This window comes from Brevibacterium casei CIP 102111 (genome assembly GCF_900169275.1).
Taxonomy (GTDB): Bacteria; Actinomycetota; Actinomycetes; order Actinomycetales; family Brevibacteriaceae; genus Brevibacterium; species Brevibacterium casei.
In genome coordinates, this window is sequence record NZ_FXZC01000007.1 from 56,393 (window position 1) to 114,063 (window position 57,671).

Below are 57,671 nucleotides of genomic sequence, written 5' to 3' on the forward strand. Positions count from 1 at the left end.
CGGGGGCCGGGGTGAGATCCTCGTAGGCGCCGACGGCGATCGCGGCCCCCGGCCTCGTCGGGAGGATGCCGGTGATCCTCCAGACGAACTCGGTGCCCGCCTTGCGCACCCGCACCTCCTGGCCGATCGTCACCTTCTGCGCGGCCTTGACCCGCTGCCCGTCGACCTGGACGTGGCCGCCCCGGCACGCCTGGGTGGCGAGGCTGCGGGTCTTGAACATCCGCACGGTCCACAGCCACACGTCGATGCGCACCGTCGCGCCCGGTGTCCGGTCAATGTCCACGGCAACCGCCCTCACTGCGCATGGATGCCGACTCCCGGCCCGTCGAGACCGCCCCTGGAGTCCTGCCGCAGGGCGATCTCCGAGCGCCTCGTGAACGTCTGCGCCGGCCGGCCCCGCCCCTGGGTGACCGCGCGGCCGGTGGCGTCGAGCAGCGGCAGCATCGTGCGGCGGAACGTATCGGCCTGCAGCTCCTCGCCGGCGACGACCTCGTGGAGGCTGCGCAGCTGACGCAGCGAGAACTCCTCGGGCAGCAGCCCGAAGGGGTCGGGTGTGCGCTCGTGGAGGGCGCGGAGCCGGTGGACGGCGACGCGGACGATCTCCTGGTGCTCGTCGCTGAGCTCGGCGACCGTGTGCACGGGCACGAGTTTGCGGGGCACGCCCTCGTCCCCACCGGCGACGCTCCCGTCGTCGGCGCTCTCACCGAGTCCGACATCGGCGGCCGAGAGGACGTCGAGGTGGGCCACGGAGATCACCCAGCCCCGATCGTCGCGGTCGGGCTGGTCGAAGACGTGGAGCTGGACGGGGGAGCGGTCGACGAGCTGAGCCTTCTCCCGCAGGCACCGGGCGACCGCCTCGGCGAGACGCTCCTGCGGTCGGAGGATCGACCCGGGAAGCTGCCAGCGTCCGTCGCGGGAGAGGGTGAGGAGCACGTGGAGCCCACGGTCGGGCACGGGGCAGAGGACGGCAGTGTCGACGGCGACCGAGGGCCGGGGGAACTGGGACAGCTGGGTGGTGTCAGGCATGCTCTTCACGATCGGGTCAACGGAATCGACAGCGCTGACCAGTCTAGTTGGCTCCCGATCCACCGGAGAAAACGGTCCAGCTCACCTGTCGGACTCGCACCGCCGGACGGGGACGGCCAGGCGAATGGACGCACGCGCACGCGGGCGGATAGTCTTCGATCTGTCACCCGAGTCGCCCAAGGAGATACGCCCATGGCCCTGCGCATGTCGTCGCTGTTCGTCCGGACCCAGAAGGAAGACCCGGTCGGCGCCGAAGTCGCCAGCCACAAGCTCCTCCACCGCGCCGGCTACATCCGCCGTTCGGCCCCCGGCATCTACACGTGGCTGCCGCTCGGACTCGCCGTGCTCGGGAAGATCGAGGCGATCGTGCGCGAGGAGATGGCCCGCGCCGGGTCGCAGGAAGTCCACTTCCCCTCCCTCCTGCCCGCCGAGGTGTACAAGCAGTCCGGGCGCTGGGAGGCCTTCGGTCCCGACCTCTTCAGCCTCCAGGACCGGAAGAAGAACGACTACATCCTCGCGCCCACGCACGAGGAGTTCTTCACCCTCCTCGTCAAGGACCTCTACTCCTCCTACAAGGACCTTCCGCTCTCGCTCTACCAGATCCAGACGAAGTACCGCGACGAGGCCCGCCCCCGCGCCGGTCTCCTCCGCGGGCGCGAGTTCATCATGAAGGACGCGTACTCCTTCGACATCGACGACGCCGGACTCGACGCCTCCTACGAGGCGATGCGGGTCGCCTACCTCCGCGCCTTCGCCCGCCTCGGCCTGCCCTGCCTGCCGGTCAAGGCGACCCCGGGTGCGATGGGCGGATCGGGCACCGAGGAATTCATCTACCCCTCCGAAGTCGGCGAGGACACCTTCGTCCGCTCGGCCGGCGGGTACGCCGCCAACGTCGAGGCCGTGACCTCGATCGTCCCCGATCCGATCCCGTTCGACGGCATCCCCGCCGCCCATGTCGAGGACACCCCGGACACCCCGACGATCGAGACCCTCGTCGCCGCCGCCAACGCCGACCACCCCCGCGAGGACCGCGAGTGGACCGCCGCGGACACGCTGAAGAACGTCGTCTGCGCGCTCACCCACCCCGACGGCACCCGCGAGGTCATCGTCATCGGCCTGCCCGGCGACCGCGAGGTCGACCTCGACCGCGCCGCCGGCACCGGGATGCTCAGCACCGGCGAGGTCGACCTCGAGGCCGCCACCGCCGAGGACCTCGCGATGCACCCCGAACTCGTCAAGGGCTACATCGGCCCCGGCCTCGACCTCGACCACCCGGTCCTCGGCCTCGAGGGCTCGACGAAGCTGCGCTACTTCCTCGACCCCCGCATCGTCCCCGGCACCCGGTGGATCACCGGGGCCAACGAGCACGGAAAGCACGTCTTCGACCTCGTCGCCGGCCGTGACTTCGTCTCCGACGGCACGATCGAGGCCGCCGAGGTCGTCATCGGCGACCCCGCCCCCGACGGCTCCGGACCGCTCGAACTCGCCCGCGGCGTCGAGATCGGCCAGATCTTCAAGCTCGGCCGCCGCTACGCCGAAGCCCTCGACCTCACCGTCCTCGACCAGAACGGGAAGACGGCGGCCGTGACGATGGGCTCCTACGGCCTCGGCGTCACCCGGGTCATGGCGTGCATCGCCGAGGAGTACCACACCGAGGCGGGCCTCCTCTGGCCCCAGCACCTCGCCCCGGCCGACGTCCACATCATCGCCGCCGGCAAGGGTGAGGACATCGCCGAGGCGGCTGAGGCGCTCACCGCCGACCTCGAGGCCGAGGGGGTCAGCGTCCTCCTCGACGACCGCACGAAGGTCTCGCCCGGGTTCAAGTTCGCCGACGCCGAGCTCATCGGCATCCCCACGCTCATCGTCGTCGGCCGGGGCCTGGCCGACGGGGTCGTCGAGGTCCGTGACCGCTTCGCCGACGACAAGCGTGAGCTTCCCCTCGCCGAGGTGGTCCCGACCACCGTGGCGAACGTCCGTGCCGCCTACGCCCGGGCTGCCGCCGCCGGCGACGCCGCCGTCGTCGAGGACTCGATCGAGGCCGCGATCGACGACGCCGAGGCCGCCGCCGCGAGCGCCCAGGCCGAGTCCGCACCGAAGGCATGACCGGGCGCCGATGAGCGAGGTCCTCACCGGCGGCATCGACGTCACCCTCGTCATGCTCCTGTGGCTGCTCGCCGCGGGAGCCCTGGCCGGGTGGATCGACGCCGTCGTCGGCGGTGGGGGACTCATCCAGCTCCCGGCGCTCCTCCTCGTCCCGGGAATGACCCCGGTCCAGGCGGTCGCGACGAACAAGGTCGGGTCGATCGCGGGGACGACCGCCTCGGCGGTGACGTACCTCAGACGGATCACCCCGGACCGGTCCGCGACGATCCCCGCCGCGGCCACGGCCTTCCTCGGCGCCGTCCTCGGGGCCAAGCTCGCGACCCTCGTCCCCGCGGGTCTCTTCACCCCGATCATCCTCGCAGCCCTCATCGGGGTGGGGCTCTTCACCCTGCTCAACCCCAGCCTCGGCGCCGATGTCAGTCTCCGCTACGGGGAGACCTCGAAGCGCCACCATGCCCTGTCGTGGCTCATCGGGCTCATCATCGGCGTCTACGACGGAGTGCTCGGCCCCGGCACCGGGTCCTTCCTCGTCATCGCCTTCGTCTCGATCATCGGCTTCTCGTTCCTCCAGGCCTCGGCGACGGCGAAGGTCGTCAACTGGGCGACGAACTTCGGGGCACTCGTCTACTTCGTCCCCGACGGCCAGGTCGTCTGGCTGCTCGGACTCGTCGTCGCCGCCGGCAACGTCGTCGGAGGGATCATCGGCGCGCGCACCGCGATCGCGAAGGGCTCGGGGTTCGTGCGCATCGTCTTCGTCGTCGTGGTCTCGGCGATGATCCTCAAACTCGGCTCCGACGTCGTCTCCGACCTCATCCGGTAGGGGAGCGCCGCAGCGGGCAGGAGGCGCGCGTGACTGATGTCCGCCTAGCCGATGGCCTTGAGGGCGTGCGCGTCGACGCCGAGGACGTCGGCACCGGTGAGCGCCCGGGCGACCCACAGGGAGCGGGCGGCATCGGCGAGGGACTCCGCAGTGCCGCCGCGGGCAGAGCGGAGGTACCAGAACATGTTCGTCACCTCACGGGCGACCGCCGCACCGATGCCGTACTGCGGATCGATGCCGGCATGGCGGGCGAGGTCGGCGGCGAAGCCGCGCAGCCAGGCCGCCTGCTCCCGGGGGATGCGGGAGGGGATCTCGGCCAGCCGATTCCACAGGACGGGGGCGATCGTGTACGCCGTCGGCCCCGACAGCGGCTGCGGGTCGATCGCCTTCCACGTCGAGACGCCCGAGGCGTCGGGGTTGCCGGCAAGGATGTTGTAGTAGTGGAGGTCGGCGTGGATGAGCCAGTTCTCCTCCGAGGTCGCGAGCGTGTGCATCCAGGTGCGGGCATGGGCGAGGACGTGGGCGTCCTCGCGCACGGTCTGCGACCATCCGCTCAGCAGCGTCGCATCGGCCTCGAACGTCGACAGCCAGCCCGCGGCCATGTCCTGGACGCGCATGAAGTCGGGCCCGGCGGGGATCTCCAGGGACTTCTGCAGCGCACCCCACACCGGCGGCACCTCGGCGAGGGGGAGCACGGAGAGGTTCGCCTTCGTCCGCAGCCGCTCCTGCAGGGTGACCCGGAAGCTGCGGTCGTCGCGGATCACCCGCACCGCTCCGTGCCCGTTCCACATCTTCAGCGCCCGCAGCGCCTGCGCGTGCGCGGCCGTATGCGCCGAGGTGGGGGCCGCGAACCGAAGCACGCCTTGGTAGTTCTCCTGGGTGAGGACGGGGATGACGAGACTCTCGCATCCGGCCCAGGGGGCGCCGGGGACCTCGTCGAAGCGCAGATTCCACCGCTCACCCAGCTCATGGGCCATGAAGTCGAGGGCTGCGACCCAGGCGTCGGTGCGCGCGGTGCCGATGATGTCGCGCGTCGACCGGTAGAGGACGGGCGGGACCCTCACGTCCCGGCCTTCGGCGACTCCGGCCCGGCGTCATAGGTGTAGCGCAGCGGCTGCGGTGCGGCGAAGGCCTCCCTGGCCCGCGCCGACTCCCACACCCGCAGGGCCGCGGCCGGATCGGTGCGCAGCCACGGCAGCAGCGAGGCGGCGACCGCGTCCTCGAGGGAGAGGGCGAGCTGCGCGGCCGACTCCGCATCCGTCGGGCTCGGATCGAGCTTCCAGGCCGGGGCGTCGGGGCCGGCCGCCTTCTCACCGAGGTTCTCGAGCATCTCTCCGACCAGCGATCCGAGCGATTCGAGCCGGTCGAGGGCGCTCTGCCGCTCTCGGGACTTCCGGTCGAAGTGCACGGCGAGGCGCTCGTAGCCGTACGCGGCGGCGCGGGCCTGATCGAGGATCGTGTTCCAGTCCTTCGCCCCGCCGTCCTGACCGGGGGAGGAATCCGGGGCCGCCTCGGCGGGGGTGGCCCGGGCATCGTCGTCGGCATCGGCGAAGGCCTCGCGGAGGCGTTCCTCGGCGCCCTCACGGATCTCTGCGCGCACAGTTCCCGCGGTGAGCGCGCACCCGGTGGCGACGTCGGTGAGGACGGGGATGAGACCCGAGCCGAGCTGGGAGACGGCGTCGAAGACGGCCGTGGACACCGCCTCGGCGGCATCGAGGAAGGAACGGGGCTGCTCCGTGGGGGGAGGTTCGGTCGCGAACTCGCTCGGCGGGGCCCAGACGGGACCGATCGCGTCCCGGAGCTTCTGCAGGTCCTCACCGGCGGTCTCGGGATCGCCGTCGGTCACCGACGCCTCGGCGAGGATCCGGGCGATGCGGTTGCGCAGCTCCTGGGAGGCATCGAGCGTCGGGATCTCCGGGGGAGTGTCGAGGCGCAGTCCGCACCCGGAGAGGAGGCCGAGCCCTGCCCCCGCCGCGCCGACGATGAGGACGGAACGACGGGTGAGGGGAGAACGCATAGGGCAATCGTAGCGGATGCTTAACCTTCGCCCGGGGTCTCGCATAGGGTGGGATGCACCGGTGACGGGACCGGCTCGGCGGCCCTCGGAAACGAGGGCGGGACGGCTCCCGATCGGTGTGGTCAGCAGTCGTCACGAGAGGAACGGAGAGAGCATGGACGAGGACGTCGCACGGATCGAGGCGCTGCTGAGGGAGCCCCTGGCCGAGGCCGGGTTCCACCTCGAGACCGTCAAGGCCGTCGCCGCGGGACAGCGGCGCACGCTCACGGTCGTCGTCGACCTCGACGAGTCGACCGCGGAGCCGATGTCGATGGACAAGATCGCTGAGTCCACGCGCATCGTCGGCGATGCCCTCGACTCCGTGGAGGTCTTCCGCGACAAGCCCTACCAGCTCGAGGTGACGAGCCCCGGAGCGACCCGGAAGCTCGAACAGCCGCGTCACTTCCGGCGGGTGCTCGGGCGCCGGCTCGAGGTGAGCACGAAGAAGGAGAGCTTCAAGCTCGACCTCGAGGAGGTCGCCGACGACGCGATCAGCGGTACCGACCCCGCCCGGCGGGAGAAGCGGACGGTCGGCCTCGGCGACATCGTCAAGGCCCAGGTGGAGCTGAAGTTCCGGTGAGGGCAACTGCGATACACTGGTTCGCCTGATAAGTGAACACCGACAATTCAATGCGTCAGGCGGTCAGCGGCACGACCGCACCGCCTGGGGCCGGAGAGGATAAGGGCCATGGATATCGATCTCGATGTTCTGCGCGTCATCGAACGTGAGCGCGAGATTCCGTTCGACACTCTGATCGAACTCATCGAGCAGGCGCTCTTCCTTGCCTACCAGAAGACCGAGGGCGCGTGGCCCGATGCCCGTGCCGAACTCGACAAGTCCACCGGAGAGGTGCGCATCTGGGCGGTCGAATTCGACAACGACGACAATCCCATCGGCGAATTCGACGACACCCCCTCAGGCTTCGGACGCATCGCCGCGCAGACCGCGCGCCAGGTCATCCACCAGCGTCTGCGCGATGTCGAGGACGAGACCCTGCTCGGCTCCTTCAAGGGGCGGGAGGGAGAGATCGTCTCCGGCACCATCCAGCAGGGTCGGGACCCGCAGATGGTCCAGGTCGACCTCGGCGAGGTCGAAGCGGTGCTGCCCCCGCACGAGCAGGTGCCCGGCGAGGAGTACAAGCACGGCACCCGTCTGCGGGTCTACATCGCCGACGTCCACAAGGGACCCAAGGGCACCTCGGTGACCGTCTCGCGCACCCACCCGAACCTCGTCCGCCGGCTCTTCGCCCTTGAGGCGCCCGAGATCGCCGACGGCACCGTCGAGATCGTCTCCCTCGCCCGAGAGGCGGGCCACCGCACGAAGCTCGCGGTCCGCGCGACGAAGCCCGGCGTCAACGCGAAGGGCTCGTGCATCGGCGAACTCGGCTCCCGTGTGCGTGCGGTGATGAACGAGCTCGGGCAGGAGAAGATCGACATCGTCGACTACAGCGACGACCCGGCGAAGTTCGTCGCCCACGCGCTCTCCCCGGCGAAGGCCACCCGCGTCGACATCCTCGACGCCGGCAGCCAGGAGTCCCGGGCCGTGGTCCCGCGCGACCAGCTCTCGCTCGCGATCGGCAAGGAGGGCCAGAACGCGCGCCTGGCCGCGAAGCTCACCGGCTGGAAGATCGACATCGTCGCCGAGGACTGAGGGCGACCGCCTCGGCGAGGCGTGCTGCGGTCCCGACAAGGCGCCCGAACACCTCGGCGTGATCCCGACCACGTTCGCCGGTGGCGGAACCGGGAATGGAAGTGCTGTAGAATTGTTGACTGTGAATGCTGGCAGTGCACCTCAACGGACGTGCATCGCCTGCAGGCAGACAGCGGATCGGGACGAGCTCATGCGCTTCGTGCATCGCCCCGACGAGCGGCCGGCCATCGTCCCCGACGTGTCGAAGACACTGCCGGGACGAGGGGCCTGGATGCACCCGGATGCGAAGTGCCTCGAGAAGGCGCGGACATCCGCTCCCTTCGCCCGAGCCTTTCGGACGAAGATCACCGCTTCGGACCTTCCGGAGCTGGACACCGAACCCAGACAGAACGGGTGAGCCAAGAATGGATGACAAGTAGTGAGTGTCGTGCGATGACACCCTCACCGGAATTCGAGAGAGCAGTGTAATGAGACCTGCTCTTCATTGATGAGGTTTCTTCCTGACCGGGAAGGAACCCGGACAGGAGAACTGTGGCAAAGCCCCGTGTCCATGAGCTCGCGAAAGAGCTCGGCACAACCAGCAAGATCGTCCTCGAGAAACTCAAGGACATGGACGAATTCGTTTCGTCCGCCTCCTCGACGCTCGAAGCCCCCGTCGTGCGACGGGTGAAGGAGGCATTCGCCGATTCCGCGCCTGCCGGCGGCAAGGCCGGAGGCGATTCGACCAAGAAGCCGGCTGCGAAGCCCGGAAAGGCCGCGGCCAAGCCCGGCGCTCCGGCTGCCAAGCCCGCAGCGAAGCCCGGCGCCAAGCCGGCGGCGAAGTCCGAGTCCGCTGCCAAGCCGGCGGCGAAGTCGGCACCCAAGCCTGCCGCGAAGCCTGCGGCCGAGACCCCGGCCTCCCCAGCGGCCGGCGAAGCCCCGGCACGTCCGGCGGCTCCGAAGCCCGCAGCAGCCCCGAAGCCGGGTGCGGCCAAGCCCGGTGCTCCGAAGCCCGGCGGTCGTCAGGGCGGTGCGGGCAGCGCTCGTCCCGGCAACAACCCCTTCGCTCCCTCGCAGGGCATGCCGAAGCCCGGTGGACGCTCAGGTGCCCCGAAGCCCGGCGGCCGTCAGGGCGGTCAGGGCGGTGCGCGTCCCGGCAACAACCCGTTCGCGAACTCGCAGGGCATGCCCAAGCCCGGCCAGCGTCCTCCGCGCCCCAGCGGTGAGGCAGGCGCAGCCGGTCCTCGGCCCGGCGCCCCCCGCCCCAACCCGTCGATGATGAAGAACTCCGCGCTCAACAAGCCCGCTCCGGGCCGGGGACGCGGAGGCGGTCGCGGCAACGCTCCCGCCGGTGGACCCGGCGGTCCCGCCGGCGCACCCGGCGGCGCTCCGGCAGGACGTCGCGGACCGGGCGGAGGCCCGGGCGGCGGTCGCGGTTCGGGTCGCGGTCGCGGCAGCACCCAGGGTGCGTTCGGCCGCGGCGGCGGTCCCCGCCAGAAGGGCCGGAAGTCGAAGCGGGCCAAGCGCGCCGAGCTCGAGCAGATGCAGGCACCGTCGATCGGCGGTGTCACGGTTCCGCGCGGCGACGGCGAGACGCCGCTGCGCCTGCGCCGCGGCTCGTCGCTGGCCGACTTCGCCGAGAAGATCAACACCGACCCGACGAACCTCGTCACGGTGCTCTTCCACCTCGGCGAGATGGCGACGATCACCCAGTCCCTCGACGAGGACACCTTCCAGGTGCTCGGTGAGGAGCTCGGCTACAAGATCGAGATCGTCTCACCCGAGGACGAGGACCGCGAGCTGCTCGAGACCTTCGACATCGACCTCGATGCGGAAGCCGCCGAGGAGGACGACGACGATCTCGTCGCCCGCCCGCCGGTCGTCACCGTCATGGGTCACGTCGACCACGGTAAGACGAAGCTGCTCGACGCGATCCGCTCGGCCAACGTCGTCGCCCGTGAGGCCGGCGGCATCACCCAGCACATCGGTGCCTACCAGGTCGAGGTCGAGCACGAGGGCTCCGAGCGTCGCATCACCTTCCTCGACACCCCGGGTCACGAGGCGTTCACCGCCATGCGTGCCCGCGGTGCGAAGTCGACGGACCTCGCGATCCTCGTGGTCGCCGCCGACGACGGTGTGATGCCGCAGACGATCGAAGCGCTCAACCACGCTCAGGCGGCGGATGTGCCGATCGTCGTGGCGGTGAACAAGATCGACAAGGACGGCGCCAACCCGGCCAAGGTGATGCAGCAGCTCACCGAGTACAACCTCGTGGCCGAGGAGTACGGCGGCGACACGATGTTCGTCCCGATCTCCGCGCTCAAGCGCGAGGGCATCGACGAGCTCCTCGAGTCGGTCCTGCTCACCACGGACGCCGCGCTCGACCTGCGGGCGAACCCGAACAAGGCAGCCCGCGGCATCGCGATCGAAGCGAAGCTCGACAAGGGCCGCGGCGCCGTCGCGACCGTCCTCGTCGAGTCGGGCACGCTGCGCCAGGGCGATGCGATCGTCTGCGGCACCGCGTTCGGCCGTGTGCGTGCGATGTTCGACGAGAACGGCAACTCCGTCTCCGAAGCGGGACCCTCGCGTCCCGTCCAGGTGCTCGGACTCTCCTCGGTCCCGCGCGCCGGCGACTCGTTCATCTCCACCGATGACGACCGCACCGCACGCCAGATCGCGGAGAAGCGCGACGCCATCGAGCGCAACGCCGCCCAGGCCCGCGGCCGCAAGCGGATCAGCCTCGAGGACTTCACCAAGGCACTCGCCGAGGGCAAGGTCGACATGCTCAACCTCATCCTCAAGGGCGATGTCTCCGGTGCCGTCGAAGCGCTCGAGGACTCGCTGCTCAAGATCGACGTCGGCGACGAGGTCGACCTCCGGATCATCCACCGCGGCGTCGGTGCGATCACGGAGAACGACATCAACCTCGCCACCGTCGACAACGCGATCGTCATCGGCTTCAACGTCCGACCCGAGGCCAAGGCCCGCGACCTGGCCGACCGCGAAGGCGTCGACGTGCGCTACTACTCGGTCATCTACCAGGCGATCGACGACATCGAGAACTCGCTCAAGGGCATGCTCAAGCCCGAGTTCGAAGAGGTCCAGACGGGCTCGGCGGAGATCCGCGAGGTCTTCCGGTCCTCGAAGTTCGGCAACATCGCCGGTTCGATCGTCCGCGACGGGGTCATCACGAGGAACTCGGCGGCGCGGGTCACCCGCGACGGCGTGGTCATCGGCGACAACCTCAAGGTCGAATCGCTGCGGCGGTTCAAGGACGATGCGACCGAGGTCCGCGAAGGCTACGAGTGCGGCATCGGACTCGGCAGCTTCAACGACCTCAAGGTCGGCGACATCATCGAGACCTTCGAGATGCGCGAGAAGCCGCGCGACTGACGCTCTCGTGAGCTGATTGGCCAAGCGGCCGGTGCGATCACGCACCGGCCGCTTCGCTCCTTATAGACTTCTTCCCAGCACTCACCGGCACCCGACCGGCCACGACAAAGGACACCACATGGCAGACGCAACCCGCGCACGCAAGATCGCCGACCAGATCAAGGTCATCGTCGCGAGCACGATCGAACGCAGGCTCAAGGACCCCCGGCTCGGCTTCGTCACCGTCACCGATGTCCGCGTCACCGGCGACCTCCAGCACGCGACGATCTTCTACACCGTCTACGGTGACGGCGCCGACCTCGAGTCGACGGCCAAGGCGCTCGAATCCGCGAAGGGCTTCATCCGCTCCGAGGTCGGCAAGGGTCTGACGATCCGGCTGACCCCGAGCCTCGAGTTCATCGCCGACGCCGTCCCCGAGGAGGCGCTGCGCCTCGACAACCTCCTCGCCCGAGCGGCCGCCGACGACGCGCGCATCGCCGATCTCAAGAAGGATGCGAAGCCCGCCGGCGACGCCGACCCGTACAAGCGGTCCGAGGTCGAGTCCGACGAGTCCTGAGACATCCGCCGAGGTGAGGGCGGGCGGTCCCGGCGCCGACCCGTGTGCCGCGCCCTCGCCGAGGCGGTAGCCGGGTGGGGGAGCGGAAGCGACCTTGCTCACGATGGGCAGAAAAATCCTGCGTAACAGTTTTGTTATCTTTCCGCGATGCCCTAGACTTTTTCGGGTAACGATCTGATTACGACTCTGTTAAGGGATTTCTGCATTGGGTAAGCACTCTTCACCAAAGCCCGGCTTCGCCAAGCAACTGATCCGGGACCTCGCTCCCGCGGCCAAGCGCTCGACCGGTCGGCACTCGGCTGAGGCCCCCTCGACGGCCACGTCCGTGCTCGCCACGGTCAAGCAGCGGCCCGTCGTCGCAGCGATCGCCGTGCCGGCCGCCGCGACGGCCGCCGTCGTCGGCTCGAGCGTCGTCATGGGACCCCCGCAGACCGGGGAAGTGACGACCGAGGCCGCGAGCACCTCGCAGCAGCAGGAGGCGCCCGCCTCCACCGGCGTGAGCCAGGAGGAGATCGACGCACAGCGCGAGAAGGCCGGCAAGGAGTACATCGAAGAGGTCAAGAAGGACCCGAAGTACAAGAACAAGACCTCCTCGAAGACCACCCTCAACGTCAAGACCCCGAAGCCGAAGCCGACCCAGGAGTCGAGCGCGCAGGCCTCGAAGAGCGCGTCGGGCTCGAAGGGCGAGGAGAAGTCGGAGTCGAAGGGCGGCGGCAGCACCCCGTCGGGCGTCGAGACGCCCCCGTGCAAGGTCTCGTCCTCGATCGAGTCGGGTCTCCTGCCCAACGCCGTCAACGGCTACCGTGCCGTGTGCGCGAAGTTCCCCGAGGTCAAGACCTTCGGTGGCCGTCGCCCCGGCACCGGCTCGGACCACAACACCGGCGAAGCCGTCGACATCATGATCGCCGGCTCGACCGGCGACCGCATCTCCGAGTACCTCATCAAGAATGCGAAGGCGCTCAACGTCAAGTACGTCATCTTCGAGAAGCGCATCTGGATGCCCGGCCGCGGCTGGAAGTCGATGGAGGACCGCGGTTCGGCGACGCAGAACCACATGGACCACGTCCACGCCTCGTTCAACTGACCAGGTGAGCGAGACTTCCCCGCAGGGCATCCTCGTCTGCGACAAACCGCAGGGGCTGTCCTCCCACGCCGTCGTCTCCCGCATCCGCCGCTGGTACGGCACCCGCAAGGTCGGCCACGCCGGCACCCTCGACCCGATGGCCACCGGCGTCCTCGTCCTCGGCCTCGGTCGGGGAACGAAGCTGCTCGGCCACATCACCGGGGTGTCGAAGACCTACGCAGCGACGATCCGCCTCGGCGCCGGCACCCCGACCGACGACGCCGACTCCGAACCGGACGTCTTCGCGGACCCCGCGCGCCTGGCTGCGGTCACGGACGCCGACATCGCCTCCGGGGTCACCGCCCTGCGCGGGCCCATCGACCAGGTCCCGAGCGCCGTCTCGGCGATCAAGGTCGACGGCAAGCGCTCGTATGCGCGTGTCCGAGCCGGCGAGGACGTCGTCCTCGAACCCCGCCGAGTCGAGGTGACGCAGTTCGACGTCCTCGAGACCCGGCGGGACAGTGCCGGGGGCGGACACATCGACCTCGACGTCGTCGTCGACTGCTCCTCGGGAACGTACATCCGGGCCCTCGCCCGCGACCTCGGTGCGGGCCTCGGGGTCCACGGTCATCTCACCGCACTGCGCCGCACTCGGGTCGGGCCCTTCGACCTCCAGGGCGCTGTGACGATCCCCGACGACCTCGACACCCCCGCCCCGCCACTCATCCCGCTCGCCGAGGCGGCCTCCCAGCTGCTCCCGACCGTGACCGTCGATGCGGCCGGGGCGAGGGACCTCATGCAGGGCAAGTCCCTGGCCGGACCGTGGACGACGACCGGGGTCGACGGCAGCGACGTCGCCGTGACCAGCGCCGGCGAACTCGTCTCCGTCGCCGAGGTCCGCGCAGACGGCAGCCTCAAGTCCCGCACCGCGTTCGCCATCGGCCTCGCCTGAGCCGCCGCGGGGCGTCGCGAACCGACCGATCGGGCGGAAACCGACTCACAGCGGCCGCTCCGCGCGCATGGAGAGCCCCCGCTGAGGACCGGTTCGCACGCATCATCCCACTGCGATACTCTGAGTCGGTGCACGGAAGGAGCAGCGCTCGAGTGGAGATCTATCACGGGCTGGACGAGGTCCCGCAGGACGGCATCGGCACCGTCATCACCCTGGGCAACTTCGACGGCGTCCACCGTGGCCACCAGACCGTGCTGCGCGCCGTCGCCGCCGAGGCTGACGAGCACTCCCTGCGATCGGTCGCGATGACCTTCGACCCGCACCCGCGCACCGTCCACCAGCCCGAGACGCCGACGCAGATGATCACGAGTGTGCGCCAGAAGTCGCAGCTCATCGCTGAGACCGGCATCGACGCCCTCTTCATCCAGCCCTACGATCTCGACTTCGCCGCTCAGACCCCTGAGGAGTTCGTCTCCCGCTACTTCGTCGACGGCCTCGACTGCCGGTGTGTCGTCGTCGGCGACGACGTCCGCTTCGGCCACGACAACGCCGGGACCATCGAGACCCTGCGCCGCCTCGGCGAGGAGTTCGGGTTCACCACCGTGACGATCGACGAGGTCGGACGCGGGGGACGGTACTCGTCGTCGCGGATCCGTGACCAGATCATCTCAGGCGATGTCGCCGAGGCGGCCGATCAGCTCGGCCGCTACCACCGGGTCGAGGGCACCGTCGTCCACGGCGACGCCCGCGGACGCGATCTCGGCTTCCCCACGGCGAACCTCTCCGCCGACGGCGAGGGCCTCATCCCCGCTGACGGCGTCTACGCGGGCTGGGCGAGCTTCGAGGGGGAGGACCACCCGTTCCCCGCCGCGATCTCGGTCGGCACCAACCCCACCTTCGAGGGCTGTGACCGCCGTGTCGAGGCCTATGTGCTCGACAAGGAGTTCGGGGAGTTCGACGTCTACGACCGGCACATGGTCCTCGAGTTCGTCGCCCGCATCCGCGGTCAGGTCGCCTTCTCCGGCCTCGACGACCTCATCGCGCAGATGCACGAGGACATCGCCGATGTGCGCGAGGTGCTCCACACCTGATAAGCTGATCTCTGCCGTTTTCACCGGCCGCGGTCCCATAGGGCTGGAACAGACAGGTTCCGGCGCCGCGCAACGATACGTCAGGAGAACTCCATGGCTCTCGATACTGCCACCAAGCAGGAGATCATCAAGGAATACGCGACTCACGAGGGCGACACCGGTTCTCCCGAGGTTCAGGTTGCCCTGCTCACCCGCCGGATCACCGATCTCACCGAGCACTTCAAGGACCACAAGCACGACCACCACTCGCGTCGCGGCCTGCTGCTCCTCGTCGGCCAGCGCCGTCGTCTGCTCAAGTACCTGCAGGCGGTCGACATCGAGCGCTACCGCTCGCTCATCAAGCGCCTCGGTCTGCGCCGCTGATCGCATCCGATCTCGTCCGACGCCCCGCCCTCACCGGCGGGGCGTTCGTCGTCTCCGGGCCTGGGAGCAGGCTCACTGGCCGTCATCGGCATCTGCTGTAGACTGACCGGCGGACGCCCATGGACGTTTCGGTCCTCGGTAGTGGCCTCCGGAGGGAACCTTCCGTGGGCCCCGATCGATGACCGGCCCTGATTCCATGGCGTCTTCCACACTGTCCGCCGACAGGGCGAGCACCCGTCGCCCGGACTCGGCACCGAACAAGGAGATCACGTGGGAACCACCCCTGAATCCACGGTCGCAACGATCGACAACGGTCGCTTCGGCACGCACACCATCCGCTTCGAGACCGGTCGCCTGGCCAAGCAGGCCGCCGGCTCCGCCGTCGCCTATCTCGACGACGACACCATGCTGCTGTCGGCCACGACGGCCGGCAAGAACCCCCGCGAGGGCTTCGACTTCTTCCCGCTCACCGTCGACGTCGAAGAGCGCATGTACGCCGCCGGCCGCATCCCCGGCTCGTTCTTCCGCCGCGAGGGCCGTCCCTCGACCGATGCGATCCTCACGTGCCGCCTCATCGACCGCCCGCTGCGCCCGTCCTTCGTCAAGGGCCTGCGCAACGAGGTCCAGGTCGTCGTCACCGTGATGTCGATCAACCCCGACCACATCTACGACGCCCTGGCCATCAACGCCGCGTCGATGTCGACCCAGCTCTCGGGTCTGCCGTTCTCCGGCCCCATCGGCGGTGTCCGCATCGCCCTCATCGACGGCCAGTGGGTCGCGTTCCCGAACTTCTCGCAGCTCGACGACGCCGTCTTCGACATGGTCGTCGCCGGTCGCATGGTCGGTGACGACGTCGCCATCATGATGGTCGAGGCCGAGGCCACCGACCAGGCCCTCGACCTCGTCAAGACCGGGGCCAAGGCCCCCACCGAAGAGGTCGTGGCCGAGGGGCTCGAGGCCGCAAAGCCCTTCATCGCCGAACTCTGCCGCGCCCAGCAGGAGCTCGCCGACCTCGCCGCGAAGCCGACCGTCGAGTTCCCCGTCTTCCGCGACTACCAGGACGACGTCTTCGAGGCCGTCAAGGACCTCGCCGAGGCGAAGCAGACCGAGAACTTCCAGATCGCCGACAAGCAGGAGCGCGAAGCCGCGGGCGAAGAGCTCCTCGCTGAGCTCTTCGACAAGCTCGGAGAGCGCTTCGAGGGCCGTGAGAAGGAGATCGCGGCGGCTCTCAACGCGCTGACGAAGCAGATCGTGCGCAAGCGCATCCTCACCGAGCAGATCCGCATCGACGGTCGTGGGCTCAAGGACATCCGTCCGCTCTCGGCCGAGGTCGACGTCATCCCGCGCGTCCACGGCTCCGCTCTCTTCCAGCGCGGTGAGACCCAGATCCTCGGCATCACGACGCTCAACATGCTCAAGCTCGAGCAGCAGATCGACTCGCTGTCCCCGGTGACCTCGAAGCGCTACATGCACCACTACAACTTCCCGCCCTACTCGACCGGTGAGACCGGCCGTGTGGGCAGCCCGAAGCGCCGCGAGATCGGCCACGGCGCCCTCGCCGAGCGCGCACTGGCTCCGGTCCTGCCCTCCCGTGAGGACTTCCCGTACGCGATCCGTCAGGTCTCCGAGGCCCTCGGCTCGAACGGGTCGACCTCGATGGGCTCGGTCTGCGCCTCGACCCTGTCGATGCTCTCGGCCGGTGTGCCCCTGCGCGCGCCTGTCGCCGGCATCGCCATGGGCCTCGTCTCCGACGTCATCTCCACCGACCAGGGCGAGCAGACCGCGTATGCGGCACTCACCGACATCCTCGGTGCCGAGGACGCCTTCGGCGACATGGACTTCAAGGTCGCCGGCACCCGTGACTTCGTCACCGCGATCCAGCTCGACACGAAGCTCGACGGTCTGCCCTCCTCGGTGCTCACCGCCGCCCTCAAGCAGGCCCGCGAGGCCCGCATGGTCATCCTCGACGTCATGGCCGAGGCCATCGACGCCCCGGGTGAGATGGCGGCGACCGCCCCGCGGATCATCTCGGTCAACATCCCGGTCGACAAGATCGGCGAGGTCATCGGCCCCAAGGGCAAGATGATCAACCAGATCCAGGAGGACACCGGCGCCGACATCAGCATCGAGGACGACGGCACCGTGCTCATCGGCGCGACCGACGGCACCTCCGCCGAGGCGGCCCGGTCGATGATCAACGCGATCGCCAACCCGCAGGTCCCCGAGGTCGGCGAACGCTACCTCGGCACCGTGGTCAAGACGATGAGCTTCGGCGCGTTCGTCTCGCTCACCCCGGGCAAGGACGGCCTCCTGCACATCTCCGAGCTGCGCAAGCTCAACGACGGCAAGCGCGTCGAGGACGTCGAGGACGTCGTCGGCGTGGGCCAGAAGGTCCAGGTCGAGATCACGAAGATCGACGACCGCGGCAAGCTCTCGCTCGCTCCCGTCGTCGACGGTGAGGACGAGGACTCCGAGGGATCGGACGAGGAGTCGGAGAACTGATCTCCCAGTCTGCCCACACCGGGGAGGACGCACCGATCGCTCGGTCCGTCCTCCCCGGTGGTCTCACGGTCATCACCGAGCACATGCCCGGTCTCGCCTCGGAGACCATCGGCATCTGGGTCGCAGCGGGCTCCCGCGACGAATCCGCGGACACCGCCGGATCGACCCACTTCCTCGAGCACATGCTCTTCAAAGGCACCTCGACGAAGGACGCCCTGGCCATCGCCGCCGCCTTCGACCGCACCGGCGGGGACTCGAACGCGATCACGGCGAAGGAATTCACCTGCTACTACTCGCGGTGCCTCGTCACCGACCTGCCCGACATCACCGCGCTCCTGCTCGACATGGTCTCGGACTCCACCCTCGAGAGCGCCGAGTTCGAGCGTGAGCGCGGCGTCATCATCGAAGAGCTCGCCATGGCCGCCGACGATCCCGGCGATGTCCTCTTCGAGGACTTCGACACCCTCGTCTTCGGCGACCACCCCCTCGCCCGCCCGGTGGGCGCGACGAAGGAGCAGATCCGCGTCCTCGGACACCACACCCTCCTCGACCACTACGCGTCGACGTACGTGCCCCGCCGGCTCATCATCGCCGCCGCCGGGGGAGCCGACCACGCCGAGGTCGTCGGAATGGTCGAGCGGGCGCTGGCCGAGACCGGGGCCTTCGCCACGACCGTCGCCCGGGACGCGGAGACGACCGACCGCCTCGGCGGGGCGCAGATCCTCACCCCGGGGACCGTCGGGGGCGGACATCCCCACGCTGCCGCCTCGGCGCGGACCCGGCCGGACTTCCTCACCGGACGCTCTCACACGGCCAAGGACACCGAGCAGCTGGGGATGCTGCTCGGATGCGAGGGGCTGCCCGAGGGCCACCCGGACCGGTTCGTCTATTCGGTCCTGCTCACCCTCCTCGGGGGCGGGATGTCGTCGCGGCTGTTCCAGAGCATCCGCGAGGAGCGGGGGCTGGCCTACGCGGTCAACACCACCGCCAGCCAATTCACCGACACCGGGACGTTCGGGATCTATGCCGGATGCAGCCCCGAGAACGGGCAGGCCGTCCTCGACCTCGCGCTGAGCGAATGGGACCGTCTCGCGCAGCACGCGCCGAGTCGCAGCGAACTCGACGAGATCGTCTCCCAGCTCTCGGGCTCGATGGTCCTCGGACTCGAATCCTCGGCGGCGCGGATGAATCGCCTCGCTCGGGCCGAGATCTTCGGGATCCCCATCGAACCTCCGCTCGACCTCATCGAGCGCATCCGCTCCGTCACCCCGGAGCAGGTGAGCGGCATGGCCGGACAGCTGCTCGGCCAGCCCAAGGCGCTCTCCCTCGTCGGACCTCCCACCGACGTCGCGATCTGAGCAGACCGTCCCGCGCCTGAACGACCGTTGAGTACGATGGACGCTCATGGGGCACTCCGCCCCGCTACCGGACGGCAGCGTCCGGGACTGAGCAAGGATCCGTCGAGGGGATGGCAATGGGCCGGAAGCGGGCATCGGTGCGCCGGGAGGAGATCCTCGCGGCGACCGTCGACGAGATCGAGGCGACCGGACTGCGTGCGCTGCGCGTCGCCGACGTCGCCGGGCGCCTCGGCCTGAGCGCGAGCCTCGTCATCTACCACTTCCAGACGAAGGAAGCCCTCGTCGCGGCCGGCTTCGCCCACGCCGGCGAGTCCGACCTCAACCGCGCCCGCGAGATCGTCGACACCGACGCCCCGGCGACGGCACGACTGTCCGACCTCCTCGCGTGGTACCTGCCCAGCGGGTCGACGCGGGCGTGGACGATCTGGATGGACGCGTGGTCCTCGGCGCTCTTCGATGCGGAGATCCAGAGCACGCTCACCGTCCTCGACCGGGAATGGCAGGACGTCTTCGCCAGAGTCATCGCCGACGGCGTCGCCACCGGGGAGTTCGCCCTGGACGGCGAGGACCCGGGGGAGCCTGCCGCGGTCGCGGCGACCCGGCTGCTCGCCTACCTCGACGGCCTCTCCGTCCGCCTCATGGTCGGCCCGGGAGAGGAGGAGCGGGCGACGATGCTCGCGTGGGTCGAGGAGTTCGCTGACACCCTCCTCGCCCGCGATGCCACGTCCGCGGCACCGGGCGGCAGAGCACCCGGGGAATCACTCCCACCGCACTCTTGACGCACGGTCCTCCGGCGCGTCAGACTGGGTCTCAGACGTTACTGAACCGCGGTTCAGTTAAAGACTCGGAGGCCCCATGTTCTTGGACATCACCTGGCAGGATCCCGTCACCGGCACCCACGGATTCGTCGTCATCGACACGCTCGTGCGGGGAAGCGCGTCCGGCGGGCTGCGGATGCGGGAGGGCTGCACCCTCGAGGAGGTCCGCGGTCTCGCCGAAGGGATGACCCGCAAGGAGGCGATCCACCTCGTGCCCGGCCGACGCTACGTCCCGCTTGGGGGCGCGAAGGGCGGCATCGACTTCGACCCGCGCGCCGAGGGTGCCACGGACGTCCTCGAGCGCTTCCTCGTCGCCGTCAACCCGATCATGCGGGCGTACTGGGCGCTCGGTGAGGACCTCGGGGTGCGCCAGGACGACATCGACGAGATCCTCGAGCGCCGGGCCCTCGGCAGCGGACTCGCCGCCGTCGAGAAGCTCATGGACGATCCCGAGGACTCCGCCAGGCGCTCGCTCGCCGCATTCGACACCGTCGTCGACGGCATGCCCCAGGACGAGCTCGTCGGCGGGCTCGGCGTCGCCACCGCGGCGCTCACCGCACTTGCGGCCGACGGACGCTCCCCGGAGGGGGCGACCGCGGTCATCCAGGGGTTCGGGTCGATGGGCGGGGCCACCGCCCGCTTCCTCGCCGAGGCGGGGGTCCGGGTCGTCGGCATCGCCGATGCCGACGGCTTCGTCTCCAACCCCGAGGGCCTCGACGTCGAGACCCTGCTCGCGACCCGGGACCCCTTCGGCGGGGTCTCCCGAGACGCCCTGCGCCCCGGCGACCAGGTCGGCGACCGCGACGACTGGCTCGCCGCCGACGCCGACATCCTCATCCCTGCCGCCGTGAGCTATGCGATCACCCCGGAGAACGCGGGACGGATCACAGCGAAGTACATCGTCGAAGCCGCGAACATGCCCGTCCTGCCCGAGGCGGAGGAGCTGCTCGCCGCGCGCGGTGTGGTCGTCGTTCCCGACTTCCTCGCGAACTCCGCGACCAACGCGTGGTGGTGGTGGGTCGCATTCGGCGACATCGACGGCAGCTGGGAGCAGAGCCGGGAGATCATCACCGACACCCTCGGGGCGCTGACGAGCGAGGCCCTCTCCACGGCGAAGGACGAGGGCATCAGCCCGCGCGCCGCCGCGCAGCGGAAGGTCGACGCGAACCTCGTCGAGCTCGAGGCTGTCACAGCTTCAGCGGGCGGGAGGTAGGTCCGACGTGGACGTGTTCTTCGATCCGCGCAGCGTCGCCGTCCTCGGGGCCTCGAACGACCCCGCGAAGTGGGGGTTCTGGCTCGCCGCCGGAGCGCTGACCGGAGCGGAACGACGCCGGGTCTTCCTCGTCAATGCGCGCGCAACCTCGATCCAGGGGGAGCGGACGTGGGCACGACTGCGCGACCTGCCCGAAGTGCCCGAACTCCTCGTCGTCTCCATCCCCGGCACCGCCGTGGCGGGCGTCGTCACCGAGGCGCTCGACCTCGGCGTGCGCGCCTTCCTCATCATCTCGACCCGGGTTCCGCAGGCGGAGGAGCTCGCCGAGGCGATCACCGCGGCCGGCGCCCGTCTCATCGGACCCGGGTCGCTCGGGCTCGTCGACTCCGCCAACGAGCTCCTCCTCGCGTGGGGGCACTTCACCCCGGGATCGCTCGCCGTGGTCACCCAGAGCGGACAGCTCGGTTCGGAGATCGCCACGCTCTCGGCGCGCAGCGGACTCGGCATCTCCCGTTTCGCCTCGATCGGCGGACAGTCAGACGTCCGCGCCGCAGAGATCCTCGATTCCCTCGTCGACGATCCGGACACGAGCCAGGTCGCGCTCTACCTCGAATCCTTCACCGGAGGCACGGCCCTCGTGGCGGCGATGCAGCGCCTGCGGGCGGCAGGGAAGCCGACGATGATCCTCACCACCGGGGCGTCGAATGCGGGACAGCGACTCGCGCGCTCGCACACGGGCTCGCTCACCTCGGCGATCGATGCCGTCGACGCCGCGTGCCGGAAGGCCGGCGCGATCCGCCTCGCTTCGCCCTCGGAGATCGTCGAACTCGCCGGCTTCTTCGCCTCGTCGTGGCTGCCCGGCGGGCGTCGGGTCGGCATCGTCTCCGACTCCGGCGGTCAAGGGGCGATCGCCGCGGACATCGCCGAACTTCACGGGCTCACCGTCGACCCCGTAGCCGAGCCCGTGCGCGCCCGCGTCGAGGCGCTCCTACCCGAGGCCGGGCACGTCGAGAACCCCGTCGACCTCGACGGGGCAGGAGAGTCGGACCTCGGCATCTACGTCCGCGTCGTGCGCGAACTCCTCGCCGACGAGCGCGTCGACGCCGTCGTCCTCAGCGGCTACTTCGGGTGCTACGGGGAGAACACCCCCGAGCTCCTCGAGGCGGAGCTGGCCGAGGTCGAGGAGCTCGGCCGGGCGGCGATGGAGCACCGCAAGCCGCTGCTCGTCCATTCGATGAGTGCGGACTCCCAGGCCGTGGCCGACATGTGGGCCCGCGCCGTGCCCTGCTACCGGTCGATCGACACGACGATGCGGGTGCTCTCCCGCGCCGCCTTCTACTCCTCCCATGCGGGGCGGATCGCCGAGGCGTTCGAGCTCTCGGGCACCGTCACCCCGTGGGGCCGCGGGTACTCGGCGGCGCGCGAGACGATCATCTCCGCAGGTGTTGAGGTGCCCCGTGCCGTGACCGTGGCCGAGGGTGATGACCTCGCCGAGGCGGTCGGTGCCGCCGAGCTCACCCCGCCGTTCGTCCTCAAGGCGGGGTGGCCTGCGCACAAGACCGAGGTCGGGGGCATCGCCCTGGGCCTGCGGGATCTCGCCGCACTCGAGGCAGCGCACAAGGACATGGTCTCCCGCCTCGGCGCCGGCGAGTACATCGTCGAGGAGATGGACGGACGCAATCACGTCGTCGAGATCCTCGTCGGCGGGCGGCAGGACGAGAACTTCGGGCCGATCGTCATGGTCGGGGCCGGCGGCACGGAGACCGAGCTCTACAACGACACCCGGCTCGAGCTCGCCCCGGTCTCGCGCGCGGAGGCCCACGACATGCTCACCCAGCTCACGTGCTACCGCCTGCTCCAGGGCTGGCGGGGCCGGCCGGCGGCCGACGTCGAGAGCCTCGTCGACGTCGTCGTCTCCGTCTCCCGGCTCATCGCCGCGAACAACGAGATCGCCGAGGTCGAGATCAACCCCGTCCGCGTCGCCGAATCCGGCGCCATCGCCGTCGATGCCCTCGTCCTCACCGCGACCGGAGACGACGCCGAGGCGACCGGAGAGGACGCCGAGGCGGGCAGCGAGGACGCCGCCTCCACGGCGGCGGCTCCCGTCCACCGCACGAACGACGTTTCAGAGGAGATGCGAGCATGACCGAACTCACCGGCGGCGGCCACCTGGCCAAGGCACTGGCGGCCGAGGGCGTCACCCGCGTCTTCGGCATCCCCGGCACCCACAACCTCGAGGTCTTTGCGCAGCTGAGCGCCGAGGGCATCGACATCGTCTCCCCGCGCCACGAGCAGGGGGCGGGGTACATGGCCGACGGTGCGGCCCGGACCACCGGCGACATCGCGGTCGTCGTCACCACCACGGGCCCAGCCGTGCTCAACGCGCTCACCGCGCTGCTCCAGTCGTTCACCGACTCCGTCCCCGTCCTCCTCATCGGCCCCGGCATGCCGCTGACCCACCCCGGCCGCGGCACCGGACTCCTCCACGAGGTGCGCAACCAGGCGCTCGCGATCGAGGCGATCCTCGGTGACAGCCACCGGGTGACGAGCGTGCCCGAGGTCTCCCTCGCCGTCGGTCAGGCGCTCACCGTGATGCGCTCGGGACGGCCGCGGCCGGCGTTCATCGAGATCCCCCTCGACCTCATCGAGGCGAGCGGCCCCGGCGTCCTCCACCCGTCCGTGACCCGTCCGCTGCCGCAGGTGAGCGTGTCCGCGATCGAGTCCGCCGCCGAGGCGCTCGCCGACTCCCAGCATCCTCTCCTCATCGTCGGGGCCGGGGCCCACGGGGCGGGGGAGGAGGTCATCGACCTCGCCGAGGCGCTCGGGGCGGGGATCGTCCTCTCGTCGAACGCGAAGGGCGCCGTCGCCGATGACCATCCGGTCGTGCTCGGGGCGATCGGGTTCCTCCCGGAGCTGCCGGAGATCCTCGGGCAGGCCGACGCCGTCGTCGCGATCGGCACCGAACTCGCGCCGAGCGACTTCTGGCCCCAGCCACTGCCCCTGCCCGGCACCGTCGTGCGCATCGACATCGACGAGATGCAGATGCTGAGGAACGCCGTCGTCACCCACCCGATCGTCGCCGATGCCAAGGAGGCGACCGCCGCACTGACGGCCCAGGCGGGAAGGGTGCGCGAGGCGGGGTCGACGGACGCAGCACGGTCGTGGCGGGTCGGACTCAGGGACGAGGCGATCGCCGCCGCCCGTGAGGGCGCGCCCTGGGCGCCGCTGTGCGAGGGGCTCAACGCATTCACCGCGCTCTCGGAGTCGCCCGTGGTCATCGCCGCGGATTCGACGATGGCCTGCTACTACGGCGTGCAGACCGGGTGGCGGGCCAGACACGGCGACCGTTTCCTCTATCCCGCCGGTGCCGGCACCCTCGGCTACGGGCTGCCCGCGGGGATCGGGGCGAAGATCGCAGCCCCCGAGTCGCGTGTCATCGCCGTCGAAGGCGACGGCGGGTCGATGTTCACGATCGCCGAGCTCTCCGCCGCAGTCCAGGCGCAGGTTTCGCTCACCCTCGTCATCGTCGACAACGGCGGCTATGGGGAGATCCGCAATGAGATGGCCGACAGGGGCGACGTCCCGTCCGGCGTCGTCCTCACCGCCCCCGACTTCCCGGCGCTCGCGACGGCGATGGGTGCCCACGGCGTCCACGTCGAGAGTGCCGAGGAGCTCGCCGCCGCCCTCGCCGAGGCGGTCGAGCGTCCCGGTCCCACCCTCATCCACCTGTTCGAGGACTCCCGCGCCGCCGCGGACATGCTCGGACCCTGACCCGTACCGGCTGACCCTGACCCGCAACGACCGACCCTGACCCAAGGCGACCCACCCCGGCCGACCCCGACCCCACGATCGACCGCCCGCCGACCGGGCGAGACGAAGGAGAACCATGAGCTACACCCCCTGGCCGCTCAGCGACGAGCAGCGCGACGTCATCGACCTCTGCCGGTCCTTCGCCGCCGAGGAGATCCGACCCGCTGCCCGCGCCGTCGACGAGGCCGACACCGAGTCCCCGGTCGGCATCTTCCGGGCTGCTGCGAAGGTCGGGATCACCGACTTCATGATCCCCGAGGAGTACGGAGGCGGCGGATTCACCGACGTCTTCACCCAGTGCCTCGTCCAGGAGCAGCTGTGCTTCGGGGACCCTGGCATCGGGAACTTCGTATGCTCGAACGGCTTCTTCGCCGACCCGATCCTCGCGCTCGGCACACCCGAGCAGAAGGAGGCGTGGCTGCGGCCGCTGACCGGCGACGACCCGAAATTCACAGCACTGGCGACGACGGAACCGGGGTCGGGGTCGGACTCGGCGTCGATCATCACCCGCGCCGACCGTGCCGACGGCGGCTATGTCCTCAACGGGCAGAAGGCATGGATCTCCAATGCCGGCCTCGCCGACTTCTACGTCGTCTTCGCCAAGACCGACCCCGCCCAGCGCTCCCGCGGCGTCACCGCGTTCCTGCTCGAGAAGGACACCCCGGGCATGGAGTTCGGGGCGCCCATGAAGAAGATGGGGCAGCGGGCTATCGTCTGCCGGGAGATCTTCCTCTCCGACGCCTTCGTTCCCGAGGCCAACCGCCTCGGCGGGGAGGGAGAGGGCTTCTACGGGCTCATGCGCACCTTCGACATCTCCCGCGTCGTCCTCGGGGCGGCGGCACTCGGGACCGCGCGGGCCGCGTACGAGTACGCGCGTGACTATGCGCGGGAGCGCACCCAGTTCGGCAAGGCGATCATCGACCATCAGGCGGTGGCGTTCCGGCTCGCGGATATGTCCGCCCGCATCGACGCGGCGTGGCTGCAGGTGCTCAATGCGGCGCGGATGATCGACGCTGGGTCCGCGGTGCCGCGTCAGCGGGTGACCGCCTCGGCGGCGATGGCGAAGCTCAACGCCTCGGAGACGGCGATGTTCTGCACGTGGGCGGCGGTCCAGACGCTCGGGGGCTGGGGCTACTCGCGCGAGCACCCGGTCGAGCAGTGGATGCGCGATGCCAAGCTCGAGGAGATCGAGGAGGGCACGAGCGACATCATGCGCGTGCTCATCTCCCGCAACCTCGTGTGAGGCGCGGCAGCGGGCCTCACACGGGTGGGGGCCGAGATCCGGCACAGGTGGGGTTGTGCCCGCGCACGAGCGGGGCAGAAGGCGTCGAGCGACGACTCGACGCGCGACGATCATTTCTCGTGAGAACCGGAATAGCGCGGTCGATGGGTGTGTTGTTCGAGATGAGGCCCTGATATAGGGTCGAAAATGAAGCCGCCGGACCAGGCGGGCATCAATTCTCTTCAGGAGGAATCACATGGCTGAGCAGTACACGCTTCCGGAACTGCCCTACGACTACTCCGCTCTCGAGCCGCACATCTCGGCTCGCATCATGGAGTTGCATCACGACAAGCACCACGCGACCTACGTCAAGGGCGCGAACACCGCGGTCGAGCAGATCGCCGAGGCGCGCGAATCCGGCAACCTCGCGAACCTGCCCAAGCTCATCCGTGACCTCTCGTTCAACCTCGGCGGTCACGTCAACCACTCGATCTTCTGGCAGAACATGTCCCCGGACGGCGGCGACAAGCCCGTCGGCGAGCTCGCTGCCGCGATCGACGACCAGTTCGGCTCGTTCGACAAGTTCCGCGAGGTCTTCACGACCGCTGCGACGACGATCCAGGGCTCGGGTTGGGCCGTGCTCGTCTACGATCAGCTCGGCGGCAACCTCTTCGTCGAACAGCTCCACGACCAGCAGTCGGACATCCAGCAGGGCGGAACCCCGATCCTCCAGCTCGACATGTGGGAGCACGCGTTCTACCTCGACTACCAGAACGTCAAGCCGGACTACGTCAAGGCCTGGTGGAACATCGTCAACTGGGAGGACGCCGGTGCCCGCTTCGACCGCGCGGTCAACCAGACCAAGGGTCTGCTCCTCGGCTGAGGCCCTTCTGATCTGAGCGCTCGCCCCGACCGGGTATGAGGTGGGTGGCGATCACGCTCGCGCGACGGCTCGGACTCCATGGCGGAGTCCGAGCCGTCGTCGTGTCTGCGGAGCACCAGCGGCACCATCGCGGTCTGCCCGCACACATTCGAGCAACCCTCCGGGGCGTTCAACAACCCAGCGTGAGGTTGCCGAGTGCCCGGAGGGTGGCTGGAGTCGACACCGCTAGGGTGAGACCATGACCGTGCACGTGAGATCGTGGTCGACGGACGACGCCGAGGCGCTCGTCGACATCTACGCGAACGCCGACGCTGAGCTGCGATCGAATATCCCCGACGACCGCGGAATCTCCGGGGCCCGCGAATGGCTCGACCGCGTGCTCGCTGCGAAAGCCGACGGTACCGGGTGGGCGCTCGCAATCGTCGAAGCCGACGGCGACCTTTTCGGCAATGTCATGGCCTCATGCATCGAACAGCGGCATTCGACGGCGTGGATCTCGTACTGGCTCACCGCCTCGGCGCGCGGTCGCGGGCTTGCATCGTCGGCGTTGCGCACCCTCGTCGATGTCGCCCATGACGAGCTCGACGTCTACCGCCTCGAACTCGGCTACCGGGTGAACAATCCCGCGTCGGCCGCTGTCGCACGGGCTGCCGGGTTCCTCGTCGAAGGCCGGGAACGCGAGAAGCTGCTCTATGACGGCGTCCGCTTCGACACTGAGGTGTGCGCCCGCCTCTCCGGCGATCCGCGGTCACCGGGTCGCCGCCTCCCGGTTCGGCAGTGACGCAACGTCGCGGTTGCTGAGTGTGCTGCTCGTGTCGACCCCGCCATCCGAGCAACCCTCCGGGGCGCTCAGCAACCCAGCGTGAGGTTGCCGAGTGCCCGGAAGGTGGCTGAGCGCGGCTCGATCGCTGACAACGGCACCGAACCCGAGTCGCTAGACTGTCCTGCGGACGAATGCGTCCGGACACAGCAGGTTCTCAGAGGGAGTGAGCGCACATGAAGGTCGCCGTCATCGGAGCACACGGGCGCATGGGTGCGCAGGCCGTCGAGGCAGTCAAGGACGCCGACGGGCTCGACCTCGTCGCCGCGCTCGGCAGCTCCGACTCGCTCGAAACGCTCACCGACCTCGATGTCGACGTCGCCGTCGAGCTCACCGTGCCCAAGGCGACCGAGGACAACGTCCGCTTCCTCGTCGAGCACGACATCGACACCGTCGTCGGCACCACCGGTTGGGACGCGGACCGGCTCGACCGCCTCCGCGACCTCCTCGCCGACCACCCTGACACCGCCGTGCTCATCGCCCCGAACTTCTCGATCGGCGCGGTGCTGGCGATGCGCTTCGCCGAGGTGGCCGCCCCCTACTTCGATTCCGCCGAGGTCGTCGAGATCCACCATCCCCGCAAGCTCGACGCCCCCTCCGGCACGGCCGTGCACACCGCCCAGCGGATCGCCGCTGCCAGGAAGGCCGCCGACCTGCCAGCCGTTCCCGACGCCACCGACTCCGATCCTGACGGTGCGCGCGGAGCGGTCATCGACGGCATCCACGTCCACGCCATCCGCCAGCTCGGCATGACCGCCTCCGAGGAGATCCACTTCGGTGCGGCAGGGGAGGCCCTGACGATCCGCACGGACTCGTTCTCCACCTCGGCGTTCATGCCGGGGATCATCACCGCGGTCCGCGCGATCGGGGACCGCACCGGCATCATCCACGGCCTCGAGAACATGCTCGACCTCTGATGTCGAAGGCGAAGATCGGAGCGATCGTCGTCTCCGTCCTCCTGGCGTTCTACTTCGTCATCATGGGACAGCGGGCGTGGATCCTCATCCGCGAACCCGACCTCGTCCCCAAGCTCATGGGGGTGGCGCTCTTCGTCCTGCCCGTCGTCGGTGCCTGGGCGCTCATCATGGAGCTCCTCTTCGGCGCGCGCATGGAGAAGCTCGCCCGGATCCTCGAAGCCGAGGGCGGCCTGCCCGTCGACGACCTGCCCCGCACACCGGGCGGCCGGATCGTCCAGGAGGCCGCCGACGAAGCCTTCGCCCAGTACCAGTCGGAGGCCGAGGCCGCACCCGAGGACTGGCGTTCATGGTTCCGTCTCTCGTGTGCCTACGACGCGAGCGGCGACCGCAGGCGAGCCCGGTCGACGATGCGCAAGGCGATCACGATGGAGCGGACTGGCCGGGCCTGAAGCCTGCGCGTCGGGACTGACGTCTGCACGGAGGTTTCCGAGGGCTCAGGCCTCGCGGCTCAGACTCCGCCGGACCCCTCGCGGGACTCCTCTCGCTCCGGTCGTTTCGGACTGACCGCTTTGACGAGCGAGGCGATCACCCCTTCGAGCGGTCCGCGCGGGCTGACGAAGAGCTTCCACACGATCGCGAAGACGATGAAGCTCACCGCATGGATGGCGTACTCCGTCGTCAGCTTGACGGGGTCGCCCGACTCGACCATCGGCGCGGGCTGGAAGTACGGGTGCGTGATCTCGACGAGGATGACGTGAGCGGCGTAGACCGTCAGCGGCATCGACCCCGGTGCGCTGAGGGGAGCGAGGAGCCATGACCGCCTACCCAGCAGAATCGCGGCGGCCTGGCAGACGGCGATCGCCGCAAGCGAAGTGCCGGCGGTGGAGATGAGGTCGAAGGGCGTGGCCGAATGCGGTCCCGCGATCGCCAGCCACCACCATGAGTCCGGCGGGGTGACGCCGTAGCTGTTGACGTACAGCGCCGCTGTCAGGTCGGCGCCGCTGGCCGCGGCGACGGCTTCGAGCTCCTGCAGGCCGCCGGCGACGTTGAGGAGCAGCCACGACGCTCCGCGGCCGATGAGGAAGAGCGCGACTCCTGCGACGAACAGCGCAGTGAGGTGCTTGCCGATGTCGATCTTCGCCACCGCCATGCCGAGGAGGATGTACGCCATCCATTGGAGGATCGGATAGTACCCGGTGAGGACGAGTTCGAGTGCCGCGTTCTCCAGGGATCCGAGGTCGGTCCACGACATCGGCAGGTATGAGGGCTCCAGGCCGAAGCTGCTTCGCAGCCACATCGAGACGATCGGGCTGACCACCATCCATACGCCGGCGAGCGTGAACAGCGCCCAGGCCCGCAGGCGGAGGAAGAGGAGGGCGATGCCGAACATCACCCCGTAGTTGACGAGGATGACGGCGAGGTTCGTCGTGATCGCACCGAGGAACAGGCCGATGACGATGATCGAGGCCGCTCGGACGAGCACACCCGGCGCGACGTCGCGCAGACGCCCGGTCGCAGCCAGCGTGCTCCGCGTCGAGAGCACCAGCGAACACCCCGCGAGCACCGCGAAGAGCGCCGAGGCCCGACCGGAGAAGACCGTCGCCCACGTCGGCATCGCCTCATCGGTGAGGGGGAAGATGTGCGTGATCATCATCGTCAGCAGCGCGAGTCCGCGGGCGGCATCGAGGCCGACGAGGCGACCGTGGGGGCTCAGGCGGGCGAGGATCCCCGCCGAGGTGGTCGCCGGTTGAGTGCTCATGGAACGATTCTCACATGGTTGCCCAGATATCAGGGCACGTTGGGTATCTTATTGCCATGACCTTCAACCCGAACGCTGACATCAGCACCAACCGGACGAGCCGCCGCGGCCGGAATACGGCGATCGCCGGAGGCGGTGTCGGTGTGGTCGGCCTCCTCGTCTTCCTCATCGGTCCCCTCCTCGGCGTCGACCTCACAGGGCTCATGGGCAGCACGATGCTCGACAGCGGCGAGCAGCAGGGAACCTCGAACGAAGCGGCGATGCTCCAGTGCGACACCGGCGAGGACGCCAACCGCTCGACCGACTGCCGGATGGCCGGCGCACAGGTCGTCCTCGACGACTACTGGGCGCAGAATGTCGAAGGGTACACCCCGCCGCGCCTGACGATCGTCGACGGTCAGACACCCACCCAGTGCGGCACAGCCTCGAACGCGGTCGGCCCCTTCTACTGCCCACCCGAGCGCGGGGTCTACATCGACCCGTCGTTCTTCGACGTCATGCGCCAGCAGTTCGGCGCCTCCGCCGACGACCTCGCGCAGCTCTACATCGTCGGGCACGAGTGGGGCCACCACATCCAGAACATCACCGGCACGATGGAGAAGTACCCGAACAACGGCACCGGACCGGAGAGCAACGGTGTGCGCACGGAGCTTCAGGCCGACTGCTACGCCGGAGCGTGGCTCGGCGACGTCACCACGCTCACCGACGACAACGGCACTCCGTACCTCGAGCCGCCGACGCAGAAGCAGCTCGACGACGCCCTCAACGCGGCATTCGTCGTCGGCGACGACTACATCCAACAGCAGTCGGGCTTCGTCAACCCCGAAAGCTTCACGCACGGCACGAGCGAGCAGCGTCAGCGCTGGTTCACCAGCGGCTACAACGAGGGCCTCGGCAGCTGCGACGCGTTCGCCGTACCCGGCAGCCAGCTCTGACCGTTTCCCGAAGCAGACCCTGACCGTGCGGCGAGCCCGCCCTGACCGCGCGGCGAGCCCGCCCTGGCCGCGCGGCACACAGAGACGAGACACCTCTTCCGCGGTTATCCATACCGTGATATGAATTACGGGTCAGCACCCGCATGCATCAAGGACGATCCATGTCTCACCTCTTTCCGCACCTCTTCGAGCCGATCACCCTGGGTCCTCGGACCATCCGAAACCGCATCGTCTCATCCGGTCATGACACGGTCCTCGCCGACCATGGGCAGATCGGCCCCGACCTCGTCGCCTACCACGAGGCCCGGGCACAGGGAGGCTGCGGACTCATCGTCCTCCAGGTCTCCGGCGTCCACGAGACCGCCCGCTACACCAACCACGTCCTCATGGCCACCGATGACTCCGCGATCCCCGGCTATCGCGCCGTCGCCGAGGCCGTCCACCGCCACGGCGCGACGATCTTCGCCCAGCTCTTCCACCCCGGCCGCGAGGTCATGGACGGCGACCAGGGCATGGCACCCCGTGCCGTCGCTCCGAGCGACGTCCCGGAGGAGCGGTTCAGAGTCGTCCCCGAAGCCCTGAGCACCGCCACGGTCAAGGACATCATCGCCGGGTACGCGGACTCCGCGGCGCGGATCGCCTCGAGCGGCATCGACGGCGTCGAGATCGTCGCCAGCCACGGCTACCTGCCCATCCAGTTCTTCAACCCGCGCATCAACACCCGCACCGACGACTACGGCGGAACCCCGGAGAACCGACGCCGCTTCCTCACCGAGGTCGTCGAGGGCGTCCGCGCCGCAGTCGGCGACGATGTCGTCGTCGGCCTGCGGATCTCCGGGGAGGAGAAGACCGAGGACGGCCTCGTCGCCGACGAGATCCTCGACCTCATCGGCCACCTCGATGCCCTCGACTGTCTCGACTACTACTCCGTGACCGCCGGGGACTCCTCGACCCTCCAGGGCGCCGTCCACATCGTCCCCTCGATGCAGATCGACCCGGGATACGCGACGACCCTGTCCGCACAGGTGAAGAAGGTCACCGACAGGCCGGTCATGGTCGCCGGCCGGATCAACCAGCCGCACGAGGCCGAAGCGGCGATCGCCGAAGGCCGCACCGATATGGCGATCATGACCCGGGCGATGATCTGCGACCCGGACATCGCAGAGAAGTCCGCGCGCGACGCCGTCGACGAGATCCGCGCGTGCATCGGCTGCAACCAGGCCTGCATCGGCCACTTCCAGATGGGCGTGCCCATCTCGTGCATCCAGCACCCTGAGACCGGCCGCGAGCTCACCTTCCTGCCCCGCCCGCGCGTGCGCCGGGCCGAGCGCGTCCTCGTCATCGGCGGGGGACCGGGCGGTCTCAAGGCAGCCGCCGTCGCCGCCGAAGCAGGACACGACGTCGTCGTCTGTGAAGCGAAGCCCCACCTCGGCGGGGCCGTCCTGCTCGCCCAGACCCTGCCGTACCGGGCGGAGTTCGGTGGGGCCGCGACGAACCTGACCGCCGAGGCGGCCCGCGCCGGAGCCGAGCTGCGCACGTCGACGCCGGTGACCCAGGACGTCCTCGACGATCTCGCCCCCGATCATGTCATCGTCGCCACCGGCGCCGTCGAGCGGATGCCCGCTCTCGAGATCGCCGACGACGCCCTCGTCATCGGGGCCCGCACCTACCTCACCGAGGAGCCGACCCTGCCGACCGGGCGCATCCTCGTCGCCGACTGGAAGGGCGACTGGATCGGGTTGGGAATCGCGCTGCGCCTCGCCGAGGCGGGCCGGCCCGTCACGCTCGCCACCGCCGCGAACTTCGCGGGAGCAGCGATCCAGCAGTACACGCGCACCTTGCTCGTCTCGCAGGCGATGCGGGCCGGGGTCGAGTTCCTGGCCGACGCGCGCCTGGTCGGCATCGACGAGGACACGGGCTACCTCCAGTCGACGCTGTGCGAGATCGTCCACGAGGTCGCGGGGGTGACGGCGACCCTCGTCTCCGCCGCGCCCCGTTCGTCCACCCCGGACCTCGACTTCAGGGGAGCGGACGTCACGGTCATCGGCGATGCCCTGGCCCCGCGCACCGTCGAAGAGGCCGTCTACGAAGGGCTCGTCGCCGCGACAAACCTCTCCCGCACCGAGGCGGTCGGAGCGTGAGCCCGCGACCTCAGCTCGACCCCGCCGAGGTTGCCGCGAGACGCTCGGCGATCCTCGAGGCGACGATCGACGAGATCGTCCGGCGCGGACCCGAGAACGTGCGGATGAAGGACGTCGCCGCCGGTGCCGGAGTCTCCGTCGGCACGGTCCAGTACTACTTCGCCTCCCGCGACGACCTCCTCGTCGAGGCGTTCTCCGCCCACAGCCGAGCCGTCATCGCGGCGATCGCGGACCTCTCCGGCGGATCGGGGACCGCATGGCAGCGGCTCCGGTCGACCTTCGCCGCCGTCCCGACCGTCGGGTCCCACGAGCAGCGGGCGATCGTCTGGGTCGAACTCGTCGCCGCATCCCGCCGCAGTCCCGTTCTCAAGGATTCCGTCGCCGAGGTGTTCGCCGGGTGGCGGACCCACCTCCGTGATCTCATCGCAGGGGGAATCGCCGAGGGCTCCTTCACCCCGCGCATCGGCATCGACCTCATCGTCGACACCCTCATCGCGCAGATCGACGGTTTCGATCTCGCCGTCGCGGCGGGACGGACCGACTTGCGACCCGACCGGATGAGCACGTCGCTCGAAGCGACGGCCGCGTCGCTCCTCGGCGTCGACGCCGCAGCGGCGGCTCACCGGTGACGCGGCTCACCCTGGCATCAGCGCTGCACTGACGCGGCTCGCCCCGGGCCTCAGTCCGGCACTGGCCGAGCCCCGCTGTCAGAGCCTGGCGATGGTCTGGACGTCGTCGCGGAACTCCCGGGCCGTCTCCTCGGACACGGTCGCCCTGGTCGCCCGCAGCGCGTCGAGGTAGTTCTCCGTCGTGAGCACGTCCGTGCGGGCGTCGATGGGCACCCGGTCCTTGCCGAGCGAGGCGGCCAAGGCCTCCTGCGAGGCCCGTCTGGCCGCGTACTCGATGTCGGCCGGGGTGAGCCCGCTGCTGGCATCGACGAGTGCGTCGACGTCGATGTCGCCGATGACGTGGTCGGGGATGTAGCGGGACCAGATGGCGTGCCGGGCGGTCTCGTCGGGCAGGCCGATGGGGATGACGTAGTCGAAGCGGCCATGCCGGAGGAATGCGGCGTCGAGGGCCCGGACGAAGTTCGTCGCACAGATGAGCAGCCGGCCCTCCCGGTCCCGGAACTCCGCGACCTGTTTGAGGAGCTCGTTCGTCACCCCCTGGGTCGGCGACGGCGGTTCGCCGCCGCGCTTCGAGGCGATCTCCTCGACCTCGTCGATGAAGACGACCGCATGCTCGAGCTCGCCGATCTGCTCGAACGAGGTCCGCAGACCCGCGGCCACCCCACCGGGCTCCCCGGACAGGCGGGAGGGGAAGAGCTCGACGAACGGCCAGTCGAGACGGGAGGCCACCGCCTTCGCAAACGTCGTCTTCCCGGTGCCGGGAGGACCGAAGAGCATGACCGCCCGTGGTGGGACGACACCGAAGTGATCGGCGAGGTCGGGTTCGGACAGGGGCACGACGAGACGATCCTCGAGCATGTCCTTCTCCTCCTGCATTCCGCTCACCGCATCCCACAGATGGCGGGGGAGGATGCGGCCGCCGACGCTGCGGAGCAGATCGAGCTCGCGCCGCTGCACCGGCATCTGCCGTTCGAGATAGCGCAGCTGCGAGCGGACCTGGAAGCCGTTGGACTCGAGCCCCGCGAACGCCGGGGACTCCTCAGGCACGAGGATCGAGAGCTTCCCCAGCCCCAGCGGCATGAAATGGCGTTCGAGGGCGTCAAGCAGCCCCGCCTCGGCGTGCTCACCCTGTCCGGACTCATCGGCCACCTCGGCGAGGACATGGAAGAAGACGATCCACCCCTGGGCGTGCGCGGCCCGGCCGACGGCGGCACCGACGATCTCCTCACCGCGGACGGCGACGACGGCATGGTCGTTCTGGCACGACGCGATGACCTCGGGCAGCGAATAGACGGGGGCGGCGGGGGAGGCCTGCGCCGCCTCCCAGAGGCGGACGATCCCGTCGAGGTCGTCGTCGTGGAAATCGCGGATGCGTGTGCGGCTCATCGAACTCTCCTTCGGTGCAGTCGTCACGGGGCGTGAGCACAGCCTATGTGATCTGCGTCTCAGCCGACCACCTCGGCGCGCCTGGACCGGTTCCCCGCAGGTGAGGGCGGCGGCGGTATCCTGGTTCCATGGCGATTCTCGGGGACAGTGCGGCGACCGCCGCGATCGAAGCGTTCGGCACCGTCGGCACGGCAATGGTGACTCCGTTCAACGACGACGGGACCATCGACTGGGCGGGCGTGGAGAAGGTCGCCGACCACCTCGTGAACCTCGGCAACGACATGCTCGTCGTCTCCGGCACCACGGGGGAGTCCCCGACGACGACCGACGACGAGAAGATCGAACTCCTCCGCGTCGTCCGCGGTGCCGTGGGCACCCGCGCGAAGCTCATCGCCGGCACCGGGAACAATGTCACCGCGCACACGGTTGACCTCAGTGAGCGCTCGGCAGCCGCCGGCGCGGACGGCCTCCTCGTCGTCACCCCTTACTACTCGAAGCCGACGCAGCCGGCGATCGCCGCGCACATGCGGGCGGCGGCGGACTCCACGGACCTGCCCGTCATGCTCTACGACATCCCCGGTCGCTCCGGGGTGCCGATCACGACGGAGACGCTCCTCGGACTCGCCGACCACCCGAACATCCTCGCGGTCAAGGACGCCAAGGGCGACCTCTTCGCCTCGCAGACGGTGATGGCCGAATCGTCCCTCGTCTACTACTCGGGGGAGGACGCCCTCAACCTTCCGCTACTGGCCATCGGCGCCCTCGGACTCGTCTCCGTCGCCGGACACGTGTGCTCCGACCGCTTCGCGGCGATGGTCCAGGCCGTCTACGACAACGACCTCGACACAGCGAGGCGGCTGAGCTACGAGACCGCCGGCGTCGTCGACGCCCTCATGAACCACATGCCGGGAGTGATCTCGGCGAAGGCCGCATTGCAGGCCCAGGGAATACTGACCAACCGCGGTACCCGGATGCCGCTGCTCCCAGCAGATGAGGAGCAGACGGCGTTCGTCACCGCCCAACTGACCAGGAGTGGTTACCTCAGTGAATAACGCATTGACCCAAGAGCTCGGTCCACCGCCGAAGATGGACCCGGAAGCGGTCCGCATCGTCGCCCTCGGCGGCCTCGGCGAGGTCGGGCGCAACATGACCGTGTTCGAATACCACGGCAAGATCCTCATCGTCGACGCCGGCGTCCTCTTCCCCGAGGAGGAGCAGCCCGGCGTCGACCTCATCCTCCCCGACTTCTCCTACCTCGACGACCGCCTCGACGACATCGTCGGCCTCGTCCTCACCCACGGCCACGAGGACCACATCGGAGCCGTGCCCTACCTCCTCAAGCGCAAGCCCGACATCCCGATCCTCGGCTCGAAGCTGACGATCGCGCTCATCGAGGCGAAGCTCAAGGAGCACCGGATCAAGCCGATCACCCGCGTCGTCGCGGCCGGTGACACCGACCAGCTCGGGCCCTTCGACCTCGAGTTCGTCGCCGTCAACCACTCGATCCCCGACGCGCTCGCCGTCTTCATCCGCACCGGTGCCGGCAACATCCTCCACACCGGTGACTTCAAGATGGACCAGCTCCCGCTCGACGGCCGGATCACGGACCTGCGCGCCTTCGCCCGCCTCGGCGAGGAGGGCGTCGACCTGTTCATGACGGACTCGACGAACGCCGAGGTCCCCGGCTTCACCGCGCTCGAGAAGGACATCGGCCCGGTGCTCGAGAACCTCTTCGGCCACGCCGAGCGCCGCATCATCGTCGCCTCGTTCTCCTCGCACGTCCACCGCGTGCAGCAGGTGCTCAACGCCGCGAGCGCGCACGGACGCAAGGTCGCCCTCGTCGGCCGGTCGATGGTGCGCAACATGAAGATCGCCGCCGACCTCGGCTACCTCGACGTGCCCAAGGGCGTGCTCATCGACATCAAGGACGTCGACGACCTGCCCGACGACCAGGTCGTGCTCATGTGCACCGGGTCCCAGGGCGAGCCGATGGCAGCGCTCTCCCGCATGGCCAACCGCAACCACCGCATCGAGGTCGGCGACGGCGACACCGTCATCCTCGCCTCCTCGCTCATCCCCGGCAACGAGAACTCGGTGTTCAAGGTCATCAACGGCCTCATGAAGCTCGGCGCGAAGGTGATCTCGAAGGCCGATGCGAAGGTCCACGTCTCCGGTCACGCGTCCGGCGGCGAGCTCCTCTACTGCTACAACATCGTCAAGCCCCGCGGCGTCATGCCCGTCCACGGCGAGTGGCGACACCTGCTCGCCAACGCCCGCCACGCCGAGGCGACCGGGGTCGATCCCGACAACATCGTCCTCGCCGACGACGGTTGGGTCGTCGACCTCAAGGACGGCCACGCCGAGGTGGTCGGTGCCGTCGACTGCAACTACGTCTTCGTCGACGGTTCGTCCGTCGGTGAGATCACCGAGGCGGATCTCAAGGACCGTCTCGTGCTCGCCGGTGAGGGCTTCGTGACGATCTTCCTCGCCGTGAACTCGCAGACGAAGACGCTCATCGCCGGCCCTGAGATCCATGCCCGCGGCGTCGCCGAGAACGACTCCGTCTTCGACTCGATCATCCCCAAGGTGACCAAGGCCGTCGAGGAGGCCCTCGAGTCGGGGACGACGGACCAGTACCAGCTCCAGCAGGTCGTGCGCCGCACGGTCGGGCGCTGGGTGTCCTCGAAGCTGCGGCGCAAGCCGATGATCGTCCCCATGGTCGTCATCGTCTGAGGATCTGCGCGGTCGCCGGCGGCCGGTCGCTTGTCGGCGGCCGCTGGGTGCTGCTTGAGCGCGGTGAGCCGACACGCGCGTGGTGATTTCACCGCGCCTGTGTCGGTTCACCGCGCTTTTGCCGTGTGTGCGGTGGCATGGCGGGCGGATTGCCCGGAGTCGAGGACGCCCAGTGTCGATTCTGGACGCTCGAATCGACACTGCGGGTCCTCAAGTCGCGGGGGAGGGCGGCCGACGCCCGCCGGCGTCAGGCTGAGCGCCCGCTCGCGCCCAGTGCCCACCACGTCAGGCGTTCGCGACGAGCGGCTTTCCTGCCGACTTCCGCGCGAGGACGACGAGGACGATGAGGCCGACGACGACCGCGCTGAGCACCACCGTGCCCGAATTCGCGCCCAGGCCGTTGATGCCGATGAACGCGAGCGCACCGGCAGTGAGCGCGTAGACGAGCATGGGGATCGACGTGCGCCGGATGAGCTCGCCCTCGCGCCCGATGAGACCGACCGTCGCCGAGGCGGCCACGACGTTGTGGACGGCGACCATGTTTCCCGCCGCCCCGCCGACGGCCTGTGCGGCCACCACCGTCTCCGGCGAGGCCGCGCCGATCGCGACGCCGGTGGAGAACTGGAACTGGGAGAACATGATGTTCGAGACCGTGTTCGATCCCGCCACGAATGCGCCGAGCGCCCCGATGAAGGGGGCGAGCAGGGGCCAGGCGTCGCCGACGGTGGAGGCGGCCGCCTCGGCGAGGGTGACCGGCATCGAATCGAGGCCCGCGTTGTTGTAGTCCGACCCGGAGTTGATGAACACGCGCACGAGCGGCAGGGAGCACAGGAGTGCGACGGCGGCTCCGGCGATCTGGCCCCCGGCGATCCGCCACGACGACCCGATCTGCTCCTTCGTCATCCGGTGGATGAGGTAGGTCAGTCCGCACGCGAGGACGAAGATCGCGCCGGGCGACCAGAGCAGATCCATGTTCTGGTTGATCGGGGTTCCGAAGATCCCCTCGATCTTGATCACGGCCGGACCGTTGAGGAACTCCTTGATCGGGGGCACGTTGCGGGTGATGAGGAGGAGGGCGACGACGATGAGGTAGGGCGCCCAGGCTCGGGCCAGTGACATCTTCTTCTGCAGGTGCGCGGCCTCGTCGGCGGGGTCGACGGTGCCCATCCAGAAGGCCGGCCACATCGATCGGGGCGCGAAGTCCCAGACCGTCTTCGGCATGAGGAATCCCATGCGGGAGGTCGTGACGACGATGGCCAACCCGATGAGCCCGCCGAGCAGGGAGGGGAACTCAGGACCGAGGAACATCGCGACGAGGATGTAGGGCACGATCATCGCGAACGCGGAGTAGATCGCGAATGGGGCGACGGCGAGTCCATCGGCGAACCGGCGCCGCTCCCCGAAGAACCCGGTCATCAGGCACGCGAGCAGCAGCGGGATGAGGATGCCGCACACCGCGTGGATGAGGGCGACCTGGACGGCGGTGTGGGCGACGAACTGCGACTGGTCGAGGCCGAGCTGGGCGGCGCGGGCGGCGACGTCGGGCGACATGGACCCTTCCTCCTGGGACAGGCCGGTGCCGATGCCGACGATCATCGGGGTGCCCACGGCACCGAAGCTCACCGGCGTCGACTGGATGATGAGCCCGGCGAGGACCGCGGCGATCGCGGGGAACCCGAGGGCGAGCAGGAGCGGGGCGACGACGGCGGCCGGGGTGCCGAAGCCGGCGGCGCCCTCGATGAAGGACCCGAAGAGCCACGCGACGATGATGACCTGGACCCGCCGGTCGGGGGAGATGGAGACGAAGCCTGCGCGGATCGTCTCGATGGCGCCGGACCGGGTGATCGTCGCGAGCAGGAGGAGTGCGCCGAAGACGATCCACAGCAGTCCGATCGCCACGAGCAGGCCCTGGACGACGGAGGCGGCGATCGTCACCCATTCGATCTGCCATGCGAAGTTCGCGACGAGGGCTGCGGCGATGAGTCCGACGGGCATCGCGTACTTCGCCGGCCAGCGGAAGCCGATGAGGAGGACGCCCGCGAGCAGGATCGGAGTGAGGGCGAGAAGGGCGGCTACGGCAAGGTTGTCCATCGTCGTTCCGATCCGTGGCGACGCTGCCACTGGTAGGGGAGCCGCGGTGGGCACGGCCTCTGGTGTCATCTTTGCCCGGACCGATGTCCCTGGTCAAGGGTGCAGTCCGCTCGCCGAGGCGGGGTGAGGTCGATCGGTCGGGTGGCGTCATCGGTCCGCCGAGGTGGCCCGCCGCCCCCGGCGAGGCGGCCCCCACCCCCGCCGAGGCGGCCCAGCTGTGCCCGCCCGACCGTCAACCTGGCCGCCAGCCCATCCTCCCAACCGGCCTGGTCCGGACGCCAAGGTCGCCTGTGGGTCTTGAGTCGGCTCGCCAGGGCCGATAATGTCGTCAGTGTCGGGCGTCACACGACCTCCGGCAGGAGAGCTCCACCCGGAGAACTCCGGCTGGGGACCTCCACCAGGGGCGTGGGCCGCTCGCTCGCACACAGCGCACCGCTGGCAGTCGGCTGCCCGCGGCTGACGAAGGAGTCGGAGCTCATGACGTTCATCCCCAGAGAGTCAGACGAGACGATTCCCGGCCTGCCCGAGGTCGTCGACGCCGACACGTGGCGCAACGAACGCGCCCAGCTCCTCGACCGGGAGAAGGCCCACACCGCCGAGGCGGACGCCATCGCCGCCGCCCGTCGCACCCTGCCGATGGTCGAGATCGACGGTGACGCCGAGGTCCATGGCGAGGACGGCGCGGTCGCCTTCCGCGAGCTCTTCGACGGCCGCGACGAACTCATCGTCTACAAGCACATGTGGTACGACGGCGCACCCCATCAGGGTCAGTGCGAAGGCTGCACCGCCGTGGCCTGGAGCCTCCAGGACTCCGTCTACCTCAACGCCCGCGGCGTCTCCTTCGCCGTCCTCACCTCCGGGGCGTGGTCCGAGGTCCGCCCGTACGTCCACTTCATGGGATACGAGCAGCCGTGGTTCTCCGTCCGCGGTCTCGACGAACCGCTCGGTGGGGACATGGGGTCCCTGCTCAGCTTCGTTCGCCGAGGCGACCGGGTGTTCCTCACGTATTCGACGACCGGACGGGGTGTCGAACCGGTGACCGGGTTCCTCGGTCTCCTCGACATGACTCCCTTGGGTCGGCGCGAGGGGTGGGAGGACGTGCCCGAGGACTGGCCTGAGGTCCCCGACGCGGGATCGCCCGTCGGCGGACGCGGGTCGCCGGTCGGATGGTACTGGCGCACCGACGACGCGGGACGGGCCACATGGGGCCCGACATCGCGCCCGGTTCCCCAGTGGACGCGGCACGGCGCGGCGCCGGTGACCTCGCTCGGACGCGACGGCCACGGTCACTGAGAACCGCGCCGCGTCGCCCGACGCTGAGACCGGGCGCCCCCGGTCCCCTTCGCGGGGCGCAGGCACGCGGCCCCTGGTGCTGGGCACCCGTCCGGGGTCCCCGACCCCGACGCCACGAACGGGCCATTCTCGGGGTGGTCCCGCCTCGGCGAGGGGGTGTGCGGACACGGCTCCGGCAGAGGTTTGACGAGACGTGGATCACGTCATAGTCTTTTCGGTGTGTGAACAATAAATTTCACGATGTGAAAGTTTCGCCGGTCAAACCCCGTTGCCAGCGATACTCGACGCACCGCAGAGGTGCTGTAGAAGGAGAACCACCGATGACTGCTCATATCGAGAACCTCGACGTTCCCGCAGGGATGGAGATCAGGGGCGAGCTGCCCGACGGGGCGGAGAAGGTGCTCACCCCGCAGGCGCTCGAGCTCATCGCCGAGCTGCACCGGAAATTCAACGGGGACCGCCTCGAGCGTCTCGAGGCCCGCCGGGTGCGCCAGCAGGAGATCGCGAACGGCGCCGACCTCGACTTCCTTCCCGAGACCAAGGAGATCCGCGAGGACGAGACCTGGCAGGTCGCCCCGCCTGCGCCCGGCCTCGAGGACCGTCGCGTCGAGGTCACCGGCCCGACGTACAAGAAGATGACGATCAATGCGCTCAACTCGGGTGCGAAGGTGTGGCTGGCCGACCAGGAGGACGCGAACACCCCGCAGTGGGACTCGGTCATCGGCGGTCAGATCAACCTCCTCGACGCCCTCACCCGCGAGATCGACTTCACCTCGCCCGAGGGCAAGGAGTACACGCTCGCCCCCGACGAGGAGCTGCCGACGATCGTCGTCCGCCCCCGCGGGTGGCACATGCCGGAGAAGCACATCCTCGTCGACGGTGAGGAGACCTCGGGGTCGCTCGTCGACTTCGCGCTCTACTTCGCCACCGCCGGGCAGCTCCAGATCGAGAAGGGCAAGGGCCCGTACTTCTACCTTGCGAAGATGGAGTCCCACCTCGAGGCGCGCCTGTGGAACCAGGTCTTCGAGCACGCTGAGGACTCCTTCGGCCTCGCCCGCGGCACGATCCGCGCGACCGTGCTCATCGAGACCTATCCGGCGGCGTTCGAGATGGAGGAGATCCTCTACGAACTCCGCGAGCACTCCGCGGGCCTCAACGCCGGCCGCTGGGACTACATCTTCTCCGTCATCAAGAACTTCCGCTCCCGCGGCTCCGACTACCTCCTGCCCGACCGTTCGGACGTGACGATGACGGTGCCCTTTATGCGTGCCTACACCGAGCTGCTCGTGCGCACGTGCCACAAGCGCGGGGCGCATGCGATCGGCGGCATGAGCGCGTTCGTCCCGGCCAAGGACCCCGAGGCCAACGAAGCGGCGTTCGCCAAGGTCCGCGAGGACAAGTCCCGTGAGGCCGGCAACGGCTTCGACGGCTCGTGGGTCGCCCACCCGGGCATGGTCGCCCTGTGCAAGGAGGTCTTCACCGAGACCCTCGGCGACAAGCCCAACCAGATCGACAACAAGCGCGAGGATGTCTCCGTCACCGCCGCCGAGCTCCTCGACGTCAAATCCACCCCGGGTGCCATCACCGAGGCGGGGCTGCGGACGAACATCAGCGTCGGCATCCAGTACCTGCGGGCGTGGCTCGAGGGCAACGGTGCGGTCGCGATCCACGGGCTCATGGAGGATGCGGCGACCGCCGAGATCTCCCGCTCCCAGGTGTGGCAGTGGCTCGACGCAGGCGTCGAACTCGACACCGGTGAGAAGGTCACTCGGGAGCTCGTCGAGAAGCTCGTCGCCGAGGAGGTCGCGAAGCTTCCCGGTGACGAATCCGACTGGAAGGACGCCACCGACCTCTTCCTCTCCGTGGCCGTCGCCCCCGACTACGTCGACTTCCTCACCCTGCCCGCGTACGCGAAGATGGCCTGAGGTCTGAGGCCTGAGGCCCTGAGGCCCTGAGGCCTGAGGCCTGAGGCCCTGAGGCCTGCGGCGCGAGGCCCTGAGGCCTGAGGCGCGGGCGTCGTCCGGCGATCAGGCGGCACCGACGCGGTGATCCGACACTCCGCAACCACCGACGCGGTGATCCGACAAAAACGCGGTTAGCAGACCGCGTTTTTGCCGGATCACCGCGTTGTTGTTTCTGGTCGGTTGTGTCACCGCGTTGTTGTCGATGTGGTCCAGTGGTGTTCCCTCGCCGAGGCGGGGCCGGGGTCACGATGTCGTCGTGGAGTCGGCGAGGGCGTCGAGTTCGCGGGGGAGCGTGCGCATCCCGACCAGCGGGGAGATGAGCACCGGCAGGGCGGAGAGCACGGCGAGGCCCGCGAAGATCCACAGTGTGGCAACGATGCCGATCCCCTGCGCGATGGTCCCGCCGAGGAACGCGCCCACGGGCATCGGACCCCACACGAGGAAGCGGATCGAGGCGTTCATCCGCCCGAGCAGCGGCTTCGGGCACAGCCGCTGGCGGAAGCTCACCTGCGTGACGTTGTAGACGACGACGCAGCATGAGAGGACGAGCCACCCGATGAGCAGCGTCGGCAGCGACGGGAGGACGGAGGCGAGGGGGACGGCGAGTGAGGTGAGGCCGGACAGCGTCGCCGAGACCGCGATCGAGCGGCCCTCGCCGATAACCTTCTGCACCCACGACGAACTCAGTGCCCCGACGATGCCGCCGACGGCACCAAGGGACATGACGAGTCCGAGTTGGAACTGGTTGAGGTCGAGGGTGCGCAGCGCGTAGAGGACGAGGAGTGCGAAGATCGCCGAGGAGGCGAAGTTCGACAGGCCCGTGCATGCGACGATCCGGCGCAGCAGCGGGTGTCCGAAGACGAAGGCGAGGCCCTCGCGGATGTCGGCGACGAGCGTCGGTCTGCTGTCGGGCTGTGGCGTGTCTTCGCGGTGGCGGATGCGGCTGACGAAGAGGCTCGAGAGTCCCATGCACACGCTCGTCACCGCGATCGTCAGTGGTCCGCCGATGAGGCCGACAAGTCCTGACGCCGTCGAGGGGCCGACGACGAGGGCGGTCTGCTGGCTCGCCTGAAGTTTGCCGTTGCCGTCGCCGATCTGGTCGCCCGCGACGATCTCGGGCAGATAGGACTGGTTCGCGACGTCGAAGAAGACGGTGACGACGCCGACGCATGCTGCGACGATGCAGAGCTGGACCATGGTGAGCAGGTCGAGCGCCCACGCGAGCGGGATCGTGAGGAGGAACGCGGCGCGGAGCAGATCGCCTGCGACGATGACCTGCTGCTTGCGCATCCGGTCGACCCAAGCGCCGGCCGGGAGGCTGATGAGGAGGAAGGCGGCGTTCTCGAGCGCGGCGAGGACGCCCATCTCGAACGCGTTCGCCTCGAGCAGCTGCACGGCGATGAGAGGGAGGGCGAAGAGGACGAGCTGGTTGCCGAAGACGGAGACAGTGTCGCCCATCCACAGCTGCCGGAAGTCGTGGTGGCGCCACAGAGAGCGTGGTCCGGTCGGAGAGCCAGAGCTCGACGACGAAGTCGGCAGAGCGCTGTCCGCGGGTGAGGACCTTGGCTCGGTCTGTGTCGCAGTGTCGCTCGACGGTGCTGTCGGGGGCATGCTGCTTGACGACGTGCTTGCGTTCGACGGTGAGTCCGGGGGAGTGGTGCTCGGGCACGATTCCGCCGGCTCTGACTGAGAGGCCGGTGCGGGCAGCGGTGAAGGCATCGGGGGCGGTGTCGTCGGCACCGGTGTAGTCGGCGGATCAGTAGCGTCGTCTGTGCTCATGGGCTCTTCTTCGAGTCAGCGGGAATCACAGCAGTGATTGAGTTCTCTCAATCAGTAGTCTGACACCACTGCGCTCGGCGGACAATGCCCCATTACGAAGTGATTGACTTCTCTCAACCGTTGGCTAGCGTTGACGGCATGAATGCGGAGACGCCATGAACGCGAAGCCGGCAATGCCTGGCGAGGGGCGAGAAGGCCCACCGCCAAGCACTGGCCGCGACAGCGAGCCCCTGACCCGCGGCGCCGAGCGCCCCACCCGCGACGCCGAGCGCCCCACCCGCGACGCCGAGCGCCCCACCCGCGACGCCGAGCGTGTCGCCGTGGCGATCGAGCGCCGCGACGCCACCGACGCAGAGGCAAAGGCGCTCGCCTCGAGTGTGCGGCTCCGGATCCTGCGCCTGTGCCTCAATGAGGCGCTGACCAACCGTGAGATCGCCGAGGCGACCGGGCTCAATCCTGCGACCTCCCTCCACCACGTGCGGATGCTCGCCGACACCGGGTTCCTCGCGGCCCAGGAGGTGCGCCGCGGTCGCCGCGGCGCACGGGAGATCCCGTACCTCGCGACCGGCAAGAGCTGGTTCATCGACGCCGGTGACGTGACGAACCCGATGATCGATGCGTTCTCCGCGGAGTTCTCGGCAGCTCCGTATGAGGAGCGGACGATGAGTCGGATGGCCGCGATGCTCACCGCTGAGGAGGTCGACGAGTTCCGGCAGCGACTCGAGGACCTGCTCGAGGACTTCCGCTCCCGGAACTCCGCTGCCCGCAGTGACGGCGCCGAGGCGCGCGAGTGGGCGGTCTTCGTCGCCATGCACCCGAGCGCGCGCACCAGTTCTCCCGGCGACCGCCTCGGCGGCCCCGACGACGAGCAGCCACCGACGCGGTGATCCGACACAAACGCGGTGACGCGACGCCCCTCCGAACACCGACGCGGTGATCCGACAAAAACGCGGTTAGCAGACCGCGTTTTTGTCGGATCACCGCGTCGAAGCAACACGACCCTCAAGGCGCGCCGAGACCTCCGGATTTGCAGGCCCCGCGCGCCGAATCGCCCTAGGATATGGAGCATGGCGACCAGAACGACTTCCCCCGCTTCTGGTACCGGAAAGCGCTCTGCCTCTAAGGCGGCCTCCAAGGCGAAGGGCGGTTCCGGACAAGCGGGGACCGAAGACCCCGGGACAAACGTTGTCACCGGTGCGTGGAGGGGAGTGGCCCACATGGCCGGAAACCGTGCGCGAAAGATCCTCAGTGACGAACCGGACGAGCAGTCACCGACGAAGAGGGACGGCACGGCCTTCTTCCTCGTCGGGCTCTCGATCGTCATCGCCGCCTTCGAATGGTGGAACATCCCCGGCGCGATCAGCGATGTGGTCCGCAACGTCGTCGAAGGCACCTTCGGCCGCGTCGCACTCGCCCTGCCGGTGGTCTTCCTCGCCTATGCGATCCGCCTCTTCCTCCGCGGCGACGACAACCGCGGCAACAACCGGATCCTCATCGGCATCGTCCTGCTGCTCCTCTCGGCGGCCGGACTCGCCCACATCGCCGCGGGCAACCCGAGCTTCGTCAACTCCCGCGAGGCGATGGCCAACGGCGGCGGAGCGCTCGGCTTCGTCATCTCCTCCCCGCTCGTCATCGCCACGACCGTCTACGTCGCCGTCCCCCTGCTCGTCCTCCTCGGACTCTTCTCCCTCCTCGTCGTCACCGCGACCCCGGTCCGCGCGATCCCGACCCGGCTCACCGCGCTTTACCAGCGCCTGACCGGCGGAGCCCGGCCGACCCCGAACGCCGAGGATGCCGACACCGCCGAGGCGAACTCGACCGATCTCGTGGCCGAGAACACCCATACCTCGAGCCTCAAACCGGTCATGGGCGCCAAGCGCCGCAGCCGGAAGAAGAAGACCGAGATCCCCGAGCTCGACACCCCCGTCGACGACGACCTCGCCGACAAGGCCTACGACAAGGCCTACATCCGCGAAGAGGAGGTCTCCGACGAGGAGGCCGCGACCACGGTCATCGAGACCGAACCCCAGTTCAAGCCCGGGGAGCGCCGCCCGACGAAGGCCGAACGCGAGGCCTCGGCGCTCAAGAAGGCCATCGGCATGGAGGACGCGCCGACCGTCGCGCACACCGCGAACTCCGCTGCCGCCTCGGCGCCGGTGCCGACGACAAACACCCCGGCACCGCCCCCGACCGAGCAGCTGCCCGAACGCGTCGAACAGCTCACCCTCGCCGGCGACGTCACCTACACCCTGCCGAACTCGGACTACCTCGTCCCCGGACCGCCCGCGAAGGAGCGCTCCGAGGCCAACGACCGCGTCGTCGAGGCCCTGCGCGACGTCCTCGAGCAGTTCAAGATCGACGCCCAGGTCACCGGGTTCTCCCGCGGACCCACGGTCACCCGGTACGAGGTCGAACTCGGTGCGGGCACGAAGGTCGAGAAGGTCACCGCGCTGTCGAAGAACATCGCCTACGCCGTGGCCAGCGCCGACGTCCGCATCCTCTCACCGATCCCCGGCAAGAAGGCGATCGGCATCGAGATCCCGAACTCCGACCGCGAGAACGTCGCCCTCGGCGATGTGCTCCGCTCGAAGGCCGCCCGCAAGACCGACCACCCGATGGTCATGGGCGTGGGCAAGGACGTCGAAGGCGGATTCGTCGTCGCCGACCTCTCGAAGATGCCCCACCTCCTCGTCGCCGGTGCCACCGGTGCCGGTAAGTCGAGCTTCGTCAACTCGATGATCACCTCGATCATGATGCGCGCGACCCCCGACGAGGTGCGCATGATCCTCGTCGACCCCAAGCGCGTGGAGCTGACGATCTACGAGGGAATCCCGCACCTCATCACCCCGATCATCACTAACCCGAAGAAGGCCGCCGAGGCGCTCGAATGGGTCGTGCGCGAGATGGACGCCCGCTACGACGACCTCGCGAACTTCGGCTTCAAGCACATCAAGGAGTTCAACAAGGCCGTCCGCGAGGGCCGCGTGCAGGTGCCGCCCGGGTCCGAGCGGGTCCTCCAGCCCTACCCGTACCTCCTCGTCGTCGTCGACGAGCTCGCCGATCTCATGATGGTCGCCCCCCGCGACGTCGAGGCCTCGATCCAGCGGATCACGCAGCTCGCCCGCGCCGCCGGCATCCACCTCGTGCTCGCCACCCAGCGTCCCAGCGTCGACGTCGTCACCGGCCTCATCAAGGCCAACGTGCCCTCCCGGCTCGCGTTCGCGACGTCCTCGCTCGCCGACTCCCGTGTCGTCCTCGACCAGCCCGGTGCGGAGAAGCTCATCGGGCAGGGTGACGCCCTGTTCCTGCCGATGGGTGCGGCGAAGCCGATGCGCGTCCAGGGTGCGTGGGTGAATGAGTCCGAGATCGAGAAGGTCGTCGAGCACGTCAAGGGCCAGCTCACCCCGAACTACCGCGAGGACGTCGCCGTCGAGGCGCCGAAGAAGCAGATCGACGAGGAGATCGGCGACGACCTCGAACTCCTCCTCCAGGCCGCCGAACAGGTCGTCACCACCCAGTTCGGCTCGACCTCGATGCTCCAGCGCAAGCTCCGTGTCGGCTTCGCGAAGGCCGGTCGCCTCATGGACCTCATGGAGTCCCGCGGCATCGTCGGCCCTTCCGAGGGATCGAAGGCCCGAGACGTCCTCGTCCGCCCCGAGGATCTGCCGGCGGCCCTGGCCGTCATCAAGGGGGAGACCCCACCCGCCGAGGCGGCAGGTCCCTCCGCGGGTGCCTCGGCTGCCGATGACTTCGCCGAGGACTTCGACGACGACTACGGTGACTCCGGCGACGAGTACGGTGCGTCCGACGACAGTCGGGGGACCGCCTCGGCGAGGGAGGACCGTTACGGCAACGGCGTCGGCCATGCCGAGGATCTGCGGGTCGGCGACATCGACCCGGAGACGGGACTCGAGGTCGTCGAGGCCTCGGGAGAGGACGCCTGGCAGCTCACCGGCCGCTGAGGCCACGGGCCGCTGTGAGGCGGCTGGCATAACGATTGCGGAGTCGATCGCCCACGATGAGCGGTCGGCTCCGTCTCATTGCCAGGGGTCTCCGATAGGGTTGAGGTGTGAACGAACGAGCTGAGACCCCACCCGAGGCCGCCCCGAGCAACTGGAACCTCCCCAACGCGCTGACTGTCGTGCGGATCCTGCTCGTTCCCGTCTTCCTCGTCTTGCTTCTGGGCGACGGCGGGCAGAACATGACGACGCGGTGGTGGGCGCTCGCGGTGTTCCTCCTGGCGATGCTCACCGACAAGATCGACGGCGACCTCGCTCGCAAGTACAACCTCATCACGGACTTCGGCAAGATCGCCGACCCCATCGCCGACAAGTCGCTCATGGCAGCGGCTCTCATCGGCCTCGCCGTCGTCGGCGAGGTCCCGTGGTGGGTGCCCGTGATCATCCTCGTCCGTGAACTCGGCATCACGGTGCTGCGGTTCTTCATGATCCGCATCGCCGTCATGCCCGCCTCCCGCGGCGGCAAGATCAAGACCGTCCTCCAGACCGTGGCGATCGGCCTCCTGCTCCTGTGGAAGCCGCTCGCGTTCCTCGGGCCCGGTGTCGTCGCCGTCGTCCTCCTCGTCATCGCGTGGCTCGTCCTCGTCGCCGCGATCATCGTCACGATCGTCACCGGCGTCGACTACTGCATCCAGGCGGCGAAGCTCGCCCGCGCCGCGCATGCGGGGGAGGCAGGCGCACCTGCCGGCAATGCGGACAGCGGCGGCAAACTCGGCGAACGCAACCCTGGTGGCACTCGCGATGACGGCACTCCGGGCCAGTCACAGTCCGACGATGGCCGCTGACCTTCTCGCGACGTGCCGGGGCATCATCGCCACGTGCACGCGGCTGGGACTCTCGGTCGCCTCGGCGGAATCGCTCACCGCGGGACGCTTCATCTCCACTCTCGTCGACGTCCCCGGCGCCTCCGCGGTCGTCCGCGGGGGACTCGTCACCTATGCCACCGACCTCAAAGCGACCCTTGCCGGGGTCGATGCCGACCGTCTCGAGGAGACCGGACCCGTCGACCCGCACGTCGCCGCGGAGATGGCCGTCGGAGCCGCTCGCGCCTGCATCGCCGACATCGGGGTCTCGTGCACCGGGGTCGCCGGACCCGATCCGCAGGACGGCAAGGAGGTCGGACTCGTCTTCACGGCTGTCGCCTTCGGCTCCCGAGCAGAAGTCCTCGAGCATCACTTCACGGGGGACCGGGAGGCGATCCGGCGGGCCACGGTCGAGACCATGGTCGAGCGCCTCGGCGAGTTCACGACGAAACTCGCCTTCGGTCCCGGCGGTGAATGAGCGCGGAATAAGTTCCCTGTCTCAGCGGTTGTCTCATCAACATGACATACGCACTGAAATGCCACCGTGCCGGTTTCTCCGAAAGGACTGGCAATACCCCGATCTCACCCGCCCAGGTTGGCGCGTCCGCGCGGCCGGGCTGTAAAGTTGAATGCACGATCGCGCGAGCAAAGGGAGGGACGCACAATGTTACTGAGAGTTGAAATCGGCGACGCCCTGCGTTCCGCTCGCCGCCGTCAGGGACGGACGCTGCGCGATGTCTCCACGGGAGCCAGCGTCTCGCTCGGCTACCTCAGCGAGATCGAACGCGGACAGAAGGAAGCCTCTTCCGAACTCCTGTCGGCGATCTGCGAAGCCCTCGATCTCCCCGTCTCGGCGCTGCTCACCGAGGTCTCCGATCGCTTCGCCCTGGCAGAGGGCGTCGAGATCCCGGACACCATCCCGCAGGAGCTCTCGGACAAGATCCTCGGACACCCCGGCGGATATCCGTCTCCGCGGCTGGCAGCCAAGCCGTAATGCGCCACACCCTCTACTGGACCCTCATGAATGAGGAGTTCGGTGAGGCTCGCGCGGCCTCACTCCACACCGACCTCACCCTGAGCAGCATCGGGTCGATCACCGCCGCCGAGGCGTTCCGTCGCGGCATCGAACCCCGCGACATCTGGATCGCCGTGTGCGATTCGATGGGCGTCCCCGATTCCCGTCGCCTCGGCAAGGAGAAGCCCCGGTCGACGCCGTTCTGACCTCATCCGGGGCTGCGGCATGCCTGGTGGTTCGGACAGATCTTCGCCCGACACGCCGACATATATCGAACACCTGTTCCCATATGGGCTATGCTGGTGAGCGAATCACGGGACCTGTGACCACGAGTGGCCGACTGTCCACAGGGGAGAATCCTCCTCTGTCCTCATGTCAGTGCCGTCTTCTAGCGTTGGTCTCACAGGAAACGACACCTTAGGAGAGGTCATGGCGCGTACACCCAAGAACCTGCAGATCCCCACCGGCGGCGACAAGTCGAAGGCCCTCGACGCCGCCCTCGGACAGATCGACCGCAACTACGGCAAGGGCGCGATCATGCGCCTCGGCGAAGGAGTCCGGGAGCCGATCGAGTCGATCCCGACGGGTTCGGTCTCCCTCGACATCGCCCTGGGCATCGGCGGTCTCCCGCGCGGCCGCGTCGTCGAGATCTACGGTCCGGAGTCCTCCGGTAAGACGACCGTGGCCCTCCACGCCGTCGCGAACGCGCAGAAGGCCGGCGGCATCGCTGCGTTCATCGACGCCGAGCACGCCCTCGACCCCGAGTATGCGAAGAAGCTCGGCGTCGACACCGACCAGCTGCTCGTGTCCCAGCCCGACACCGGTGAGCAGGCGCTCGAGATCGCCGACATGCTCATCCGCTCCGGCGCCCTTGACATCATCGTCATCGACTCGGTGGCAGCGCTCGTGCCCAAGGCCGAGATCGAGGGCGAGATGGGCGACAGCCATGTCGGCCTCCAGGCCCGCCTCATGTCGCAGGCACTGCGGAAGATCACCGGAGCACTCGCCCAGTCGAAGACCACGGCGATCTTCATCAACCAGCTCCGTGAGAAGGTCGGCGTCTTCTTCGGCTCACCCGAGACCACCTCGGGCGGCAAGGCGCTGAAGTTCTACGCCTCCGTGCGCATCGACGTCCGCCGCATCGAGACCCTCAAGGAGGGCCAGGACGCGATCGGCAACCGCACTCGGGCGAAGATCGTCAAGAACAAGGTCGCCCCGCCGTTCAAGCAGGCCGAGTTCGACATCCTCTACGGCCACGGCATCTCCCGCGAAGGCAGCCTCATCGACATGGGCGTCGACAACGGGATCATCCGCAAGTCCGGTTCGTGGTTCACCTACGACGGCGACCAGCTGGGCCAGGGCAAGGAGAACGTCCGCAACTTCCTCCGCGACAACCCCGGCCTCGCCGAGGAGATCGAGTTGAAGATCAAGCACAAGATGGGGCTGATCAAGGTCGACGAGGATCCCGCCGACGCTCCTGCCGCTGAGGAGTCCGACGACGTCGAGGTCTCGTGAGGCCATGAGCGAGGACCCGAAGACGCTCACCGACCTCCGCCGGGCCCTGTCGGACCTCGAATCCCGACAGGCCGCCGGCGGGACGGGCTTCTTCGCGCGACTCGACGCCGGTGACGCCGAGGAGACGTCGGGCACCGGTTCCGAGGGCGCGGTGGGTTCGACCGAATCCGCCGAGCCGGGGCCGGGTTCGGCACGTTCCGCTCAGGGAGTGCCCGGCGCGGGTCCCAGCGCGGGTGAGCCGGCCGGTACCGTGCCCGACGAGCCGTTCGCGGACTCTCCGGAACTCGCCGAGGCGTATGCGAAGGCGAAGAAGACCGCGCTCAACATGCTCGCGATGCGCGACCACTCGTCGACCGAGCTGCGCGAGAAGCTCCTGCGCCGCGACATCGACCCTGCGGTCGTCGACCGCCTCATCACGAAGCTCGAGCGCTCGAACCTCCTCGACGACACCCAGTTCGCCCAGCGGTTCGCCAAAGCCCAGCGGGAGAGCCGGAAGCTCTCCCGTTCGGCCCTGCGCCGACAGCTGGTGAAGAAGGGCATCGACGAGGAGACCATCGCCGGTGTCGTCGAGGAGGTCGACGGCGAGGAGGACCTCGCCCGGGAGGTCGCCGAGAAGAAGGCGCGCTCGACCCGGGGTCTCGCCCATGAGATCCGCGAGCGTCGCATCCTCGGGATGCTCGCCCGCCGTGGCTTCTCCTCGACGATCTGCCTCAAGGTCACACGAGAGGTCCTCGCTGAGACCTGAGTCGGAGACAGGGGCGTGCTCGACGGCGGTAGAATGGTGGGGCCATGACTGAACTCATCGACGCCCCGCACGCCACCGACGCTCACCCGCGCAGCTATGAGGTGAAGACCTACGGCTGCCAGATGAACGTCCACGACTCCGAGCGCCTGTCCGGACTCCTCGACGACGCCGGATACGTTCCCGCCGATGTCGAATCCCAGGCCGACGTCGTCGTGTTCAACACGTGCGCAGTGCGCGAGAACGCCGACAACCGTCTCTACGGCAACCTCGGCCGCCTCGCCAAGGTCAAGGAGCAGCACCCCGGTCTGCAGATCGCCGTCGGCGGATGCATGGCGCAGAAGGACCGCGACACCATCGTCAAGAAGGCCCCCTGGGTCGACGTCGTCTTCGGCACCCACAACATGGGATCCCTGCCCGCGCTGCTCGAACGCGCACGCCACAACGACGAGGCCCAAGTCGAGATCCTCGAAAGCCTCGACGTCTTCCCCTCGACCCTGCCGAGCCGCCGCGAATCCCAGCACTCCGGCTGGGTCTCGATCTCCGTTGGCTGCAACAACACGTGCACGTTCTGCATCGTCCCCAGCCTGCGCGGCAAGGAGAAGGACCGCCGTCCCGGCGACATCCTCGCCGAGGTCGAAGCCCTCGTCGCCGACGGCGTCGTCGAAGTCACCCTGCTCGGCCAGAACGTCAACTCCTACGGCGCCGAATTCCGCGATAAGGGCGCGTTCGCGAAGCTCCTGCGCGCCGTCGGCAACGTCGAGGGCATCGAACGCGTCCGCTTCACCAGCCCGCACCCGGCCGCGTTCTCCGACGACGTCATCGAGGCGATGGCCGAGACCCCCACCGTCATGCCGCAGCTGCACATGCCGCTGCAGTCCGGGTCCGACCGGATCCTCAAAGCCATGCGCCGCTCCTACCGGACGAGCCGGTTCATGAGCATCCTCGACTCCGTGCGCGACCGCATCCCCAACGCCGCGATCACCACCGACATCATCGTCGGCTTCCCCGGCGAGACCGAGGAGGACTTCGCAGGCACAATGGACATCGTCCGTCGAGCCCGGTTCTCCCAGGCCTTCACCTTCCAGTACTCGATCCGTCCGGGGACCCCGGCCGCGACGATGCCCGACCAGCTGCCCAAAGAGGTCGTCCAGGAGCGCTTCGAACGCCTCATCGCCGTCCAGGACGAGATCGCGTGGGAGGAGAACCGGGCCCTCATCGGCACCGAGGTCGAGGTCCTCGTCACCGGACTGCCGAGCGCCGACTCCCCGCGCCTGAGCGGTCGCGCCGCCGACAACCGCCTCGTCCACGTCGGACTTCCTGACGGCACACCGGCACCGCGACCCGGCGACTTCGTCACCGCGACCGTCACCGACGCAAAACCCTACTTCGTCCTCGCCGACACCGGGTACAGCGTGCGCCCCTCCCGCGCCGGCGACGCCTACGACCGCGCCCAGGCCGACTCGTGCGGCGCACCGAGCCCCGGCTCATCGGCCGGCGGTGCCACGGTCCTCGGCATGCCGACGATCCGCCCCCGCAGCTGAGATGGGCCGCCTCGCGCTCATCCCCTCAGCCCCCGTTCTCCTTCCCGACGTCGATCTCTCCGAGACAGAGTCCGTCGCCGAGGTGCGCGCCGGGATCTGTGCGACCCTGACCTCAGCCGACCGGTGGGCCCTGCCCGTCGACACGCTCCCGACACTCCTCGGCCTCGGCGGGTTCGGCATCGACCGCGGCATCGACACCCGCACGGGCAAACGCCTCGACGGGGCGGACTGGGTGGAGGCAGCGACCGAGCTCGACGAAGCCGAGCGCAAGCGGTGTGCCTTCGCCCACCCGGGACTGAGCGTCGCGGCCCTCCACGCGCACGACGCGGGAGTGACCATCGGACCACTGGGCTCCGGTGACGACATCCTCATCCCGATCGACCTCTCCGCGGCCGCTTCGGCGGACTCACCGCTGGCGCCGGTGGCCGGAGCACGCGAATTCGACACCGCCGTCGTCGACGCCGTGCGAGCCGGTGACGTCGAGCGACTGCGCGACCTCGTCGGCAAGGCCGCGGCAGTCCACGCCGACCTCGACCTCCTCGGTCGCGCGCTCGGTACGACAACGACGACCCCTCGTCACCGCACGACCATCATCGTCGACACGACCGTCCACGACGTCCGCACCCTCTGCGCCGAGATCGAGTACTGAGATGGGCGAGCACGCCGAGACCCACGAGCACCCACCCGTCATCACGGTCGTCGGAGCGACGGCGACGGGGAAGTCCGATCTCGCCCTCGACCTCGCAGAGCGCCTCGGCGGGGAGATCGTCAACACGGATGCGATGCAGTTCTACCGCGGGATGGACATCGGCACGGCGAAGCTGCCGCCGGACGAACGCCGCGGCGTCCCGCACCACCTCATCGACATCCTTGACGTCACCGACGAAGCGAACGTCCAGACCTTCCAAGAGCAGGCGCGGGCCGCGATCGCCGACATCCGCGCCCGCGGGAACCGGCCGATCCTCGTCGGCGGGTCGGGACTCTACGCCCGTGCCGCAACCGACCACCTCGACTTCCCCGGCACCGATCCGGAGGTGCGCGCCCGACTCGAGACCGAGGTCGACGCCGACCGGTGGGCCGCCCACGCGAAACTCACCGACCTCGACCCCACGGCCGCGGAGAAGATCACCGTCAACGACGTCCGCCGCATCGTCCGAGCCCTCGAGGTCATCGAGCTCACGGGACAGCCCTTCACCGCATCCCTGCCCGAGTACACGGCGATCGAACCGACGATCCACATCGGCCTCGCCCTCGACCGCAGCACTCTGCACGAGCGCATCGCCGCCCGCGTCGGTCTGATGTGGGACGCGGGGTGGGTCGACGAGGTCCGCACTCTCCTCGACCAGGGGCTCGCCCACGGGAAGACCGCGTCGCGGGCGATCGGCTACGCGCAGATCCAGGACTACCTCGCAGGTGCCATCGACGCCGAGTCCGCCCGCGAATCGACGATCGTGCGCACCCGCCAGTTCGCCCGCCGCCAGGACACATGGTTCCGCCGCGATCCGCGCGTGACCTGGATCGACTCCGGAGTCGCCGAGGCGGGGGCGAAGCTCGACCGGGCCCTGGACATCGTTAGACTGGAGTCATGAATACCCCGTTCGCCGCACTCGCCGGCACCCGGTTCCACAAGGGCCACGGCACCGAGAACGACTTCGTCCTCCTCGAGGATGACGGCGGCGACCTCACCCTCCATCCCGAGACCGTCGCGCTGCTCGCCGACCGGCGCACGGGCCTCGGCGGCGACGGCGTCATCCGCATCGTGCGCTCAGCCGACAGCGGCATCCCCGGCGCCGACGAGCAGGCCGCTGCCGGCGCTGAATGGTTCATGGACTACTACAACCACGACGGCAGCCTCTCCGAGATGTGCGGCAACGGGGTGCGCGTCTTCGCTCATGCCCTGCTCGAGACCAGCCGGGTCCCCGCCGACAGCGAGGAGATCAAAGTCGGCACCCGGGACGGCATCAAGACCGTGCGCATCACCCTCAACCCGGCCCTCGGCGAGACCGAGCCGTCGACGGCGTCGACCCCCGGAGGCCCCGAGGACGCGTGGTACACCGTCGACATGGGCCGTTGGTCGATCGATGAGACCGCCGAGACCCTCGTCACCACCGACGGCATCGACGTCCCCCGACCTGGGCTCTCCGTCGAGACGGGGAATCCGCACACCGTCGTCGCCCTCGCCGAGGCGGCCGAACTCTCCGCGGCCGACCTCCGTGACGCTCCCGTCCTCGACCCCGTGCCCCCGCAAGGGTCGAACGTCGAGTTCATCGTCATGGAACCGGCCCGCAGCGACCTCGCCGGAGGCGAAGGCGCCCTGCGCATGCGGGTGTCCGAACGCGGAGTCGGCGAGACCCGATCCTGCGGCACCGGGGCGTGCGCGGCGGCCATCGCCGCCCACCATTGGGCGGGACCGACCTCACCGTTGCAGTGGCGTGTCGACGTCCCCGGGGGACGCCTGCGCATCGGCATCACCCCTGATGAGGACGGTGACCAGGGAACCGTCACCCTCGCCGGTCCGGCCGTGCTCGTCGCCACGGGCACGATCGACTGAGCGACCGCCTCGGCGGGGGAACATTCGATGAGCCCGCGTCGGCGGGGGAGGCTCAGGCGTCCCTGTGGATCGTCAGGATCCGGAAGCCCTTCGACGAGGCGGTGCGCTCGGCGGTGAACCCCTCGCCGAGCATCCCGCGGATCCAGGTGAGCAGCGAATCGGCGCCGAGGTTCTTC

Annotated in this window: 50 protein-coding genes (2 of these 50 running past the window's edge); 41 read left to right on the top strand and 9 right to left on the bottom strand. The window is 69.1% G+C overall.

Annotated elements, in window-relative coordinates; genetic code table 11:
• Positions 1-283, bottom strand: the 5' portion of a protein-coding gene (locus BC102111_RS14930) for an RNA-binding S4 domain-containing protein (RefSeq protein ID WP_009378365.1). Its footprint begins 110 nt before the window's first position; the window shows 283 of its 393 coding nt (coding positions 1-283); the start codon lies at positions 281-283; the stop codon falls past the left edge of the window.
• An 11-nt stretch (positions 284-294) separates the two neighbouring features.
• A complete protein-coding gene (locus BC102111_RS14935) occupies positions 295-1,026 on the bottom strand; it encodes an NUDIX hydrolase (RefSeq protein ID WP_051995550.1) in 732 nt (243 codons plus the stop codon).
• Positions 1,027-1,218: 192 nt separating this feature from the next.
• On the opposite strand from BC102111_RS14935, the gene BC102111_RS14940 reads away from it, so the two are divergent.
• Both BC102111_RS14940 and BC102111_RS14945 read left to right on the top strand, forming a co-directional pair.
• Positions 1,219-3,129, top strand: coding sequence for a proline--tRNA ligase (locus BC102111_RS14940; RefSeq protein ID WP_101624756.1), 1,911 nt, complete (start codon positions 1,219-1,221; stop codon positions 3,127-3,129).
• A gap of 10 nt (positions 3,130-3,139) precedes the next feature.
• On the top strand, positions 3,140-3,949 hold the full coding sequence (locus tag BC102111_RS14945) for a TSUP family transporter (RefSeq protein ID WP_095376480.1): 810 nt from the start codon (positions 3,140-3,142) through the stop codon (positions 3,947-3,949).
• Positions 3,950-3,993: 44 nt separating this feature from the next.
• On the opposite strand, the gene BC102111_RS14950 is transcribed toward BC102111_RS14945, so the two are convergent.
• Positions 3,994-5,013, bottom strand: a complete 1,020-nt coding sequence (locus tag BC102111_RS14950) for an aminoglycoside phosphotransferase family protein (RefSeq protein ID WP_095376481.1) — start codon at positions 5,011-5,013, stop codon at positions 3,994-3,996.
• Positions 5,010-5,966, bottom strand: coding sequence for a hypothetical protein (locus BC102111_RS14955; protein ID WP_095376482.1), 957 nt, complete (start codon positions 5,964-5,966; stop codon positions 5,010-5,012). Before BC102111_RS14955 ends, BC102111_RS14950 begins: the two co-directional genes overlap by 4 nt.
• A gap of 154 nt (positions 5,967-6,120) precedes the next feature.
• Between BC102111_RS14955 and rimP the strand changes: the two genes are divergently transcribed.
• The 20 genes from rimP to BC102111_RS15055 all read left to right on the top strand — a co-directional run bounded on the left by rimP (position 6,121) and on the right by BC102111_RS15055 (position 29,045).
• The gene (rimP, locus tag BC102111_RS14960; protein WP_095376483.1) at positions 6,121-6,585 is read left to right on the top strand and encodes a ribosome maturation factor RimP; all 465 of its coding nucleotides are present in this window, start codon (positions 6,121-6,123) and stop codon (positions 6,583-6,585) included.
• A 108-nt stretch (positions 6,586-6,693) separates the two neighbouring features.
• On the top strand, positions 6,694-7,656 hold the full coding sequence (nusA, locus tag BC102111_RS14965; RefSeq protein ID WP_009378438.1) for a transcription termination factor NusA: 963 nt from the start codon (positions 6,694-6,696) through the stop codon (positions 7,654-7,656).
• A 121-nt stretch (positions 7,657-7,777) separates the two neighbouring features.
• Positions 7,778-8,053 (top strand): YlxR family protein, encoded by a 276-nt coding sequence (locus BC102111_RS14970; protein ID WP_095376484.1) that lies wholly within the window; start codon positions 7,778-7,780, stop codon positions 8,051-8,053.
• A 134-nt stretch (positions 8,054-8,187) separates the two neighbouring features.
• Positions 8,188-11,028 (top strand): translation initiation factor IF-2, encoded by a 2,841-nt coding sequence (gene infB, locus BC102111_RS14975; RefSeq protein ID WP_101624757.1) that lies wholly within the window; start codon positions 8,188-8,190, stop codon positions 11,026-11,028.
• A 118-nt stretch (positions 11,029-11,146) separates the two neighbouring features.
• The gene (rbfA, locus tag BC102111_RS14980; RefSeq protein WP_009378445.1) at positions 11,147-11,584 is read left to right on the top strand and encodes a 30S ribosome-binding factor RbfA; all 438 of its coding nucleotides are present in this window, start codon (positions 11,147-11,149) and stop codon (positions 11,582-11,584) included.
• Between the two features lie 205 nt (positions 11,585-11,789).
• Complete coding sequence (locus tag BC102111_RS14985; protein ID WP_009378447.1) at positions 11,790-12,668, top strand: VldE C-terminal domain-containing protein; 879 nt, start codon at positions 11,790-11,792, stop codon at positions 12,666-12,668.
• Between the two features lie 4 nt (positions 12,669-12,672).
• Complete coding sequence (gene truB, locus BC102111_RS14990) at positions 12,673-13,599, top strand: tRNA pseudouridine(55) synthase TruB (protein ID WP_009378448.1); 927 nt, start codon at positions 12,673-12,675, stop codon at positions 13,597-13,599.
• Positions 13,600-13,751: 152 nt separating this feature from the next.
• On the top strand, positions 13,752-14,690 hold the full coding sequence (locus BC102111_RS14995) for a bifunctional riboflavin kinase/FAD synthetase (protein WP_063249018.1): 939 nt from the start codon (positions 13,752-13,754) through the stop codon (positions 14,688-14,690).
• 93 nt (positions 14,691-14,783) lie between these two features.
• A complete protein-coding gene (rpsO, locus tag BC102111_RS15000) occupies positions 14,784-15,053 on the top strand; it encodes a 30S ribosomal protein S15 (protein WP_009378450.1) in 270 nt (89 codons plus the stop codon).
• A gap of 270 nt (positions 15,054-15,323) precedes the next feature.
• On the top strand, positions 15,324-17,555 hold the full coding sequence (locus BC102111_RS15005; protein ID WP_095376486.1) for a polyribonucleotide nucleotidyltransferase: 2,232 nt from the start codon (positions 15,324-15,326) through the stop codon (positions 17,553-17,555).
• Positions 17,556-17,638: 83 nt separating this feature from the next.
• Positions 17,639-18,913 (top strand): M16 family metallopeptidase, encoded by a 1,275-nt coding sequence (locus BC102111_RS15010; RefSeq protein ID WP_095376487.1) that lies wholly within the window; start codon positions 17,639-17,641, stop codon positions 18,911-18,913.
• A gap of 110 nt (positions 18,914-19,023) precedes the next feature.
• Entirely contained in the window at positions 19,024-19,692 is a 669-nt protein-coding gene (locus tag BC102111_RS15015; RefSeq protein WP_232252600.1) for a TetR/AcrR family transcriptional regulator, read from the top strand.
• Positions 19,693-19,768: 76 nt separating this feature from the next.
• The gene (locus tag BC102111_RS15020; protein WP_101624759.1) at positions 19,769-20,944 is read left to right on the top strand and encodes a Glu/Leu/Phe/Val dehydrogenase dimerization domain-containing protein; all 1,176 of its coding nucleotides are present in this window, start codon (positions 19,769-19,771) and stop codon (positions 20,942-20,944) included.
• Positions 20,945-20,951: 7 nt separating this feature from the next.
• Complete coding sequence (locus tag BC102111_RS15025; RefSeq protein WP_101624760.1) at positions 20,952-23,090, top strand: acetate--CoA ligase family protein; 2,139 nt, start codon at positions 20,952-20,954, stop codon at positions 23,088-23,090.
• Positions 23,087-24,715: a thiamine pyrophosphate-binding protein gene (locus BC102111_RS15030; RefSeq protein ID WP_063249013.1), complete on the top strand. Its 1,629-nt coding sequence runs from the start codon at positions 23,087-23,089 to the stop codon at positions 24,713-24,715. The genes BC102111_RS15025 and BC102111_RS15030 overlap by 4 nt, the downstream gene beginning before the upstream one ends.
• Positions 24,716-24,830: 115 nt before the next feature.
• Positions 24,831-25,997, top strand: a complete 1,167-nt coding sequence (locus tag BC102111_RS15035; RefSeq protein WP_063249012.1) for an acyl-CoA dehydrogenase family protein — start codon at positions 24,831-24,833, stop codon at positions 25,995-25,997.
• 235 nt (positions 25,998-26,232) lie between these two features.
• Entirely contained in the window at positions 26,233-26,859 is a 627-nt protein-coding gene (locus BC102111_RS15040; RefSeq protein WP_009378466.1) for a superoxide dismutase, read from the top strand.
• A 238-nt stretch (positions 26,860-27,097) separates the two neighbouring features.
• Complete coding sequence (locus BC102111_RS15045; protein WP_009378468.1) at positions 27,098-27,640, top strand: GNAT family N-acetyltransferase; 543 nt, start codon at positions 27,098-27,100, stop codon at positions 27,638-27,640.
• 215 nt (positions 27,641-27,855) lie between these two features.
• Positions 27,856-28,596, top strand: a complete 741-nt coding sequence (dapB, locus tag BC102111_RS15050) for a 4-hydroxy-tetrahydrodipicolinate reductase (protein WP_063249011.1) — start codon at positions 27,856-27,858, stop codon at positions 28,594-28,596.
• Positions 28,596-29,045 carry a hypothetical protein gene (locus BC102111_RS15055; RefSeq protein WP_063249010.1) on the top strand — a complete coding sequence of 150 codons (450 nt, stop codon included), beginning with the start codon at positions 28,596-28,598 and terminating at the stop codon, positions 29,043-29,045. The genes dapB and BC102111_RS15055 overlap by 1 nt, the downstream gene beginning before the upstream one ends.
• 59 nt (positions 29,046-29,104) lie before the next feature.
• Here the strand turns inward: BC102111_RS15055 and BC102111_RS15060 are convergent, their stop codons facing one another.
• Entirely contained in the window at positions 29,105-30,355 is a 1,251-nt protein-coding gene (locus BC102111_RS15060) for a heparan-alpha-glucosaminide N-acetyltransferase domain-containing protein (protein ID WP_063249009.1), read from the bottom strand.
• A 56-nt stretch (positions 30,356-30,411) separates the two neighbouring features.
• On the opposite strand from BC102111_RS15060, the gene ypfJ reads away from it, so the two are divergent.
• From ypfJ to BC102111_RS15075, 3 genes are all read left to right on the top strand, one after another.
• Positions 30,412-31,290 carry a KPN_02809 family neutral zinc metallopeptidase gene (gene ypfJ, locus BC102111_RS15065; protein WP_063249008.1) on the top strand — a complete coding sequence of 293 codons (879 nt, stop codon included), beginning with the start codon at positions 30,412-30,414 and terminating at the stop codon, positions 31,288-31,290.
• 161 nt (positions 31,291-31,451) lie between these two features.
• Complete coding sequence (locus tag BC102111_RS15070) at positions 31,452-33,431, top strand: oxidoreductase (RefSeq protein ID WP_063249007.1); 1,980 nt, start codon at positions 31,452-31,454, stop codon at positions 33,429-33,431.
• Positions 33,428-34,060, top strand: a complete 633-nt coding sequence (locus BC102111_RS15075) for a TetR/AcrR family transcriptional regulator (protein ID WP_009378480.1) — start codon at positions 33,428-33,430, stop codon at positions 34,058-34,060. The genes BC102111_RS15070 and BC102111_RS15075 overlap by 4 nt, the downstream gene beginning before the upstream one ends.
• 78 nt (positions 34,061-34,138) lie before the next feature.
• On the opposite strand, the gene BC102111_RS15080 is transcribed toward BC102111_RS15075, so the two are convergent.
• Positions 34,139-35,446, bottom strand: coding sequence for an ATP-binding protein (locus tag BC102111_RS15080; protein WP_063249006.1), 1,308 nt, complete (start codon positions 35,444-35,446; stop codon positions 34,139-34,141).
• Positions 35,447-35,574: 128 nt separating this feature from the next.
• Between BC102111_RS15080 and dapA the strand changes: the two genes are divergently transcribed.
• Complete coding sequence (gene dapA / locus BC102111_RS15085; RefSeq protein WP_009378486.1) at positions 35,575-36,498, top strand: 4-hydroxy-tetrahydrodipicolinate synthase; 924 nt, start codon at positions 35,575-35,577, stop codon at positions 36,496-36,498.
• A gap of 34 nt (positions 36,499-36,532) precedes the next feature.
• The gene (locus BC102111_RS15090; protein WP_009378488.1) at positions 36,533-38,179 is read left to right on the top strand and encodes a ribonuclease J; all 1,647 of its coding nucleotides are present in this window, start codon (positions 36,533-36,535) and stop codon (positions 38,177-38,179) included.
• A 285-nt stretch (positions 38,180-38,464) separates the two neighbouring features.
• Here BC102111_RS15090 and BC102111_RS15095 read toward each other — a convergent pair whose 3' ends face one another.
• A complete protein-coding gene (locus BC102111_RS15095; RefSeq protein ID WP_063249005.1) occupies positions 38,465-40,270 on the bottom strand; it encodes an L-lactate permease in 1,806 nt (601 codons plus the stop codon).
• Positions 40,271-40,747: 477 nt separating this feature from the next.
• Here BC102111_RS15095 and BC102111_RS15100 point away from each other — a divergent pair, with 477 nt between their 5' ends.
• Together BC102111_RS15100 and aceB are read left to right on the top strand one after the other, a co-directional pair.
• The gene (locus BC102111_RS15100) at positions 40,748-41,563 is read left to right on the top strand and encodes a DUF899 family protein (RefSeq protein ID WP_095376490.1); all 816 of its coding nucleotides are present in this window, start codon (positions 40,748-40,750) and stop codon (positions 41,561-41,563) included.
• 320 nt (positions 41,564-41,883) lie between these two features.
• Positions 41,884-43,488 (top strand): malate synthase A, encoded by a 1,605-nt coding sequence (aceB, locus tag BC102111_RS15105; protein ID WP_095376491.1) that lies wholly within the window; start codon positions 41,884-41,886, stop codon positions 43,486-43,488.
• A 282-nt stretch (positions 43,489-43,770) separates the two neighbouring features.
• Here the strand turns inward: aceB and BC102111_RS15110 are convergent, their stop codons facing one another.
• A complete protein-coding gene (locus BC102111_RS15110; RefSeq protein WP_040341832.1) occupies positions 43,771-45,066 on the bottom strand; it encodes an MFS transporter in 1,296 nt (431 codons plus the stop codon).
• Positions 45,067-45,461: 395 nt separating this feature from the next.
• Between BC102111_RS15110 and BC102111_RS15115 the strand changes: the two genes are divergently transcribed.
• From BC102111_RS15115 to dapF, 12 genes are all read left to right on the top strand, one after another.
• Positions 45,462-46,193, top strand: coding sequence for an ArsR/SmtB family transcription factor (locus tag BC102111_RS15115; protein WP_082835024.1), 732 nt, complete (start codon positions 45,462-45,464; stop codon positions 46,191-46,193).
• A gap of 330 nt (positions 46,194-46,523) precedes the next feature.
• A complete protein-coding gene (locus tag BC102111_RS15120; protein WP_095376492.1) occupies positions 46,524-49,268 on the top strand; it encodes a DNA translocase FtsK in 2,745 nt (914 codons plus the stop codon).
• 107 nt (positions 49,269-49,375) lie between these two features.
• Positions 49,376-50,110 carry a CDP-diacylglycerol--glycerol-3-phosphate 3-phosphatidyltransferase gene (gene pgsA / locus BC102111_RS15125; protein ID WP_101624761.1) on the top strand — a complete coding sequence of 245 codons (735 nt, stop codon included), beginning with the start codon at positions 49,376-49,378 and terminating at the stop codon, positions 50,108-50,110.
• Positions 50,100-50,606, top strand: a complete 507-nt coding sequence (locus BC102111_RS15130) for a CinA family protein (protein ID WP_063250564.1) — start codon at positions 50,100-50,102, stop codon at positions 50,604-50,606. Before pgsA ends, BC102111_RS15130 begins: the two co-directional genes overlap by 11 nt.
• A 147-nt stretch (positions 50,607-50,753) precedes the next feature.
• Positions 50,754-51,122 carry a helix-turn-helix domain-containing protein gene (locus BC102111_RS15135; protein ID WP_373270486.1) on the top strand — a complete coding sequence of 123 codons (369 nt, stop codon included), beginning with the start codon at positions 50,754-50,756 and terminating at the stop codon, positions 51,120-51,122.
• Entirely contained in the window at positions 51,122-51,349 is a 228-nt protein-coding gene (locus BC102111_RS15140) for a DUF3046 domain-containing protein (RefSeq protein WP_063250563.1), read from the top strand. Before BC102111_RS15135 ends, BC102111_RS15140 begins: the two co-directional genes overlap by 1 nt.
• Positions 51,350-51,572: 223 nt before the next feature.
• Entirely contained in the window at positions 51,573-52,658 is a 1,086-nt protein-coding gene (recA, locus tag BC102111_RS15145) for a recombinase RecA (RefSeq protein ID WP_009378512.1), read from the top strand.
• A gap of 4 nt (positions 52,659-52,662) precedes the next feature.
• Positions 52,663-53,403, top strand: a complete 741-nt coding sequence (locus BC102111_RS15150; protein ID WP_009378515.1) for a regulatory protein RecX — start codon at positions 52,663-52,665, stop codon at positions 53,401-53,403.
• A 44-nt stretch (positions 53,404-53,447) separates the two neighbouring features.
• Complete coding sequence (miaB, locus tag BC102111_RS15155; protein ID WP_101624762.1) at positions 53,448-54,944, top strand: tRNA (N6-isopentenyl adenosine(37)-C2)-methylthiotransferase MiaB; 1,497 nt, start codon at positions 53,448-53,450, stop codon at positions 54,942-54,944.
• Position 54,945: 1 nt separating this feature from the next.
• On the top strand, positions 54,946-55,593 hold the full coding sequence (locus BC102111_RS15160; protein ID WP_101624763.1) for a hypothetical protein: 648 nt from the start codon (positions 54,946-54,948) through the stop codon (positions 55,591-55,593).
• A gap of 1 nt (position 55,594) precedes the next feature.
• Positions 55,595-56,533 (top strand): tRNA (adenosine(37)-N6)-dimethylallyltransferase MiaA, encoded by a 939-nt coding sequence (gene miaA / locus BC102111_RS15165; protein WP_101624764.1) that lies wholly within the window; start codon positions 55,595-55,597, stop codon positions 56,531-56,533.
• Entirely contained in the window at positions 56,530-57,495 is a 966-nt protein-coding gene (gene dapF, locus BC102111_RS15170) for a diaminopimelate epimerase (protein WP_101624765.1), read from the top strand. Before miaA ends, dapF begins: the two co-directional genes overlap by 4 nt.
• Before the next feature lie 52 nt (positions 57,496-57,547).
• Here the strand turns inward: dapF and BC102111_RS15175 are convergent, their stop codons facing one another.
• Positions 57,548-57,671 carry the end of a class I SAM-dependent methyltransferase gene (locus tag BC102111_RS15175; RefSeq protein WP_101624766.1) on the bottom strand. 494 nt of this gene lie beyond the right edge of the window, so only the last 124 of its 618 coding nucleotides appear in the window; its start codon lies off the right edge, out of view; its stop codon occupies positions 57,548-57,550.

Excerpts from the sequence above, each read along its gene's own strand:
- BC102111_RS14935 (WP_051995550.1), bottom strand. The coding sequence starts at position 1,026 with ATGCCTGACACCACCCAGCTGTCCCAGTTCCCCCGGCCCTCGGTCGCC.
- BC102111_RS14940 (WP_101624756.1), top strand. The coding sequence starts at position 1,219 with ATGGCCCTGCGCATGTCGTCGCTGTTCGTCCGGACCCAGAAGGAAGAC.
- BC102111_RS14945 (WP_095376480.1), top strand. The coding sequence starts at position 3,140 with ATGAGCGAGGTCCTCACCGGCGGCATCGACGTCACCCTCGTCATGCTC.
- BC102111_RS14955 (WP_095376482.1), bottom strand. The coding sequence starts at position 5,966 with ATGCGTTCTCCCCTCACCCGTCGTTCCGTCCTCATCGTCGGCGCGGCG.
- rimP (WP_095376483.1), top strand. The coding sequence starts at position 6,121 with ATGGACGAGGACGTCGCACGGATCGAGGCGCTGCTGAGGGAGCCCCTG.
- nusA (WP_009378438.1), top strand. The coding sequence starts at position 6,694 with ATGGATATCGATCTCGATGTTCTGCGCGTCATCGAACGTGAGCGCGAG.
- rbfA (WP_009378445.1), top strand. The coding sequence starts at position 11,147 with ATGGCAGACGCAACCCGCGCACGCAAGATCGCCGACCAGATCAAGGTC.
- rpsO (WP_009378450.1), top strand. The coding sequence starts at position 14,784 with ATGGCTCTCGATACTGCCACCAAGCAGGAGATCATCAAGGAATACGCG.
- BC102111_RS15010 (WP_095376487.1), top strand. The coding sequence starts at position 17,639 with ATGCCCGGTCTCGCCTCGGAGACCATCGGCATCTGGGTCGCAGCGGGC.
- BC102111_RS15015 (WP_232252600.1), top strand. The coding sequence starts at position 19,024 with ATGGCAATGGGCCGGAAGCGGGCATCGGTGCGCCGGGAGGAGATCCTC.
- BC102111_RS15020 (WP_101624759.1), top strand. The coding sequence starts at position 19,769 with ATGTTCTTGGACATCACCTGGCAGGATCCCGTCACCGGCACCCACGGA.
- BC102111_RS15030 (WP_063249013.1), top strand. The coding sequence starts at position 23,087 with ATGACCGAACTCACCGGCGGCGGCCACCTGGCCAAGGCACTGGCGGCC.
- BC102111_RS15035 (WP_063249012.1), top strand. The coding sequence starts at position 24,831 with ATGAGCTACACCCCCTGGCCGCTCAGCGACGAGCAGCGCGACGTCATC.
- BC102111_RS15040 (WP_009378466.1), top strand. The coding sequence starts at position 26,233 with ATGGCTGAGCAGTACACGCTTCCGGAACTGCCCTACGACTACTCCGCT.
- BC102111_RS15045 (WP_009378468.1), top strand. The coding sequence starts at position 27,098 with ATGACCGTGCACGTGAGATCGTGGTCGACGGACGACGCCGAGGCGCTC.
- dapB (WP_063249011.1), top strand. The coding sequence starts at position 27,856 with ATGAAGGTCGCCGTCATCGGAGCACACGGGCGCATGGGTGCGCAGGCC.
- BC102111_RS15055 (WP_063249010.1), top strand. The coding sequence starts at position 28,596 with ATGTCGAAGGCGAAGATCGGAGCGATCGTCGTCTCCGTCCTCCTGGCG.
- BC102111_RS15060 (WP_063249009.1), bottom strand. The coding sequence starts at position 30,355 with ATGAGCACTCAACCGGCGACCACCTCGGCGGGGATCCTCGCCCGCCTG.
- ypfJ (WP_063249008.1), top strand. The coding sequence starts at position 30,412 with ATGACCTTCAACCCGAACGCTGACATCAGCACCAACCGGACGAGCCGC.
- BC102111_RS15070 (WP_063249007.1), top strand. The coding sequence starts at position 31,452 with ATGTCTCACCTCTTTCCGCACCTCTTCGAGCCGATCACCCTGGGTCCT.
- BC102111_RS15080 (WP_063249006.1), bottom strand. The coding sequence starts at position 35,446 with ATGAGCCGCACACGCATCCGCGATTTCCACGACGACGACCTCGACGGG.
- dapA (WP_009378486.1), top strand. The coding sequence starts at position 35,575 with ATGGCGATTCTCGGGGACAGTGCGGCGACCGCCGCGATCGAAGCGTTC.
- BC102111_RS15090 (WP_009378488.1), top strand. The coding sequence starts at position 36,533 with ATGGACCCGGAAGCGGTCCGCATCGTCGCCCTCGGCGGCCTCGGCGAG.
- BC102111_RS15095 (WP_063249005.1), bottom strand. The coding sequence starts at position 40,270 with ATGGACAACCTTGCCGTAGCCGCCCTTCTCGCCCTCACTCCGATCCTG.
- BC102111_RS15100 (WP_095376490.1), top strand. The coding sequence starts at position 40,748 with ATGACGTTCATCCCCAGAGAGTCAGACGAGACGATTCCCGGCCTGCCC.
- aceB (WP_095376491.1), top strand. The coding sequence starts at position 41,884 with ATGACTGCTCATATCGAGAACCTCGACGTTCCCGCAGGGATGGAGATC.
- BC102111_RS15115 (WP_082835024.1), top strand. The coding sequence starts at position 45,462 with ATGAACGCGAAGCCGGCAATGCCTGGCGAGGGGCGAGAAGGCCCACCG.
- BC102111_RS15120 (WP_095376492.1), top strand. The coding sequence starts at position 46,524 with ATGGCCGGAAACCGTGCGCGAAAGATCCTCAGTGACGAACCGGACGAG.
- BC102111_RS15130 (WP_063250564.1), top strand. The coding sequence starts at position 50,100 with ATGGCCGCTGACCTTCTCGCGACGTGCCGGGGCATCATCGCCACGTGC.
- BC102111_RS15140 (WP_063250563.1), top strand. The coding sequence starts at position 51,122 with ATGCGCCACACCCTCTACTGGACCCTCATGAATGAGGAGTTCGGTGAG.
- recA (WP_009378512.1), top strand. The coding sequence starts at position 51,573 with ATGGCGCGTACACCCAAGAACCTGCAGATCCCCACCGGCGGCGACAAG.
- BC102111_RS15150 (WP_009378515.1), top strand. The coding sequence starts at position 52,663 with ATGAGCGAGGACCCGAAGACGCTCACCGACCTCCGCCGGGCCCTGTCG.
- miaB (WP_101624762.1), top strand. The coding sequence starts at position 53,448 with ATGACTGAACTCATCGACGCCCCGCACGCCACCGACGCTCACCCGCGC.
- BC102111_RS15160 (WP_101624763.1), top strand. The coding sequence starts at position 54,946 with ATGGGCCGCCTCGCGCTCATCCCCTCAGCCCCCGTTCTCCTTCCCGAC.
- miaA (WP_101624764.1), top strand. The coding sequence starts at position 55,595 with ATGGGCGAGCACGCCGAGACCCACGAGCACCCACCCGTCATCACGGTC.
- dapF (WP_101624765.1), top strand. The coding sequence starts at position 56,530 with ATGAATACCCCGTTCGCCGCACTCGCCGGCACCCGGTTCCACAAGGGC.